The sequence below is a fragment of the Streptomyces sp. MI02-7b genome, assembly GCF_033793585.1.
In the GTDB taxonomy this organism is placed as follows: Bacteria; Actinomycetota; Actinomycetes; order Streptomycetales; family Streptomycetaceae; genus Actinacidiphila.
Map to the genome: position 1 here is coordinate 1 of NZ_JARAWX010000019.1, position 55,602 is coordinate 55,602.

Annotated in this window: 54 protein-coding genes, 1 rRNA gene, 2 pseudogenes and 1 riboswitch; of the genes and pseudogenes, 34 read left to right on the forward strand and 23 right to left on the reverse strand. The window is 71.5% G+C overall.

Going from position 1 to position 55,602, the window contains the following annotated elements:
* From rrf to PV364_RS27765, 12 genes and pseudogenes are all read left to right on the forward strand, one after another.
* Positions 1-86, forward strand: a 5S ribosomal RNA gene (gene rrf, locus PV364_RS27710); the annotation flags it as partial.
* A 122-nt stretch (positions 87-208) separates the two neighbouring features.
* Entirely contained in the window at positions 209-817 is a 609-nt protein-coding gene (locus PV364_RS27715; RefSeq protein ID WP_319663084.1) for a CDP-alcohol phosphatidyltransferase family protein, read from the forward strand.
* Between the two features lie 148 nt (positions 818-965).
* Positions 966-3,461, forward strand: coding sequence for a mannose-1-phosphate guanyltransferase (locus tag PV364_RS27720; RefSeq protein ID WP_319663085.1), 2,496 nt, complete (start codon positions 966-968; stop codon positions 3,459-3,461).
* 94 nt (positions 3,462-3,555) lie between these two features.
* The gene (locus PV364_RS27725) at positions 3,556-4,497 is read left to right on the forward strand and encodes a DUF881 domain-containing protein (protein ID WP_319663086.1); all 942 of its coding nucleotides are present in this window, start codon (positions 3,556-3,558) and stop codon (positions 4,495-4,497) included.
* The gene (locus PV364_RS27730) at positions 4,494-4,826 is read left to right on the forward strand and encodes a small basic family protein (RefSeq protein ID WP_003984969.1); all 333 of its coding nucleotides are present in this window, start codon (positions 4,494-4,496) and stop codon (positions 4,824-4,826) included. Before PV364_RS27725 ends, PV364_RS27730 begins: the two co-directional genes overlap by 4 nt.
* Positions 4,827-4,908: 82 nt before the next feature.
* Positions 4,909-5,874 (forward strand): DUF881 domain-containing protein, encoded by a 966-nt coding sequence (locus PV364_RS27735; protein ID WP_415924618.1) that lies wholly within the window; start codon positions 4,909-4,911, stop codon positions 5,872-5,874.
* A 253-nt stretch (positions 5,875-6,127) separates the two neighbouring features.
* Positions 6,128-6,322 (forward strand): annotated as a pseudogene (locus PV364_RS27740) (hypothetical protein); the annotation flags it as partial.
* A gap of 39 nt (positions 6,323-6,361) precedes the next feature.
* A complete protein-coding gene (locus PV364_RS27745; protein WP_319663261.1) occupies positions 6,362-6,808 on the forward strand; it encodes an FHA domain-containing protein in 447 nt (148 codons plus the stop codon).
* Positions 6,809-6,826: 18 nt separating this feature from the next.
* The gene (locus PV364_RS27750; RefSeq protein ID WP_319663090.1) at positions 6,827-7,567 is read left to right on the forward strand and encodes a MerR family transcriptional regulator; all 741 of its coding nucleotides are present in this window, start codon (positions 6,827-6,829) and stop codon (positions 7,565-7,567) included.
* Between the two features lie 89 nt (positions 7,568-7,656).
* Positions 7,657-8,130, forward strand: coding sequence for a bifunctional nuclease family protein (locus PV364_RS27755; protein WP_319663091.1), 474 nt, complete (start codon positions 7,657-7,659; stop codon positions 8,128-8,130).
* 192 nt (positions 8,131-8,322) lie between these two features.
* On the forward strand, positions 8,323-8,946 hold the full coding sequence (locus PV364_RS27760; RefSeq protein WP_319663092.1) for a MerR family transcriptional regulator: 624 nt from the start codon (positions 8,323-8,325) through the stop codon (positions 8,944-8,946).
* Between the two features lie 84 nt (positions 8,947-9,030).
* A complete protein-coding gene (locus PV364_RS27765) occupies positions 9,031-10,392 on the forward strand; it encodes a DNA polymerase IV (protein ID WP_319663093.1) in 1,362 nt (453 codons plus the stop codon).
* A 53-nt stretch (positions 10,393-10,445) separates the two neighbouring features.
* Here PV364_RS27765 and PV364_RS27770 read toward each other — a convergent pair whose 3' ends face one another.
* A complete protein-coding gene (locus PV364_RS27770; RefSeq protein ID WP_319663094.1) occupies positions 10,446-10,829 on the reverse strand; it encodes a PRC-barrel domain-containing protein in 384 nt (127 codons plus the stop codon).
* A 101-nt stretch (positions 10,830-10,930) separates the two neighbouring features.
* A riboswitch (glycine riboswitch) is annotated at positions 10,931-11,035 on the forward strand.
* 150 nt (positions 11,036-11,185) lie between these two features.
* Here PV364_RS27770 and gcvP point away from each other — a divergent pair.
* Positions 11,186-14,080 (forward strand): aminomethyl-transferring glycine dehydrogenase, encoded by a 2,895-nt coding sequence (gene gcvP / locus PV364_RS27775; RefSeq protein ID WP_319663096.1) that lies wholly within the window; start codon positions 11,186-11,188, stop codon positions 14,078-14,080.
* A gap of 122 nt (positions 14,081-14,202) precedes the next feature.
* Here the strand turns inward: gcvP and PV364_RS27780 are convergent, their stop codons facing one another.
* On the reverse strand, positions 14,203-14,409 hold the full coding sequence (locus PV364_RS27780) for a DUF5999 family protein (protein WP_319663097.1): 207 nt from the start codon (positions 14,407-14,409) through the stop codon (positions 14,203-14,205).
* Positions 14,410-14,660: 251 nt separating this feature from the next.
* On the reverse strand, positions 14,661-15,290 hold the full coding sequence (locus PV364_RS27785; RefSeq protein ID WP_319663098.1) for a hypothetical protein: 630 nt from the start codon (positions 15,288-15,290) through the stop codon (positions 14,661-14,663).
* A gap of 543 nt (positions 15,291-15,833) precedes the next feature.
* Here PV364_RS27785 and PV364_RS27790 point away from each other — a divergent pair.
* The gene (locus PV364_RS27790; protein WP_319663099.1) at positions 15,834-17,330 is read left to right on the forward strand and encodes a glutamate--cysteine ligase; all 1,497 of its coding nucleotides are present in this window, start codon (positions 15,834-15,836) and stop codon (positions 17,328-17,330) included.
* Positions 17,331-17,371: 41 nt separating this feature from the next.
* Entirely contained in the window at positions 17,372-18,199 is an 828-nt protein-coding gene (locus PV364_RS27795) for a CPBP family intramembrane glutamic endopeptidase (RefSeq protein ID WP_319663101.1), read from the forward strand.
* Between the two features lie 12 nt (positions 18,200-18,211).
* On the opposite strand, the gene PV364_RS27800 is transcribed toward PV364_RS27795, so the two are convergent.
* On the reverse strand, positions 18,212-19,042 hold the full coding sequence (locus PV364_RS27800; RefSeq protein ID WP_319663102.1) for a PhzF family phenazine biosynthesis protein: 831 nt from the start codon (positions 19,040-19,042) through the stop codon (positions 18,212-18,214).
* 339 nt (positions 19,043-19,381) lie between these two features.
* Between PV364_RS27800 and PV364_RS27805 the strand changes: the two genes are divergently transcribed.
* Positions 19,382-19,537 (forward strand): DUF6131 family protein, encoded by a 156-nt coding sequence (locus PV364_RS27805; protein WP_319663103.1) that lies wholly within the window; start codon positions 19,382-19,384, stop codon positions 19,535-19,537.
* A gap of 74 nt (positions 19,538-19,611) precedes the next feature.
* Here PV364_RS27805 and PV364_RS27810 read toward each other — a convergent pair whose 3' ends face one another.
* Complete coding sequence (locus PV364_RS27810) at positions 19,612-20,022, reverse strand: Fur family transcriptional regulator (RefSeq protein ID WP_319663104.1); 411 nt, start codon at positions 20,020-20,022, stop codon at positions 19,612-19,614.
* A gap of 413 nt (positions 20,023-20,435) precedes the next feature.
* Here PV364_RS27810 and katG point away from each other — a divergent pair, with 413 nt between their 5' ends.
* Complete coding sequence (gene katG / locus PV364_RS27815) at positions 20,436-22,667, forward strand: catalase/peroxidase HPI (RefSeq protein ID WP_319663105.1); 2,232 nt, start codon at positions 20,436-20,438, stop codon at positions 22,665-22,667.
* Positions 22,668-22,826: 159 nt separating this feature from the next.
* Positions 22,827-23,165, forward strand: a complete 339-nt coding sequence (locus tag PV364_RS27820) for a hypothetical protein (RefSeq protein ID WP_319663106.1) — start codon at positions 22,827-22,829, stop codon at positions 23,163-23,165.
* Positions 23,166-23,195: 30 nt separating this feature from the next.
* Here the strand turns inward: PV364_RS27820 and PV364_RS27825 are convergent, their stop codons facing one another.
* Positions 23,196-24,215: an aldo/keto reductase gene (locus PV364_RS27825; protein WP_319663107.1), complete on the reverse strand. Its 1,020-nt coding sequence runs from the start codon at positions 24,213-24,215 to the stop codon at positions 23,196-23,198.
* A gap of 134 nt (positions 24,216-24,349) precedes the next feature.
* Here PV364_RS27825 and PV364_RS27830 point away from each other — a divergent pair, with 134 nt between their 5' ends.
* From PV364_RS27830 to PV364_RS27840, 3 genes are all read left to right on the forward strand, one after another.
* Positions 24,350-24,958, forward strand: coding sequence for a TetR/AcrR family transcriptional regulator (locus PV364_RS27830; protein WP_319663108.1), 609 nt, complete (start codon positions 24,350-24,352; stop codon positions 24,956-24,958).
* 109 nt (positions 24,959-25,067) lie between these two features.
* Entirely contained in the window at positions 25,068-25,475 is a 408-nt protein-coding gene (locus tag PV364_RS27835) for a YciI family protein (RefSeq protein ID WP_319663109.1), read from the forward strand.
* 8 nt (positions 25,476-25,483) lie between these two features.
* Positions 25,484-26,629, forward strand: coding sequence for an RNA polymerase sigma factor (locus PV364_RS27840; RefSeq protein WP_319663262.1), 1,146 nt, complete (start codon positions 25,484-25,486; stop codon positions 26,627-26,629).
* A gap of 39 nt (positions 26,630-26,668) precedes the next feature.
* On the opposite strand, the gene PV364_RS27845 is transcribed toward PV364_RS27840, so the two are convergent.
* From PV364_RS27845 to PV364_RS27855, 3 genes are read right to left on the reverse strand one after another with little or no spacing between them, the layout of a single operon-like run.
* Positions 26,669-27,262 (reverse strand): hypothetical protein, encoded by a 594-nt coding sequence (locus tag PV364_RS27845; protein ID WP_319663110.1) that lies wholly within the window; start codon positions 27,260-27,262, stop codon positions 26,669-26,671.
* A complete protein-coding gene (locus PV364_RS27850) occupies positions 27,259-28,776 on the reverse strand; it encodes a HAMP domain-containing sensor histidine kinase (protein ID WP_319663111.1) in 1,518 nt (505 codons plus the stop codon). Before PV364_RS27850 ends, PV364_RS27845 begins: the two co-directional genes overlap by 4 nt.
* Positions 28,773-29,462, reverse strand: a complete 690-nt coding sequence (locus tag PV364_RS27855; protein WP_319663112.1) for a response regulator transcription factor — start codon at positions 29,460-29,462, stop codon at positions 28,773-28,775. Before PV364_RS27855 ends, PV364_RS27850 begins: the two co-directional genes overlap by 4 nt.
* A 154-nt stretch (positions 29,463-29,616) precedes the next feature.
* On the opposite strand from PV364_RS27855, the gene PV364_RS27860 reads away from it, so the two are divergent.
* The 5 genes from PV364_RS27860 to PV364_RS27880 all read left to right on the forward strand — a co-directional run bounded on the left by PV364_RS27860 (position 29,617) and on the right by PV364_RS27880 (position 35,084).
* Positions 29,617-30,528, forward strand: a complete 912-nt coding sequence (locus PV364_RS27860) for a DUF3152 domain-containing protein (protein ID WP_319663113.1) — start codon at positions 29,617-29,619, stop codon at positions 30,526-30,528.
* A gap of 152 nt (positions 30,529-30,680) precedes the next feature.
* Positions 30,681-31,625 (forward strand): hypothetical protein, encoded by a 945-nt coding sequence (locus tag PV364_RS27865; RefSeq protein ID WP_319663114.1) that lies wholly within the window; start codon positions 30,681-30,683, stop codon positions 31,623-31,625.
* Positions 31,625-33,007: a peptidoglycan-binding protein gene (locus tag PV364_RS27870; RefSeq protein WP_319663116.1), complete on the forward strand. Its 1,383-nt coding sequence runs from the start codon at positions 31,625-31,627 to the stop codon at positions 33,005-33,007. The genes PV364_RS27865 and PV364_RS27870 overlap by 1 nt, the downstream gene beginning before the upstream one ends.
* Entirely contained in the window at positions 33,004-33,726 is a 723-nt protein-coding gene (locus PV364_RS27875; protein WP_319663117.1) for an ABC transporter ATP-binding protein, read from the forward strand. Before PV364_RS27870 ends, PV364_RS27875 begins: the two co-directional genes overlap by 4 nt.
* Before the next feature lie 161 nt (positions 33,727-33,887).
* Positions 33,888-35,084, forward strand: a complete 1,197-nt coding sequence (locus PV364_RS27880; protein ID WP_319663118.1) for an ABC transporter permease — start codon at positions 33,888-33,890, stop codon at positions 35,082-35,084.
* A gap of 23 nt (positions 35,085-35,107) precedes the next feature.
* Here PV364_RS27880 and PV364_RS27885 read toward each other — a convergent pair whose 3' ends face one another.
* Positions 35,108-35,317, reverse strand: a complete 210-nt coding sequence (locus PV364_RS27885) for an SDR family oxidoreductase (RefSeq protein ID WP_319663119.1) — start codon at positions 35,315-35,317, stop codon at positions 35,108-35,110.
* 85 nt (positions 35,318-35,402) lie between these two features.
* Here PV364_RS27885 and PV364_RS27890 point away from each other — a divergent pair, with 85 nt between their 5' ends.
* Positions 35,403-35,792, forward strand: a complete 390-nt coding sequence (locus tag PV364_RS27890; protein ID WP_319663120.1) for a hypothetical protein — start codon at positions 35,403-35,405, stop codon at positions 35,790-35,792.
* 142 nt (positions 35,793-35,934) lie between these two features.
* On the opposite strand, the gene PV364_RS27895 is transcribed toward PV364_RS27890, so the two are convergent.
* Positions 35,935-36,831 carry an aminoglycoside phosphotransferase family protein gene (locus PV364_RS27895; RefSeq protein ID WP_319663121.1) on the reverse strand — a complete coding sequence of 299 codons (897 nt, stop codon included), beginning with the start codon at positions 36,829-36,831 and terminating at the stop codon, positions 35,935-35,937.
* A 965-nt stretch (positions 36,832-37,796) separates the two neighbouring features.
* On the reverse strand, positions 37,797-38,417 hold the full coding sequence (locus PV364_RS27905; RefSeq protein WP_319663122.1) for an L-threonylcarbamoyladenylate synthase: 621 nt from the start codon (positions 38,415-38,417) through the stop codon (positions 37,797-37,799).
* Between the two features lie 540 nt (positions 38,418-38,957).
* Here PV364_RS27905 and PV364_RS27910 point away from each other — a divergent pair.
* Both PV364_RS27910 and PV364_RS27915 read left to right on the forward strand, forming a co-directional pair.
* Positions 38,958-39,533: a helix-turn-helix domain-containing protein gene (locus tag PV364_RS27910; protein WP_319663264.1), complete on the forward strand. Its 576-nt coding sequence runs from the start codon at positions 38,958-38,960 to the stop codon at positions 39,531-39,533.
* A 37-nt stretch (positions 39,534-39,570) separates the two neighbouring features.
* Positions 39,571-40,185 (forward strand): PadR family transcriptional regulator, encoded by a 615-nt coding sequence (locus PV364_RS27915; RefSeq protein ID WP_319663123.1) that lies wholly within the window; start codon positions 39,571-39,573, stop codon positions 40,183-40,185.
* 68 nt (positions 40,186-40,253) lie between these two features.
* On the opposite strand, the gene PV364_RS27920 is transcribed toward PV364_RS27915, so the two are convergent.
* From PV364_RS27920 to PV364_RS27930, 3 genes are all read right to left on the reverse strand, one after another.
* Positions 40,254-41,303 carry an alpha/beta hydrolase gene (locus PV364_RS27920; RefSeq protein WP_319663125.1) on the reverse strand — a complete coding sequence of 350 codons (1,050 nt, stop codon included), beginning with the start codon at positions 41,301-41,303 and terminating at the stop codon, positions 40,254-40,256.
* Positions 41,304-41,548: 245 nt separating this feature from the next.
* Complete coding sequence (locus PV364_RS27925; RefSeq protein ID WP_319663126.1) at positions 41,549-42,583, reverse strand: nitronate monooxygenase; 1,035 nt, start codon at positions 42,581-42,583, stop codon at positions 41,549-41,551.
* A gap of 73 nt (positions 42,584-42,656) precedes the next feature.
* A complete protein-coding gene (locus PV364_RS27930; protein WP_319663127.1) occupies positions 42,657-43,274 on the reverse strand; it encodes a TetR/AcrR family transcriptional regulator in 618 nt (205 codons plus the stop codon).
* A gap of 210 nt (positions 43,275-43,484) precedes the next feature.
* Between PV364_RS27930 and PV364_RS27935 the strand changes: the two genes are divergently transcribed.
* From PV364_RS27935 to PV364_RS27950, 4 genes are all read left to right on the forward strand, one after another.
* Positions 43,485-43,865 (forward strand): SgcJ/EcaC family oxidoreductase, encoded by a 381-nt coding sequence (locus PV364_RS27935; protein ID WP_319663128.1) that lies wholly within the window; start codon positions 43,485-43,487, stop codon positions 43,863-43,865.
* A 46-nt stretch (positions 43,866-43,911) separates the two neighbouring features.
* Entirely contained in the window at positions 43,912-44,214 is a 303-nt protein-coding gene (locus PV364_RS27940; RefSeq protein ID WP_319663129.1) for a muconolactone Delta-isomerase family protein, read from the forward strand.
* A gap of 246 nt (positions 44,215-44,460) precedes the next feature.
* Positions 44,461-45,657 (forward strand): YbfB/YjiJ family MFS transporter, encoded by a 1,197-nt coding sequence (locus PV364_RS27945; protein WP_319663265.1) that lies wholly within the window; start codon positions 44,461-44,463, stop codon positions 45,655-45,657.
* A gap of 99 nt (positions 45,658-45,756) precedes the next feature.
* Positions 45,757-46,470: an SDR family NAD(P)-dependent oxidoreductase gene (locus PV364_RS27950; RefSeq protein WP_319663266.1), complete on the forward strand. Its 714-nt coding sequence runs from the start codon at positions 45,757-45,759 to the stop codon at positions 46,468-46,470.
* Between the two features lie 254 nt (positions 46,471-46,724).
* On the opposite strand, the gene PV364_RS27955 is transcribed toward PV364_RS27950, so the two are convergent.
* The 8 genes and pseudogenes from PV364_RS27955 to PV364_RS27990 form a co-directional block, all read right to left on the reverse strand.
* The gene (locus tag PV364_RS27955; RefSeq protein ID WP_319663130.1) at positions 46,725-47,423 is read right to left on the reverse strand and encodes an SDR family oxidoreductase; all 699 of its coding nucleotides are present in this window, start codon (positions 47,421-47,423) and stop codon (positions 46,725-46,727) included.
* A 289-nt stretch (positions 47,424-47,712) separates the two neighbouring features.
* Positions 47,713-48,321 (reverse strand): NAD(P)H:quinone oxidoreductase, encoded by a 609-nt coding sequence (gene wrbA / locus PV364_RS27960; protein ID WP_319663131.1) that lies wholly within the window; start codon positions 48,319-48,321, stop codon positions 47,713-47,715.
* 301 nt (positions 48,322-48,622) lie between these two features.
* Positions 48,623-49,081: a helix-turn-helix domain-containing protein gene (locus PV364_RS27965; RefSeq protein WP_319663132.1), complete on the reverse strand. Its 459-nt coding sequence runs from the start codon at positions 49,079-49,081 to the stop codon at positions 48,623-48,625.
* 512 nt (positions 49,082-49,593) lie between these two features.
* Positions 49,594-49,755 (reverse strand): annotated as a pseudogene (locus PV364_RS27970) (oxidoreductase); the annotation flags it as partial.
* A gap of 162 nt (positions 49,756-49,917) precedes the next feature.
* Complete coding sequence (locus tag PV364_RS27975; RefSeq protein WP_319663133.1) at positions 49,918-50,622, reverse strand: cytochrome b/b6 domain-containing protein; 705 nt, start codon at positions 50,620-50,622, stop codon at positions 49,918-49,920.
* Positions 50,564-51,292, reverse strand: coding sequence for a molybdopterin-dependent oxidoreductase (locus tag PV364_RS27980; RefSeq protein WP_319663134.1), 729 nt, complete (start codon positions 51,290-51,292; stop codon positions 50,564-50,566). Before PV364_RS27980 ends, PV364_RS27975 begins: the two co-directional genes overlap by 59 nt.
* A gap of 129 nt (positions 51,293-51,421) precedes the next feature.
* On the reverse strand, positions 51,422-52,039 hold the full coding sequence (locus tag PV364_RS27985) for a hypothetical protein (RefSeq protein WP_319663135.1): 618 nt from the start codon (positions 52,037-52,039) through the stop codon (positions 51,422-51,424).
* Between the two features lie 63 nt (positions 52,040-52,102).
* On the reverse strand, positions 52,103-53,179 hold the full coding sequence (locus PV364_RS27990) for a LacI family DNA-binding transcriptional regulator (protein ID WP_319663136.1): 1,077 nt from the start codon (positions 53,177-53,179) through the stop codon (positions 52,103-52,105).
* A 170-nt stretch (positions 53,180-53,349) separates the two neighbouring features.
* On the opposite strand from PV364_RS27990, the gene PV364_RS27995 reads away from it, so the two are divergent.
* Entirely contained in the window at positions 53,350-55,569 is a 2,220-nt protein-coding gene (locus tag PV364_RS27995) for a glycoside hydrolase family 3 N-terminal domain-containing protein (protein WP_319663137.1), read from the forward strand.
* Positions 55,570-55,602: the final 33 nt, after the last annotated feature.

Genomic DNA, 55,602 nt, shown 5'->3' on the forward strand with positions numbered 1-55,602 from the left:
GTTACATTTCGAACCCGGAAGCTAAGCCTTTCAGCGCCGATGGTACTGCAGGGGGGACCCTGTGGGAGAGTAGGACGCCGCCGAACAATTCTTCAGCCTGTCCCCGGAGATCGATCACGATCCCCGGGGACAGGCTTTTTTATGCCCTGGGGTAGGGTCGGGTGGAATCATTCGGCGCGTACGTACAAGCAAGTAGGAGGGGCCCCCGGTGGAGGTCCAGGAGACACGGGTGCAGACGGATCGGGTCCTGACGATCCCCAACATCCTGAGCATGGCACGACTGCTCGGCGTGCCGGTTTTCCTGTGGCTGATCCTGTGGCCGGAGTTCGGCGGCCCGAAGGCCGACGGCTGGGCCCTCCTCGTCCTGGCCCTGAGCGGCATCAGCGACTACCTCGACGGCAAGCTCGCGCGCCGCTGGAACCAGATCAGCAACCTCGGCAGGGTGCTGGACCCGGCGGCGGACCGGCTGTACATCGTGTCGACGCTCGTCGGCCTGACGTGGCGCGGCATCCTCCCCTGGTGGCTGACGGCCATCCTGGTGGCCCGGGACGTCGTCCTCGGGGTGATGATCCTGGTCATGAGGCGGCGCGGCTGGGGCCCGCCGCAGGTCAACTTCATGGGCAAGGCGGCGACGTTCAACCTCATGTACGCCTTCCCGCTGTTGCTGCTCAGCGACGGTGACGGGTGGCTGAACACACTCGCTGCTATTTTCGGATGGGCGTTCGCCGGATGGGGTACAACCCTCTACTGGTGGGCAGGAATCTTGTACGTGGTCCAGGTCCGCCGACTCGTGAGAGCGGACGCCACGGCCGATTGAGCCCGCGATCCCCGGCAGGACTGGCCTCCCGCCGGGTACCCGACGTGTGACCAGGGGTCCGCAGGACCTCGGGGGTCCGGTCCTCCGAGGTCGAGAGAGCGGGTGACGTCGGCAAGCCAGTCGTCTCTTCAAGGAGGACGCTTCCGACATGAAGGCCGTCGTGATGGCCGGCGGCGAGGGCACACGCCTTCGCCCGATGACCTCGAGCATGCCCAAGCCGCTGCTGCCGGTCGTGAATCAGCCGATCATGCAGCATGTGCTCAAGCTGCTCAAGCGGCATGGTCTGACCGAGACCGTGGTGACCGTGCAGTTCCTCGCCTCACTCGTCAAGAACTACTTCGGCGACGGTGAGGAGCTCGGCATGGAGCTCACCTACGCGAACGAGGAGAAGCCGCTCGGTACCGCCGGTAGCGTCAAGAACGCCGAGGACGCGCTCAAGGACGATTCGTTCCTGGTCATCTCAGGTGACGCGCTCACCGACTTCGACCTGACCGAGCTCATCAATTTCCACAAGGAAAAGGGCGCACTGGTCACGGTCTGCCTGACCCGGGTGCCCAATCCCCTGGAATTCGGCATCACCATCGTCGACGAGGAAGGGAAGGTCGAGCGCTTCCTCGAGAAGCCGACCTGGGGCCAGGTCTTCTCGGACACGGTGAACACCGGTATCTACGTCATGGAGCCCGAAGTCTTCGACTACGTCGAGGCCGATGTCTCCGTCGACTGGTCCGGCGACGTCTTCCCCCAGTTGATGAAGGAAGGCAAGCCGATCTACGGCTACATCGCCGAGGGGTACTGGGAGGACGTCGGCACGCACGAGAGCTACATCAAGGCCCAGGCCGATGTGCTCGAGGGCAAGGTCGACGTCGACATGGAGGGCTTCGAGATCTCGCCCGGAGTCTGGGTCGCCGAGGGCGCCGAGGTCCACCCGGACGCGGTGCTGCGCGGGCCGCTGTTCATCGGCGACTACGCGAAGGTCGAGGCGGGCACCGAGATCCGCGAGCACTCCGTGGTCGGCTCCAACGTGGTCGTCAAGTCCGGTGCCTTTTTGCACAAGGCCGTCGTGCACGACAACGTGTACATCGGCCCCCAGACGAATCTGCGCGGCTGCGTCATCGGCAAGAACACCGACGTCATGCGGGCGGCGCGGATCGACGACGGCGCGGTCATCGGCGACGAGTGCCTGATCGGCGAGGAGTCGATCATCGCGGGCAACGTCCGTGTCTACCCGTTCAAGACGATCGAGGCCGGCGCCTTCGTCAACACCTCGGTCATCTGGGAGTCCCGCGGGCAGGCCAATCTCTTCGGCGCGCGCGGCGTCTCCGGCATCCTGAACGTCGAGATCACCCCGGAGCTGGCGGTACGGCTGGCGGGCGCGTACGCGACGACGCTCAAGAAGGGCTCGACCGTCACGACGGCCCGCGACCACTCCCGCGGCGCGCGTGCGCTGAAGCGGGCGGTGATCTCGGCGCTGCAGGCCAGCGCCATCGACGTGCGGGACCTGGAGAACGTGCCGATGCCCGTGGCGCGTCAGCAGACCGCGCGGGGCAGCGCAGGCGGCATCATGATCCGTACCAGCCCGGGGATCCCGGACTCGGTCGACATCATGTTCTTCGACGAGCGGGGCGCGGACCTGTCGGCCGCGGGCCAGCGGAAGCTGGACCGGGTCTTCGCGCGCCAGGAGTACCGCCGCGCCTTCCCGGGCGAGATCGGGGACCTCAACTTCCCGTCGAGCGTCTTCGACTCCTACACCGGTGCGCTGCTGCGGGCCGTGGACACCTCCGGCATCGCCGAGGCGGGCCTGAAGGTGGTCGTGGACGCCGCCAACGGCAGCGCGGGCCTGGTTCTGCCGAGCCTGCTCGGCCGGCTCGGCGTGGACTCCCTCACCATCAACCCGGGCCTGAACGAGGCACGGCCCACCGAGACCTCCGACGCCCGCCGGGCGGGACTGGTGCGGCTCGGGGAGATCGTGGCCTCCTCGCGCGCGGCGTTCGGCGTGCGGTTCGACCCGGTCGGCGAGCGGCTCTCGCTGGTGGACGAGCGCGGCAAGATCATCGAGGACGACCGCGCGCTGCTGGTCATGCTCGACCTGGTCGCCGCGGAGCGCCGCAGCGGTCGTGTGGCACTGCCGGTGACCACGACGCGCATCGCCGAGCAGGTGGCCGCCTACCACGGCACACAGGTGGAGTGGACGACGACGTCGCCCGACGACCTGACCCGGGTCGGCCGCCAGGAGTCGACGATCTTCGGTGGGGACGGCAAGGGCGGCTTCATCATCCCCGAGTTCAGCAGTGTCTTCGACGCCTCCGCCGCGTTCGTGCGGCTGATCGGGCTGGTGGCCCGTACCCAGCTCACCCTGAGCCAGATCGACGCCCGCATCCCGCGCGCCCATGTCCTCAAGCGGGACCTGGCGACGCCATGGGCGGTCAAGGGCCTGGTCATGCGCCGCGTCGTGGAGGAGGCGGGGGACCGCTCCGTCGACACCACGGACGGGGTGCGCGTGGTCGAGTCCGACGGACGCTGGGTGATGGTGCTGCCCGACCCGTCCGAGGCGGTCACCCATGTGTGGGCGGAGGGCCCGGACGACGCGTCCGCGCAGGCCCTGCTCGACGAATGGTCCGCGATCGTGGACAGCGCCGGCCGCTGATCACGCTCCGCGTACGGCTCACGGGCTCCTCCCGGCGCGCGCAACGGCGCGCCGGGAGGGGCCCGTTCGAGGTGGGAGGCGGCGACGTGCGACGATGTGCGGCATGCCGCAGCAGCACTCCGATCGGAGCAGCCCCAGTGACAGGGCGGTGAACCGGCGCCCCGATGCCTCCATGTCGCTGCTGACCAACGTCATGGAGCACAGCCTCGACGACGGATACGCCGAGGCCGCAGCACGCAGGGGCGAGACCGGCACCTCCCGGCTGCCGGGGTCCCTGCGCGGCAAACTGGTGCTCGCGTTCGGGCTGGTGCTCGCCGCCGTCGTGGTCACCGTGGGAGCGGCGCAGACGCAGGTCGCCGCGCCGACCCTGGCCAAGGAGCGGCAGAAGCTCATCGACCGCATCCAGTCGGAGACGGCCGCCGCCGACGAACTGCAAGGCAACGTGGACACGCTGCGCGACGACGTGGCGGCGCGGCAGCGTGAGGCGCTCAAGGCGCAGGGCGGCGGCGGTGCCGAGCAGGTGGCGCTGCTGGCGGGTGCGACGCCGGTGACCGGGCCGGGCATCAACGTCGAGATCGACGACGCCAAGGAGGCGTCGTCGGGCGGCGGCGGCAATCCGCGGACCACCAGTGGCTTCTCGGACACGGGACGGGTCCGCGACCGCGACATGCAGCGGGTCGTCAACGGCCTCTGGGCGTCGGGAGCGGAGGCGATCGCGGTCAACGGGCAGCGGCTCACCGCCCTGTCGGCGATCCGCGCCGCCGGAGACGCCATACTGGTGGACAACAGGCCCCTGGTGCCGCCCTACACGATTTCGGCTATCGGGAACCCGCAGCACCTCAGTACGTCTTTCCAGGACAGTGCGGACGGACAGTATCTTCACGTCCTGCACGAGAACTACGGGATCCGCGTGAGCATCTCCCAGGAGGAGAAGCTGAGTCTGCCGGCGGCGCCGAGTCTGATCATCCGCTATGCGACGCCGGTCCCCTCGGCCGGTTCGCCGGACGCAAACGGAACTGGGAAGGGCACGAATTGATCGCCGTACTGGGCCTGATCGTTGGAGTGGTGGTGGGCCTCGTGGTCCGCCCCGTGGTGCCGACGGTGGTCGAGCCCTACCTGCCCATCGCCGTGGTGGCCGCGCTCGACGCCGTCTTCGGCGGTCTGCGTGCCATGCTCGACGGGATCTTCGACGACAAGGTCTTCGTCGTCTCGTTCCTGTCCAACGTCGTGGTGGCGGCCCTGATCGTGTTCCTCGGTGACAAGCTGGGGGTCGGGGCTCAGCTCTCCACGGGTGTGGTGGTCGTCCTCGGCATCCGCATCTTCTCCAACGCGGCGGCCATCCGCCGCCATGTCTTCCGGGCGTGACAGCACGATGACCGACGAGCACGGCCAGAACGACGAGAACGGCCGGGAACCGCAGGGGCCGGTGCCCGGGCCGGAGTCCGGCCTGCCCGAAGGAGCGCCCGACGGCACCCCGGAGCGCCCGGCGGGCCCCGCGTCCCCGCAGCAGCCGCCCGCGGCCGCGCCGGCCGGCGGCCCCGGGGAGCCCGAAACGGCGCCGCCCGCACCGGAGTCGGGGCGGTCCACCGAGGCCTCGTCGGCGCCCCTGCCCGATGCTGAGCCCGCTCCCGAGCCCGACCCCACGCCGCCGGTACCCCACGAGCACGCGCCCGCGCCGTCCACCGCCGTGTCGACCGGCCGCCAGCGGCTGAAGGCCGGCCTGTGGCCGCCGCGGGCCAGCCGCGCGCAGCTCATCGTCGCGCTGCTGCTGTTCGTGCTCGGGCTGGGTCTGGCGATCCAGGTGAGTTCGACCAGCGACACCAGCGCGCTGCGCGGCGCCCGCCAGGAGGACCTGGTGCGGATCCTGGACGAACTCGACAACCGCACGCAGCGGCTCGAGGACGAGAAGCAGCGCCTGGAGGACCAGCGCCGGGAGCTGGAGAACAGCTCCAACCAGGCCGAGGAGGCCCGCAAGCAGACCGAGCAGAAGGCCGCCCAACTCGGCGTGCTGGCAGGCACGGTCGCGGCGCGGGGCCCGGGCATCACGCTGACGATCACCGACCCCAAGGGCGGGGTCGAGTCCGACATGCTGCTCGACACGTTGCAGGAACTGCGGGCCGCCGGGGCCGAGGCGATCCAGATCAACGACGTCCGGGTGGTCGCCGACACGTACTTCACGCAGGGTGCCGACGGTGCCGTGGAGATCGACGGCCACAAGGTCGACCGGCCCTACCGCTTCAAGGTCATCGGTAATCCACAGGATCTCGAACCCGCGCTGAACATCCCGGGAGGCGTGGTACAGACTTTGGAGAAGGAGCAGGCCACGGTCGATGTGACGCGTTCGCAGAAGATCGTCGTGGATGCCTTGCGGCCGCCGGAGCAGCCTGACTACGCTCAGTCGTCATCCCGGTGAGCCGGGCACGAGTGGGGGTGCGCGGGGGAGGGCATCAGATTGCGGGGGGTCGCCGCACCGTTGGGGTGGTGCGTGAGGGAAACTGTGTGTTGGTCGTGACTGAGGGTTCGTCCTGCCCCACGGGCGGGTCTGTGTCGTTCAAGGGGAATCGCCCGTGAAGTTGTTCGGTAAGTGGTTCGGCAAGAGTGCGCGTCCGGCCGGTGACAGCCCTACGGCACGTCACCGGGCGCCGCGGCACGCGCAAGATGAGTCCATGGGCGAGGAGCGCCCGCTGTTCCGGGATCAGGGCGCTGCTCCGGGTGGCGACATTTCGGGCGGTCATGGTGCGGTTTCTGTTGACCCTGCCGCATCGGGGCGCATAGGTTTCGAGCAACCATCAGGCTCTAGCACGGGTGGAGGGTCCTTGCCGGTCTGTACGCGGTGCGGTTTCCAGAACGCGGAAGCGAGCCGCTTCTGCTCCAACTGTGGCGCGCCGCTGCGTGCCGGAGTGCCGTCGGAACGTGCCTCCGAGACCACGTCCACGATCTCGATCTCCGGCCTGGAGGCCTACGAGGCCGAGGTCACCGGGCAGACCGTGCTTCCCGCGCTGTCCCCGGAGGCCCAGGCGGCGGTCGACGCGCTGCCCCCGGGCTCGGCGTTGCTGGTCGTGCGTCGCGGTCCCAACTCGGGAAGCCGCTTCCTGCTGGACGGTGAGCTGACGACGGCCGGGCGCCACCCGGAGGGTGACATCTTCCTGGACGACGTCACCGTCTCCCGCCGTCACGTCGAGTTCCGGCGGGGCCAGGACGGCAGCTTCACGGTCGCCGACGTCGGCAGCCTCAACGGCACGTACGTCAACCGGGAGCGCATCGACTCGGTGACCCTGGCCAGTGGTGACGAGGTTCAGATCGGCAAGTACCGGCTGGTTTTCTACGCGAGCCAGTGGGGCGCCTGACCCCGCGAGGGAAGGTTCATGCTTCGTACACCGTCGGGCGGTGCCGGCAACGGCACCGCCACCGCGGAGGACAGACCGCTGAGCATCGGAGCGGTGCTCAACGACTTGCGTGAGGAGTTCCCCGAGGTCACCATCTCCAAGATCCGCTTCCTGGAGGCGGAGGGGCTGGTGGAACCGCACCGCACGCCGTCCGGCTACCGGAAGTTCTCGGTCGGGGACGTCGAGCGGCTCGGTCACGTGCTGCGCATGCAGCGGGACCACTATCTTCCGCTGAAAGTGATCCGCGAGCACCTGGACGCCCTGGACCGGGGCGAGCCGCTGCCGCTGCCCGCTCCCGCGGAGCCTCGGGAGCTTCTGGAGGCCGGTGCCATCGAACCGGATGCCGGCCTGAGGCCGCGGATCGGCCGGGACGAGCTGATGGCCGCCACGGGCGCCGACGACGCCGAGCTGGCGCAGTGGGAGGCGTACGGGCTGGTGGAGGCCGGTTCGGACGGCGACTATGACGCCGAAACGGTGAACATCGCCAAGCTTGTGGCGGATCTGGGACGGTTCGGACTGGAGCCGCGCCACCTACGCGCTGTGAAGGCCGCCGCGGAGCGCGAGGCGGGCCTGGTGGAGCAGGTCGTCGCCCCGCTGCGCTTGCACCGCAATCCGCAGACCAGGACGCACGCGGAGGCGACGGCCAAGGAGCTGGCGGCCCTGTCGGTGCGCCTGCACGCCGCGCTGGTCCAGTCGGCCCTCAGGATCCGGCTCTTCTGACGCTGAGTGACCGGGACGGGGCCCGGCCGGTGACCGGCCGGGCACGTCCCGACTACCCAAACCTGCCGGGCACGTCCTAGGGTTGCTGTGTGAACGAGCTCGACGTCGTGGGTGTCCGGGTCGAAATGCCCTCCAACCAGCCGATTGTGCTCCTGCGGGAAGTGGGAGGCGACCGCTACCTGCCCATCTGGATCGGGCCGGGGGAGGCCACCGCCATCGCTTTCGCGCAGCAGGGCATGACGCCCGCGCGGCCGCTGACCCATGATCTTTTCAAGGACGTGCTCGAGGCCGTCGGCCAGAGTCTGACCGAGGTCCGGATCACCGACCTGCGCGAGGGCGTCTTCTACGCCGAGCTGGTGTTCGCCAGCGGCGTGGAGGTGAGCGCCCGTCCCTCCGATGCCATAGCGCTCGCCCTGCGGACCGGAACCCCCATCTACGGGAGCGACGGTGTGCTGGACGACGCGGGCATCGCCATCCCCGACGAGCAGGAGGACGAGGTCGAGAAGTTCCGCGAATTCCTCGATCAGATCTCGCCAGAGGACTTCGGAACCAGCAGCCAGTGAGGTCCGGCGCAGACCATTCGACGAGCCGTACCCCCTGAGCGGATACGGGAAACCACTCCAGGGGTTGATATCACTCGGCGTGCCGAGCGTGGCGATCGTTGACGCACCCGGAGTGACTGCCTACCGTCGAGATGGAAAGTCCCGATGGCACGTGCGCGTGCCCTCAGGGGTGCGAAGGGACGGGAGGTCGGCGTGAGAAGCACCGGCGACGGTATGGCCGCTGGCGGCCCGTACCCGATGCGCGCGGCCCTGGCCCGCAACGCGGCCGTGGCCTCCGGCGGGGGCGCGGGTGAGATCTCCGGTCAGGAGCCGGAAGCGACGGTCGAGAGCGTCGGCTACCGCGGGCCCACGGCCTGCGCGGCGACCGGGATCACCTACCGCCAACTCGACTACTGGGCCCGTACCGGACTCGTGGAGCCCAGCATCCGCCCGGCCTACGGCTCCGGCACCCAGCGGCTGTACAGCTTCAAGGACGTCGTCGTACTCAAGATCGTCAAGCGGCTGCTGGACACGGGGGTGGCCCTGCAGAACATCCGCACCGCGGTGCAGCACCTGCGTTCCACCAGCCCTGCCGAGCTGGCCCGGATGACGCTGATGAGCGACGGCGCCACCGTCTACGAGTGCACCTCGCCGGACGAGGTCGTGGACCTGCTCCAGGGCGGCCAGGGCATCTTCGGGATCGCGGTCGGCGTCGTGTGGCGCGACGTGGAGAGCGGGCTGGCGCAGCTGCACGGCGAGCGGGTCGACACCGGCGAGACCCTGGTCGGCCACAACCCCGGTGACGAACTCGCCCGGCGCCGCAATCGCGCGGTCTGACCCGCCCTCCCGGCAGGGCCGGCGCCACCCGTCCGCCGTACGGGCGTACGGCGGCTGTCGGTGCCGTAGGGCACCATCGATGACGTGAGAAGCGCGCCGACCATCCTCCATCTGGACATGGACGCGTTCTTCGCCGCCGTCGAGCAGGCCGCGAAGCCGAGTCTGCGGGGCAAGCCGGTCATCGTCGGCGGGCTGGGGCCGCGGGGCGTGGTGGCGACCGCCTCGTACGAGGCCCGTGTGCACGGCGTCCATTCGGCGATGGCGATGGCGTACGCCCGCCGGCTGTGCCCCAACGCCGCGTACCTCGTGCCGCGCTTCGCGGTGTACCGGCAGGTCAGCGATGTCGTCATGGACATCCTGGCCCGGCTGTCCCCGCTGGTGGAGCCGTTGAGCCTGGACGAGGCCTTTGTCGACCTGGAGGCCGGCGGCCTCGCGGACGAGCCGCGGCGGGTGGGGGAGCGGCTGCGGGCCGACATCAGGGCGGCCACGGGGCTCACGGGCTCGGTCGGGCTCGCCGGGTCCAAGCTGCTCGCCAAGATCGCCTCCGAGCAGGCCAAGCCGGACGGCATGGTGGTCATCGAGCCCGGCACCGAGCGCGGGCTGCTGGCTCCCCTGCAGGTACGCACCCTGCCCGGTGTGGGACCCGCCACGGCCGAGCACCTGAGAAGGGGCGGCATCACCACCGTCGGGGACGTGGTGGAGGCGGGCGAGGCCGAACTCGTACGCCTGCTGGGCAAGGCGCACGGCGCGCATGTGCACGGCATGGCCCTGGGCGTGGACGAACGGCCCGTGGTCCCCGACCGCGAGCACAAGTCGATCTCCGTCGAGGACACCTTCGACGTCGACCTCACCGACCGCATCCGGGTGCGCCTGGAAGTGGACCGGCTCGCCGACCGCTGTGTGCGGCGGCTGCGCGCGGCGGGGCGCTCGGGGCGCACCGTCGTGCTGAAGGTCCGTCGGTACGACTTCACGACGCTCACCCGGTCCGAGACGCTGCGCGCCCCGACCGACGACCTCACCGTCGTGCGGGAGACGGCGGAGCGGCTGCTGGAGGCGGTCGACATCACGGGAGGCGTGCGGCTGCTCGGCGTCGGTGTGGCGGGCCTGGCGGATTTCACGCAGGAGGACCTGTTCGCCCAGGCGGCTGAGCGCGAGGAGGCGGCCCCCGACGCCGGGGACTCCGCCGAGGCGGACGAGGACGCGGGACGGTCCGCCGGTGCCGCGTCGGCGCCGGACGCCGCGGAACGGCGCTGGACGCCCGGTCAGGACGTACGGCACACCGAGTACGGCGCCGGGTGGGTGCAGGGCAGCGGTGTCGGCCGGGTGACCGTGCGCTTCGAGGAGCCCCTGTCGGTGGTACCGGGGCGGGTGCGGACGTTCGCGGTCACCGACCCCGACCTGGAGCCGTCCGAGCCGCTGCCGCTGGTGTTATGCGGGAGCGGGTGAGCCGGTGAGCGGGTGAGCGCCGTCGCGGGGCCGCAGGGACCGGTGCGGGACGGTCAGCCGTCGCCGGCCAGCTTGCCGAAGTCCCGGTCCGGCGGCGGCTCGTCGTCCGTCCCCGGGACGGCGCCGGGCCCGTTCATCCCGTAGTGGTGGTAGAGCTGCAGCTCCTGCTCCGGGGAGAGGTGCCGGCCCACCCCGAAGTCCGGCGCGTCCTTGATCAATGCCTTGTCGAACGGGACACGCAGCCCGTCCTCGCCGAACTCGCTCGGTTCCAGGGGGACGAAGGCGTCACGACTGAACAGTCCGGTGCGCACCGCGGCCCACTCGGGCTCGCCGGTGGCGTCGTCCAGGTACACCTCGTCGACTGTGCCGATCTTCATTCCGTTGCGGTCGAAGGCCCTGCGCCCGATCAGGCTCCGCGGATCGATACCGGTCTGCACGGTCCCTCCAACTGGTCGCGATTACTCCTATTTAGGCACGAAAGGTGTCCGCTGTCACATGACTCTTCAACCGAAGCCGCTGGTAGGCTGGCAGTGGCTGGCGACCCCATGCGGGAGAGTCCTGGCGGTGCGAGGCACCGGCCGCCGGGCGCCGAAGGAGCAAACCCTCCCCGGAATCTCTCAGGCATCCGTACCGCATGGGTGAGGTCACTCTGGAAAGCAGGAAGGGCAGCCCGTTCGTGGCGGCCCGTTCCTCACCGACGGTGAAAGCCGTCCTGCTCGCGGGACGGTGAAACTCTCAGGTTCAGATGACAGAGGGGGAGGCCGTGTCGCGCCAGACCAGGAGGCCTCCGCAGATGACCGCCCACCGCATCCCTCTCACCGAGCTGGAGCGCGGCATCCCGTTCGAGCAGCGCCACATCGGGCCCGATGCCGCCGCGCAGGCCAAGATGCTCGCGCAGGTCGGCTACGGTTCGCTGGACGAGCTCACCGCCGCAGCCGTACCGGACACCATCAAGAGCGCCGAGGCCCTGGGCCTGCCGGCCGCGCGCACCGAGCCCGAGGTGCTGTCCGAACTGCGCGCGCTCGCCGACCGCAACCAGGTGCTGCGGCCCATGATCGGCCTGGGGTACCACGGCACCTTCACCCCGCCGGTCATCCTGCGCAACGTCATGGAGAACCCCGCCTGGTACACGGCGTACACCCCGTACCAGCCCGAGATCTCCCAGGGCCGCCTCGAGGCCCTCCTCAACTTCCAGACGGTCGTCGCGGACCTGACCGGTCTGCCCACCTCGGGTGCCTCGCTGCTCGACGAGGGCACCGCGGCCGCCGAGGCGATGGCCCTGGCCCGCCGGGTCGGCAAGGTTAAGCAGGGCGTCTTCCTGATCGACGCCGAGACCTTCCCGCAGACCGTCGCCGTGATCGAGACCCGCGCCGAGCCCACGGGCGTCGAGGTCGTCGTCGCGGACCTCACCGACGGCATCCCCGCGGAGATCGCCGAGCGCGGCGTCTTCGGTGTGCTGCTCCAGTACCCCGGCGCCTCCGGTGCCGTGCGCGACCTCAAGCCCGTCATCGAGCAGGCCCACGGGCTGGGCGCGATCGTCACCGTCGCCGCAGACCTGCTCGCCCTGACGCTGCTCACCTCCCCGGGCGAGCTCGGCGCCGACATCGCCGTCGGCACCACCCAGCGCTTCGGCGTGCCGATGGGCTTCGGCGGGCCGCACGCCGGCTACATGGCCGTCCGCGAGGCGTACGCCCGCAGCCTGCCCGGCCGCCTGGTCGGCGTGTCCGTCGACGCCGACGGCGACAAGGCCTACCGCCTGGCGCTGCAGACCCGTGAGCAGCACATCCGCCGCGAGAAGGCCACCAGCAACATCTGCACCGCTCAGGTGCTGCTCGCCGTGATGGCGGGCATGTACGCGGTCTACCACGGCCCGGACGGCCTGGCGCAGATCGCCCGCCGCACCCACCGCTACGCGGCCGTCCTCGCCTCCGGTCTGCGCGCCGGCGGCGTCGAGGTGACCACCGGCGCCTTCTTCGACACCGTCACCGCCCGCGTGCCCGGACGGGCCGCCGAGGTCGTGGCCGCCGCACGTGAGGCCGGCGTCAACCTGCGCCAGGTCGACGCCGACCTGGTCGGGATCGCCTGCGACGAGACCACCGGCCGCGCCGACCTGGCCGCCGTGTGGGGTGCCTTCGGCGTCACCGGCGACAGCGCCGACATCGAGCGCCTGGACGCTTCCACCGAGGACGCGCTGCCCGCCGGGCTGGTGCGCGAGGTGGACTACCTGACCCACCCGGTCTTCCACCAGCACCGCTCGGAGACCGCGATGCTGCGCTACCTGCGCCGCCTCGCCGACCGCGACTACGCGCTGGACCGCGGCATGATCCCGCTCGGTTCCTGCACGATGAAGCTGAACGCGACCACCGAGATGGAGCCGGTCACCTGGCCCGAGTTCGGCGCGCTGCACCCCTTCGCCCCCGCCGAGCAGGCCGAGGGCTACCTCACGCTCATCCGTGAGCTGGAGGAGCGTCTCGCCGAGGTCACCGGCTACGACAAGGTGAGCCTGCAGCCCAACGCCGGTTCGCAGGGCGAGCTGGCCGGCCTGCTGGCCGTCCGCGCGTACCACCGCGCCAACGGCGACACCCAGCGCACCGTCTGCCTCATCCCGTCCTCCGCGCACGGCACCAACGCCGCCAGCGCCGTGATGGCCGGCATGAAGGTCGTCGTCGTCAAGACCGCCGGTGACGGCGAGGTCGACGTCGAGGACCTGCGGGCCAAGATCGAGCAGCACCGCGACGAACTCGCCGTGCTCATGGTCACCTACCCGTCCACGCACGGTGTCTTCGAGGAGCACATCGGGGACATCTGCGCGACCGTCCACGACGCCGGCGGCCAGGTCTACGTCGACGGCGCCAACCTCAATGCCCTGGTCGGCCTGGCCAAGCCCGGTCACTTCGGCGGCGACGTCTCGCACCTGAACCTGCACAAGACCTTCTGCATCCCGCACGGCGGCGGCGGCCCCGGCGTCGGTCCGGTCGCGGTCCGCGCACACCTCGCGCCGTACCTGCCGAACCACCCGCTGCAGCCCGAGGCCGGTCCGGAGACCGGTGTGGGCCCGATCTCGGCCGCCCCCTGGGGCTCGGCCGGCATCCTGCCGATCTCGTGGGCGTACGTGCGCCTGATGGGCGGCGAGGGCCTGAAGCGCGCCACCCAGGTCGCGGTGCTCGGCGCCAACTACATCGCCAAGCGCCTGGAGCCGCACTACCCGGTGCTCTACACCGGCCCCGCCGGCCTGGTCGCGCACGAGTGCATCATCGATCTGCGCGAACTGACCAAGGAGACGGGCGTCACCGTCGACGACGTGGCCAAGCGCCTGATCGACTACGGCTTCCACGCGCCGACGATGTCGTTCCCGGTCGCCGGGACGCTGATGATCGAGCCGACGGAGAGCGAGAACCTCGCGGAGCTGGACCGCTTCTGCGACACGATGATCGCCATCCGCGCGGAGATCGAGCGGGTCGGCTCGGGGGCGTGGCCCAAGGACGACAACCCGCTGCGCAACGCCCCCCACACGGCGGCGGCGCTGGGCGGGGAGTGGAAGCACTCCTACACGCGCGAAGAGGCGGTGTTCCCGGCGGGCGTGTCGGCCGCGGACAAGTACTGGCCGCCGGTGCGCCGCATCGACGGCGCCTTCGGCGACCGCAACCTGGTCTGCTCCTGCCCGCCGCTGGACGAGTACGACAACTAGTCACCGCCGGCCCGGGACCGGGCCGGGGAGTCACAAGGGTCGGCCCCGCTGTTCGTCGGCGGGGTCGGCCCCTTGTCGTTTCCGCGTCCTCCGCGGCGGCTCCGCGTCGGCGGTGCCGCGGGTCATGCGGCCGTGACGATGTGCTCGCTGCCGAGCGGGCGGTGGGGGGCGATGATCTGTCCGTCGGGGAGCAGTTCGCCGGTGTCCTCGAAGAGCAGGACGCCGTTGCACAGCAGGCTCCACCCCTGCTCGGGGTGGCTGGCGACGATGTGCGCGGCCTCGCGGTCGGAGTGGGCGGCGGACGGGCAATGCGGCTGGTGCGGGCACATGGACGAAGTCTTTCGCTGCGAGTGGTGTGACATACGGCTTGATTGGGTAGGAACCTCAGTCATGGCCGTTCCCCCGTTCAGTCGGTCGGTCCCAGTGTTGCTCTACTGACGGTTTTCCGCAGGGATTTCGCGCGAGCTGTCCTCGATAGTTGGTGACGCTTTCACTCTGGCGGGCGGTTGCCCGGACAATGCAACGCCTCCGTGACCGGTCGGTCACGGAGGCGTACGAGCACCACCCCGGGAAGGAAGCGTCAAGCGGTGGTGCCGAGCAGAGGCGGGGGCGCCAGCCGCAGGGTGAGCACGGGCACCAGGTCGGTGAGCCGGTGCACGCGGTGGGCGGCGATCCCGGGAGGCGCCGGCGCGAGGGGGATCAGCAGGTCCGTGGCGGCCGGTTGGGCCGTTCCGGCGTCGGCACCGGTGTCACCGTGCAGCCACAGGGTCAGCATGTACAGGCCCGGCACCGAGAGCAGGTGCGGCTGGTAGGACGCGGCCAGGGCATCGGCCTGGAGCAACGCGCGCTCGGTCGAGGCCAGGTACGGGCCCTCGCAGAAGTGCGAGAACGCCCATCCGTCCGGCGTGTGGACGGTCTCCCCGGCGGCGACCACCCGGCCCCGGCCCTCCGGCGGCGGGACCGCCGCCTCGCTCCGCTCGCCCGAGTGGATGTGGAAGCGCCAGCCGGTCAGCCGTGCCCTCGGCAGCCCTCCGGAACCGGCGATCACGGGGTCGAGCACGTGCAAAGGCAGCGGGTGCTCGGCGACGAGCAGCCCGGTCGCGGAACGCAGAGAGGGCGTGCGGGCCTCGCGGACGGCGGTGGGCGAGCTGAGTGCGGCGAGAACGCTCCGCAGAGCGGGCGCGGGGGCTGGAGCTACCTGCAGCGGCATGGTGGGCGGCCTCTCATGGGGAGACACGGGTGCTCGATGGGGTGCTAACAGCGCTGTCAGCGGTGAAACAGCAGGCCAGGGCAGGCCCTGCACAAGGGGCGCCGGTGGGTGGCGGCGTGCGGAATCAGCGGGGGCATGCGGATCCCTTTCCCATGGCCGGAGCGTCGCGGGCGCGCGGCGGATCGCGGAGGCTCTGCCTGTGAACAGAGGATATACGAGGTGTGTTCGGGCAGTGTTTCACCTAGCCGTCAGCGATATTAACCGCAAGGCGGATCCAGGTCACCCTGAACGGCCGAATGATCCGCATTCGAACCGTCTCCCGCCCGACGAGCTGCGCATTTTCCGTCGGCACGGACGGCCGAATCTCGTCGGCGTTTTTCACGAGGGTCCGGCCGATGGCAAGTGAATTATGTTCCATGCCATGGGAATGTGCCGGAAGACGGTGCTGCCGCCAGCTTACCGGGTCGCGTGCGTCACAGGGGGCGTTATCGATCTCAACCCTGGGCATGATGTGATCACGGCCCACGCGAGGAGGGACCTTCGATGGGGGAAAAGGTCGCAGCCACCGGGTTCGACCTCTCCGACCGCCAGCGCTACCGCAGGAAGCTGAAGCAGTGCCTGCTGGGGCTGGAGCGGTTGCTGGAGGAGAAGCGGTTCGACCGTCCCCGAAATCTCATGGGGCTGGAGATCGAACTCAATCTGACGGACCGCGACGGCCTGCCGCGCATGATGAACGAGGAAGTGCTCGAGCGCATCGCGAGCCGTGATTTCCAGACCGAGCTCGCACAGTTCAACATCGAAGTGAACATCGCTCCGCACCGGCTTTCCGGACGTGTGCTGGACCGCCTGGCCGAAGAGTTGCGCATGGCACTGGGATATGCCGACAGAAAAGCCCGGGAGGTCGGCGCCCAGATCGTGATGGTGGGAATCCTGCCCACCCTCGGCGCGCAGGACCTGGTGGGCGCCAATCTCTCCCGCGTCGACCGCTACACCCTGCTCAACGACCGCATCCTGGCCGCCCGCGGCGAGGACATCACGCTCGACATCGCCGGCGTGGAACGTCTGACGAGCACGTCCGGCTCCATCGCGCCCGAGGCGGCGTGCACCTCGATGCAGATGCACCTGCAGGTCACCCCGGCCCGCTTCGCCGCGGTCTGGAACGCCGCGCAGGTGGTGGCCGGCCCGCAGGTCGCGCTGGGCGCCAACTCCCCGTTCCTGTTCGGCCGGGAGCTGTGGCGGGAGACCCGCCCGACGCTCTTCCAGCAGGCGACGGACACCCGGCCCGAGGAGCACCGCGCCCAGGGCGTACGTCCGTTGACCTGGTTCGGCGAGCGCTGGATCGACTCCGCCTACGACCTGTTCGCCGAGAACGTGCGCTACTTCCCCTCCCTGCTGCCGATCTGCGAGGACGAGGACCCGCTGCACGTCCTGGACGAAGGCGGGGTGCCGCAGTTGAAGGAACTCACCCTGCACAACGGCACGATCTACCGCTGGAACCGCCCGGTCTACGCGGTCGTCGACGGCGTCCCCCATCTGCGGGTGGAGAACCGGGTGATGCCCGCCGGCCCGACCGTCGCCGACGTGGTCGCCAACACCGCCTTCTACTACGGCCTGGTGCGGGCCCTCGCGGAGGCGCCGCGCCCGGTCTGGACACGGCTGCCGTTCGCCGCCGCCGCGTCCAACTTCGACGAGGCCTGCCGCCACGGCATCGAGGCGGTACTGCGCTGGCCCAGGTCGTCGCGCGGCAGCGGGACGATCGAGGTGCCCGTCGTCGAACTCGTCCGGGAGGAACTGCTGCCGATGGCCGCCGCCGGCCTGGACGGCTGGGGTATCGACCCGGTGGACCGGGACCACTACCTCGGGATCATCGAGGGCCGCTGCCGCCGGCGTACCAACGGCGCCGAGTGGCAGGCCGCCGTCTTCCACCGGGAACTGGACCGAGGACTGGACCGGCAGCGCGCGCTGGCCGCGATGACCGTGCGCTACTGCGAGCTGATGCAGGACGGGGCGCCCGTCCACGAGTGGCCCGTGGAACCCTGAGGCCGCCCCGCACGCGTCGCCCGACGGGCCGATGAGGCAGGATGGCGCGCGTGGAGGGCTCTGTGGACGGCAGAACGATCGACGCGGGCGGCGCCGGGAGCGGCGGCGCCCGCGGACTGGAGCGGCGCACGCTGCGCAGTGAGACCTTGCTGGTGCTCGCGCTGTCGCTCGGCGCCAGCGCGCTCTCGGCGCTGATCAGCTTCATCGGCTCCGTGACCAAACCCGGCGGGCTGAAGGACCAGGCGGCCACCTTGGTGGGCACGCAGGCGCCGGGGCGGCCGTGGCTGGACCTGGCCTGGCAGCTGTTCGGTGTCGCCACCGCGCTGGTCCCGGTGGCCCTCGTGGCCCACCTGCTGGCGCGGGAGGGGACGGGCATGCCGGTGATCGGGTTCGACCTGCGGCGACCGCGTTCCGACGTGCTGCGCGGGGCGGCCGTCGCGGCCGTCATCGGTGGCACGGGGCTGCTGTTCTACCTGGGCGCCCGGGCCTCGGGGGCCAACCTGACGGTCGTGCCGGAGTCCCTGCCGGACGTGTGGTGGAAGATCCCCGTCCTCATCGCCTCCGCGATCCAGAACGCCGTGCTCGAAGAAGTGATCGTCGTCGGCTATCTGCTGCGCCGGCTCGGCCAGTTGGGCTGGACGCCGATGGGGGCGCTGGTCGCGAGCAGCGTGCTGCGCGGCTCGTACCACCTGTACCAGGGCATCGGCGGACTGCTCGGCAACATGGCGATGGGCGTCGTGTTCGTGCTGCTCTACCGCCGATGGGGGCGGGTGGGACCGCTGGTGGCGGCCCACTCGCTCATCGACATCGTGGCGTTCGTCGGGTACGCGGTGCTGGCGGGCAAGGTCGGCTGGCTCCCCACCGCGTGAGCGCGCGGTGGGTCAGGGGCGCGCGTGCAGCTCGCCGTCGACCACCGTCACCGCCCGGCCGGTGAGCAGCACGCGGTCGCCCCGGAGCGCCGTTCGTACCCGTCCGCCGCGGGCGGAGGCCTGCAGTCCGGTCAGCTCGTCGCGGCCCAGCCGGGCCGCCCAGAACGGGGCGAGGGCGGTGTGGGCGCTGCCCGTGACCGGGTCCTCGGGGATACCGAGGGCGGGGAAGAAGCACCGCGAGACGAAGTCGTACCCCTCGGTGTCGGGCGACTCGGCCCGCGCCGTGACGATCAGGCCCCGCCCCGACGGCAGCGCGGCGACCTTCGCCGGGTCCGGGGTGAGGGCCCGGACCGTCTTCTCGTCGGCCACCTCGACCAGCAGGTCGCCCACGTCCTCACCGGTCCCGAGGGCCGACAGGACCTCGGCGCCGATCGCCGGGGCGACGCCCGCGGGCACCTCGACCGGCGTCAGCGGCGCGGTCGGGAAGTCCATCGTGGTCGTGCCGTCCGCCCCCGTGGTCGTCGTCAGCACCCCGCACCGGGCGCTGAACCGCACGGTGCCGGAGGCCGCCCCGCTGGTGTGCAGGGCGTGGGCCGTCGCCAGTGTGGCGTGCCCGCACATGTTCACCTCGGCCGCCGGGGTGAACCAGCGCAGCGCCCAGTCGGCGTCGGGGGCTCCGGGCGTGGGGTGCGCGAAGGCGGTCTCGGAGAGGTTCAGCTCCGCGGCGACGGACTGGAGCCACGCGTCCGCGGGGAAGGCGTCCGCGTCGGGCAGCAGCAGCACGCCGGCGGGATTGCCCGCGAAGGGCAGGTCGGTGAAGGCGTCGACGATTCGAATCCGCATGAGCGTGAGCCTAGGCGGAGTGTGAAGCCGCAGCCCAGGGCCAATCCGGCGGCCGTGGACCCGGGGACCGCCGACGCGCTCCGCACCAGTGGCCCTCGGGAAGTATCCGCATCGGAAAAAGGGATGATCCGCACGAAGGGGGGTAGCCGCCCGATAGGAACAAAATGTGGTGAATGAGGTGATTTCGATGACCGCACGGTCGCGCAGCACGCCGGAACGGCGGGACAGGCACCTCGTGGAGGTGCACAGGAGTCGGGCGAATGCCGGTGGCGCCAGGGAGCGAACGCCGATCGCGCCGTGCGGAACCGGGCGTCGTGACATCGACCAACGGAGGGCATCATGATCGTACTCGGCGTCATCCTGCTGATCGTCGGGTTCCTGCTGGGAATCTCGATCCTGTGGACCATCGGGATCATCCTCGTGGTCATCGGGCTCGTGCTCTGGGTGATGGGAGCCCTGGGCCACGCCATCGGCGGCCGTCGCCACTACTACTAGGCGACCCGGCGAGAAACGCGAACGGCGCGCCATGGGCGCGCCGTTCGGCCTGAGCGGGGCTCACATCGGTCCGGCTAGGCGCAGGACGGGCAGAGTCCGCGGTAGGTGACCTCGACGTCGGACACCGTGAAGCCGAACCGTTCCTCCGCGGGCAGGTCGGCCAGTGGGTCGCCGGTCGGGTGGACGTCGCGGACGGTGCCGCAGTGGGAGCACACCAGGTGCTGGTGCGGCCGGTGCGCATTCGGGTCGTACCGCTTGGCGCGGCCGTCCGTGGCGACCTCTATCACCTCGCCGAGCGAGACCAGTTCGCCCAGGGTGTTGTACACGGTCGCCCGGGAGATCTCCGGCAGCCGCTGCGCCGCGCGGGCGTGCACCTCGTCGGCCGTGAGGTGCACGTGGTCGCCGTCGAGGACCTCGGCAACGACACGCCGCTGGGAGGTCATCCGCCAGCCGCGTCCTCGCAGTCGCTCCAGCAGGTCACTCATGTCGGTTCACCTGTTCAGGTTCGTTGGGATACCCGAAATTTACCAGGGGGCGTCCTGGTGCCGGTGCGAACGGCGTTGGGGTTGGCACGCTTCTTGACTTGGACTGCGTCCATCGTAGGATCGGTTCCGGCAATAGCCAAGGGACTGGAAGCCTCCAGCACGGCAGGAGACAGGGACGTGACGGGATCACCGCAGGCGAACCGCGCGGTGCCGGCCCGGGCGTGCCCTCCCGGCTCCGGAGCGGGCCCTGTTGTCCTGCCGAGCCGTGGCTGAGGGCGTCTTTGTGCTCGTCGCGTCGCGTCCCGTACGCCGCGACCGGCCCCGGTCGTTCGACCGGCGAGGCCCCCTGCCCCCGCTGTCCTGCCGCCCGCAGTGCCTGAGCACCGTGATCCGCCTGGTCCGGAAGGATTCCCATGTCTGAGAACCATGACGCCATCGTCGTCGACGCCAAGACGGAGGGCGGAGGTGGCTGCCCCGTCGCCCACGGGCGTGCGCCGCACCCGACGCAGGGCGGCGGCAACCGCCAGTGGTGGCCGGAGCGGCTCAACCTGAAGATCCTCGCCAAGAACCCCGCCGTGGCCAACCCCCTCGGCGGCGACTTCGACTACGCCGCGGCGTTCCAGAGCCTGGACCTTCCCGCGGTGAAGCGCGACATCGCCGAGGTCCTGACGACCTCGCAGGACTGGTGGCCCGCCGACTTCGGCCACTACGGCCCGTTCATCATCCGCATGGCGTGGCACAGCGCGGGCACCTACCGCATCAGCGACGGCCGCGGTGGAGCCGGTGCCGGGCAGCAGCGCTTCGCGCCCCTCAACAGCTGGCCGGACAACGGCAACCTCGACAAGGCCCGCCGCCTGCTGTGGCCGGTCAAGAAGAAGTACGGCCAGAACCTCTCGTGGGCCGACCTGATGATCCTCGCGGGCAACGTCGCCCTGGAGTCGATGGGCTTCGAGACCTTCGGCTTCGCCGGCGGCCGCGCGGACGTCTGGGAGCCCGACGAGGACGTCTACTGGGGCCCCGAGACCACGTGGCTCGGCGACGAGCGCTACACCGGCGACCGTGAGCTGGAGAACCCCCTCGGCGCGGTGCAGATGGGCCTGATCTACGTCAACCCCGAGGGCCCCAACGGCACTCCGGACCCGCTCGCCGCGGCCCGCGACATCCGTGAGACCTTCCGCCGGATGGCGATGAACGACGAGGAGACCGTCGCCCTGATCGCGGGCGGTCACACCTTCGGCAAGACCCACGGCGCGGGCCCGGCCGACAGCGTCGGCGCCGACCCCGAGGCCGCCTCGATCGAGGAGCAGGGCCTCGGCTGGAAGAACAGCTTCGGCACCGGCAAGGGTGGTGACGCGATCACCAGCGGTCTCGAGGGCATCTGGACCAACACCCCGATCACCTGGGACAACAGCTTCTTCGAGATCCTCTTCGGCTACGAGTGGGAGCTGTTCCAGAGCCCCGCGGGCGCCCACCAGTGGCGGCCGAAGGACGGAGCCGGCGCGGGCACCGTCCCCGACGCCCACGACGCGTCGAAGACCCACGCCCCGACGATGCTGACCACCGACCTGTCGCTGCGCGTCGACCCGGCCTACGAGCAGATCTCGCGCCGCTTCCTGGAGAACCCCGCCGAGTTCGCGGACGCCTTCGCCCGCGCCTGGTTCAAGCTGACGCACCGTGACATGGGCCCGGTCGTCCGCTACCTCGGCCCCGAGGTCCCCAGTGAGACCCTGCTGTGGCAGGACCCGCTGCCCGCCGCGACCCACGGCCTCGTCGACGCCGCGGACGTCGCCGCCCTCAAGAGCCTGGTGCTCGACTCGGGCCTGTCGGTCTCCCAGCTGGTGTCCACCGCGTGGGCGTCGGCCTCGTCCTTCCGCGGCAGCGACAAGCGCGGCGGTGCCAACGGCGCACGCATCCGCCTGCAGCCGCAGAGCGGCTGGGAGGTCAACGAGCCCGACGAGCTCGCGACGGTCCTGCGCACTCTGGAGGGCGTCCAGCAGTCCTTCAACGCCGGCCGGACCGACGGCAAGGGGATCTCGTTCGCCGACCTGATCGTCCTCGCCGGCGGTGTGGGCGTCGAGCAGGCCGCCAAGGAGGCGGGCTTCGCCGTCGAGGTCCCCTTCACGCCGGGGCGTGTGGACGCCGCCCAGGAGCAGACCGACACGGAGTCGTTCGCCGCTCTGGAGCCGAAGGCCGACGGCTTCCGCAACTACCTCGGCAAGGGCAACCGGCTGCCCGCCGAGTACCTGCTGATCGACCGGGCCAACCTGCTGACCCTGAGCGCCCCCGAGCTGACCGTCCTGGTCGGCGGCCTGCGCGTCCTGGGCGCCAACTACCAGCAGTCCTCCCTCGGTGTCCTCACCACGACCCCCGGGTCGCTGACCAACGACTTCTTCGTCAACCTGCTCGACATGGGCACGGTGTGGAAGGCGACGTCGGAGGACGCGAACACCTTCGAGGGCCGCGACTCCGCCACGGGCGAGGTCAAGTGGACGGGCAGCCGCGCCGACCTGGTCTTCGGATCGAACTCCGAGCTGCGCGCGCTGGCGGAGGTCTACGCGAGCGACGACGCGAAGGAGAAGTTCGTGGGCGACTTCGTCGCGGCGTGGGTCAAGGTCATGGAGCTCGACCGGTTCGACCTCGTCTGACCCCCACTCCGACGTCCGACGTCCGATTCTGAAGTCAGGCGTCAGGCGTCAGGCGTCCCACGTCCCGGCGTCCGGGACGGCCCCCTCGGGCCGTCCCGGACGCCGGTGGCGTGTAGGGAGCCCGCCCGCTCCCGGAGCGCCGTGGATACGCTGGGCCTCATGGGGCCTTTCCTGCCGTACCTGCTCCTCGTGGTCTGCCTGGCCGCGGTCATGGGGCTCTTCATGTGGCTGGCGACGGTGATCCGCCGCCGGGGCGTCGCCGGTTCGGCCGTCCGGGCGGCCATGGCCTCCTACGAGGAGGCGTTCCAGGTGACGGCGCACGACGCGCACTACGAGATCCAGGCGCAGGCGGAGCGCAAGGTGCCCGTGATGTCGCCGGACGATCCATGGCGGTCCGGGCGGCCGGGGCGGCGCGACGCCGGGACTTCTCGCCGCGTACCGCCGAAGCGGCGGCTCCGTCGGCGGTCGGGCGGCCTGTGGAGAGCCCGCCGGCGGTGACGCCGCGCGCCGCCTTGCCTGCCCGGGCGGTCAGCGGCGCCGCAGCGACGCGTCGAGCAGGGCCGGCGGGGTGTCGAACTTCTCGTGCGGGGCGAGGTCGACGCCGGGCGGCACGATCGCGTCGATCGCGTCGAGCACGTCGGCCGGGAGCACGGTGTCCGCGGCGGCGAGCTGGGAGTGCAGGTGGTCCAGCGTGCGGGGCCCGATGATCGCGCTGGTCACGGCGGGGTGCGCGGTCACGAACCCGAGTGCGAGCTGGATCATCGTCAGACCGGCCGCGTCGGCGACCGCGGCCAGCCGCTCCACCGCGTCGAGCCGGGCACGGTTGGACGGCACGGTGAGGTCGAAACGCTGGGGGAGGAGCACCGAACGGCTGGTGGTGATCTCCCGGCCCTCACGGACCGCCCCCGACAGCCAGCCCGAGGCCAACGGGCTCCACGCCAGCACGCCGAGGCCGTACTCCTGCGTCACGGGCAGGACGTGGGCCTCGATGCCGCGCTGCAGGATCGAGTAGCTGGGCTGCTCCGTGACGTAACGGCTCAAGCGGTGCTCCCGGGCGGCCCACTGCGCCTGCACGAGACGGTGGGCCGGGAAGGTCGAGGAGCCGAAGTAGCGGATCTTCCCCGCGCGTTGCAGGTCGGTCAGGGCCGACAGCGTCTCCTCGTCGCTGGTGGTCGGGTCCCACCGGTGGATCTGGTAGAGATCGACGTGGTCGACGCCGAGGCGGCGCAGGCTGTTGTCGAGCTCGGTGACCAGCCAGCGGCGTGAACTGCCCCGGTGGTTGCGCTCGTCGCCCATCGGCATGGCCGCCTTCGTGGCCAGCACGATGTCGTCCCGGCGGCCGGCGATGGCCTTGCCGACCATCTCCTCCGACTGGCCGTCGCTGTACATGTCGGCGGTGTCGATGACGTTGATGCCGCCCTCAAGGGCGGCGTCAACGATCGCGGTGGCCTCGTCCTGTGTGGTGCGTCCGATCGCGCCGAAGTTCATCGCGCCGAGCGCGAGCGAGCCGACCTGCACACCGGTGCGGCCCAAGGTGCGGTACTGCATGACCGTGTCTCCTCTGGAGCGGCTTGGTTGTGGGCCCCCCGCTCTGACATCATGAGCAAGCGGAACCCGGTTCCGTTAACGATACGGAACCGAGTTCCGTTTAGCAATCACGAGTGGGAGCGGAAGGACGCCGCGTGCACGACGACGACGAGGGCCCGGGGCGCACGGCCCGGCCCAAGCGGGCGGATGCCCGGCGCAACAAGGAGACGCTGCTCGACGCGGCCGCCGCGATCTTCGTCACGGCGGGCGTCGAAGCGCCGGTGCGCGACATCGCGGCCAGGGCCGGAGTCGGGACGGGCACGATCTACCGCCACTTCCCCACCCGGGCCGATCTCATCGTCGCCGTCTACCGGCACCAGGTGGAGGCCTGCGCCGAGGCCGGTCCGGCCCTGCTCGCGGCCGGTACGGCCCCGTACGCCGCGCTGGCGCAGTGGATCGATCTCTTTGTCGACTTCCTGGTCACCAAGCACGGCCTCGCCGCCGTGCTGCAGTCCGACAACACCGACTTCCAGACCCTGCACGCGTACTTCCTCGACCGGCTCGTGCCCGTGTGCACCCGGCTGGTCGACGCCGCGGCCGCCACCGGCGAGATCCGCACCGACGTGGACGCCTACCAGCTCATGCGCGGTGTCGGGAACCTGTGCATCGGCGCGGAGAACGATCCCCGCTACCACCCGCGCCTGCTGGTCGGGCTTCTCGTCGCCGGACTGCGGCTGCCGCAACCGCGGCCAACGGGGCAGTGAGGCCGCGCGGCTGCTTCTCCGCCGGTCCCGTGTCGAGAATCCGCGGCCGGTTCCGTCCCAGCGGCGAACGCGGCCACAATGGGTCGCACCAGTACCGAGGAGAACCACGATGGCCAAGTACCTGCTGCTCAAGCACTACCGGGGCGCCCCGGCCTCGGTCAACGACGTGCGCATGGACCAGTGGACGCCGGAGGAGATCTCGGCACACGTGCAGTACATGAACGACTTCGCGGCCCGGCTCGTGAAGTCCGGTGAGTACGTCGACGGCCAGGCCCTCGCCCCCGAGGGGACCTGGGTGCGGTACGACGGCGAGGGGCGCCCGCCGGTCACCGACGGCCCCTTCGCCGAGACCAAGGACCTGATCGCCGGCTGGACGGTGATCGACGTCGACAGCCACGAGCGCGCCGTCGAACTGGCCGGGGAACTGTCCGCCGCCCCGGGAGCGGGGGGCGAGCCGATCCACGAATGGCTGGAGCTGCGCCCGTTCCTCGGCTCGCACTGCACGATCACGGAGTGACCTCGTCGATGCACGAGGCCCCGGTCCGGAGCCTCACGCCGAGCGTCCTCGCCGTCCTCGTCCGCCGCGGGGCCGACTTCGCGGCGGCCGAGGACGCCGTGCAGGACGCACTGGTCGAGGCGGTCCGCGTCTGGCCGGCCGACCCGCCGCGGGACGCGAAGGGCTGGCTGGTCACCGTGGCCTGGCGCAAGTTCCTCGACGCCACCCGCTCGGATGCCGCCCGCCGCCGGCGTGAGGACCTCGTCGGCGACGAGCCGGCACCCGGGCCCGCCCCCGCGGCGGACGACACCCTCCAGCTGTACTTCCTGTGCGCCCACCCCTCGCTGACGCCGTCGTCCGCCGTGGCGCTCACGCTGCGCGCCGTGGGCGGGCTCACCACCCGCCAGATCGCCCGGGCCTACCTGGTGCCCGAGGCGACCATGGCGCAGCGGATCAGCCGGGCCAAGCGCACCGTCTCCGGCGTGCGCCTCGATCAGCCCGGCGACGTCGCCACCGTGCTGCGCGTCCTGTACCTGGTCTTCAACGAGGGCTACTCCGGCGACGTCGACCTCGCCGCGGAGGCAATCCGGCTGACCCGGCAGCTCGCCGCCGCGATCGACCACCCCGAAGTGGCGGGACTGCTCGCCCTGATGCTGCTCCACCACGCCCGGCGCGCCTCCCGGACCGCGTCCGACGGCAGCCTGGTGCCGCTCGCCGAGCAGGACCGCGGCCGGTGGGACACCGCGGCGATCGCCGAGGGTGTCGTGATCCTGCAGGCGGCCCTCGCCCGCGACCGGCTGGGCGAGTTCCAGGCCCAGGCCGCCATCGCGGCGCTCCACGCCGACGCGCGAACCGCCGGGGAGACCGACTGGGTGCAGATCGTCGAGTGGTACGACGAGCTCGTGCGCCTGACCGACAGCCCGGTCGTCCGGCTCAACCGCGCGGTCGCCGTCGGCGAGGCCGACGGACCGCGCGCCGGGCTGGCGGCGCTCGCGGCGCTGGACGACGTTCTGCCGCGCCACACCGCGGTGGCGGCCCATCTCCACGCGCGCGACGGCGACCTCGCGACGGCCGCACGGCTGTATGCCGAGGCGGCCCAGAAGGCGCCCAACCTCGCCGAGCGCGATCACCTGACTCGCCAGGCCGCGCGGCTCAACACCCTCAGGCGGCGCTGACGGAGCGAGGCCGGTCGCCTCGTGCGGGCGGGGCGGCGCCTACTGCAGCGGACTGCCGGGACACGAGTCGCCCGACTGCGTCCTCGTCCATCCGCCGCCCAGCACGCGGACGCCCTTGAGCACGGAGGAGTGCTGCGCGTCGACCGATGGAGCCATCGCGCCGCCGCTCCCACCGACGTCCGAGACGAGCGCCCCAGCCGGCGTGATCGCACGGGTCACGGTGCAGGCCAGCTGCCGCATGGCCAGGTGGCTGAAGGGCGGGACGTCCCTGTCGAGGAGCTGCACGGACACGATGTCGTCCTCGCCGATCGCCACCTTGGGGGTCTCTCGCAGACGTGGCAGTTCGGTGGAAGCCGTCGCGGACTCGTATCCACTCGGTCCGTCGAACAGCGAGCTCAGGAGGCCGCCGATGTCCCTGGAGTCGCCGACCTTGCGCAGATAGGGCGCCAGTTCGCCCTTGCGCAGGAAGTAGAGGGGAACGACGGCCGGCGACGCGGGCTGCGCACCGGGGGAGAAGATACCGCTCGCCGCCGGGCCTGCCTGGATGACGCCGGACGGGGGGACACCGCACGCCGCCAGTGTGAGTGCGGCCGTGAGCCCGGTCAGCAGCGCGCAGGCGCGCGCGGCCTTCACCGGGCACCGCCCGCGATGTCGTCGGCGGCCGCGGAGTCGCGGTGCAGAGGGAGTTCGACGGTGAAGGCCGCCCCGCCCCAGGGAAGGTTGGCCGCGCTGATCCGGCCCCCGTGCAGGCGCACGTTCTCCGCCGTGATGGCCAGGCCCAGCCCGCTGCTCTCACTTCTGGTCCGTGTGGTGCTGGCCTTGTAGAAGCGCTCGAAGATGTGCGGCATGGCCTCCTCGGTGATCCCCGGCCCGCTGTCGGTCACCTCGATGACGGCCCATGCCACGCCCGTTCGCTCCTTCCTCACGTCCATGGTCAGCCGCACCGGAGGCGCCCCGTGCCGCAGCGCGTTGCCCACCAGGTTGGCCATGACGACGTCGAGCCTGCGCGGATCCACGCGCGCCCGGAGCACGCCTGGCGCGGGCAGGTAGGCCTCCACCTGGTCCTGCCATCCCCGGGAGGCGAGGGTGCGGCGTACGGACTCGGCCAAGTCGACCTCGTCCAGGTTGAGTTCGACCGCACCCGCGTCGAATCGGGAGATCTCCATCAGGTCCTCCACCAGCCCGCTCAGCCGGATGGTCCCCTCGCTGATGAGCCTTAGCGCGTCGCCGGTCTCCCGGTCGTGGCGCAGCGCGTTCTCGTCCAGCACGTCGGTCAGCGCCGACATCGCGGTCAGAGGGGTCCGCAGCTCATGGGAGACGTCCGCGGCGAAACGACGCGCCTGGGCCTCCAGGCGGCGCAGCTCCGCGACCGACTGCTCCAGCGCGGCCGCTGTGTCGTTGAAGGACTGCGAGAGGTCCGCCAGTTCGTCGGAACCGTTGACGGCCAGCCGGACGTCGAGATGCCCCTCGGCCATCCGGCGCGTCGCCCGGCGCAACGCCCGCACGGGGCGGAGCACGCCGCTCGCGGCCAGCAGCGCCAGCACGACGGCCAGACACAGTGCCACCAGGGTGGCGCGCTCGATGCCGCTCACCATCGCCCTGACATAGCCCTGTTCGGTGTCCTGCGGCACCACCAGGTACATCACCACCCCCGAGAGCCGGGCCTCCTTGGCCCCGGCGGCGGTGTAGGTGACCGGCATGCCGACGACGAGAAAGGGCTGACCGTCGGCGCTCACCCGCTGGAACACCGCCGCACGGGTGGTCCGCACGGACCGGAGCAGCTCCGGACTCAGCCTGTCGAAGTCCGCGCTCGGCGCCCATGCGCGAGTGCCGCCGTACGTGGCCATGACCCGCCAGCCTTCCTGCTGGTGGGCGAAGAGCACCTGGTTGACCGCCACCTGCAGGGCGGACTGGTCGGGCGCCATGGGAGTGTAGGCGGCCACGTCGTCGACACTCTTGCGGAACTGCTGGATGACGGAGTCCTGGCTCTGCTGGAGCACCCCCGTCCGGGCCTCGCGGAAGGCGAGGGCGCCGGTGCTCAGGGCGCTGGCCACGGCCACCAGGGCGAAGGCGACCACCAGACGGGCGCGCAGTCCGCGCAACGGAAGGGGCACGCGTGCCAGGAGTGCCCGGAAGCGGGCGCTCACGGGGAGACGAACCGGTAGCCGAAGCCGCGGACGGTCTGGATGTACTGGGGATCCCCGCCCAGCTCGCCGACCTTGTTGCGCAGGCGCTTCACGCAGGCGTCCACGAGCCGTATGTCGCCGTGGTAGCTGTGCTCCCAGACCGCCTCCAGCAGTTGCTGGCGGCTGAACACCTGACCGGGCGAGGCCGACAGCGTCAGCAGCAGCCGGAGTTCGGAGGGGGCCAGCGCGACGGGTGCACCGCGGTGGGTCACCACGAGCCCGGCGCGGTCGATGACCAGCTCGCCGTGCGCCTCCGCCCTGGGCCGGACGCCGTCGGCGAACCCGGTGTCCTGCCGGCGGAGCACCGCCCGTATTCGTGCGTCGAGCACCCGTGCCTGCACGGGCTTGACCACGTAGTCGTCGGCGCCGGCCTCCAGCCCCACGACCACGTCGATGTCGTCCCCCTTGGCGGTCACCATGATGATCGGCACCTGGTCGCGGTTCCTGATCCGCCGGCACACGTCGAGGCCGGACATCCCGGGCAGCATGAGGTCGAGCACGACGACGTCCGGACGGAAGGGGCGGAGCTGTTCCAGCCCCGCCTCACCCGATGCGGCGGCGAAAACCTCGTGCCCCTGGTGCCGCAGCGCCAACTGGACGGCGTTACGGACATCTGGGTCGTCTTCGACAATAAGGACTCGCGACACGCCGACAGTGTACGCAGACCGCGTTCGGTGACCGCCGTGCCGAATGGCCCCTCCTGGGACCTGTTACAGAAGGGTCATAGAGGGGGCCACTCGTTACCCTTTCGTGACTTTCCGAACCCATGGCCATCATGTGAAATGACCATTTTGAGCTGCCATGCATTCGGCACGAGAGCGGGAATCCGCACCACCCATCGGCAGTGCCGCGGCCTCCCGCCGCGGCGGCAGGCAGGCGCCGTCCCACCGCGGCAGCCGTCGCCGGACCTCCCACCGCCGGGGCCGTCCGCGCCGCCGGGCCGGGCGTTATCTGCTCATGGCGCTGGTGGCGCTCGGCCTGCTCGGCTCCGGGATGTTCTTCCTGGGCGGCGGGCAGAGCGACGCGTCGAGCCACGCGCCGCAGCCGCGGCGCGTGGCGCACCTCACGCACTCGCCCACGCCGCCCCCCACGCCGACGCCGACGCCCACCCCGACGCCGAGCCCCACCGAGATCGCGGTTCCCGCGACAGGCAGCGGCACGTTCACCACCGCGCGTGCCGGTGGCGCGAAGGTCGGTCGCGGCGCGCATCTGATCCGCTACGCGGTCCAGGTCGAGACCGGGCTCGACGTCTCGCCGGACGAGGCGGCGCAGGAGATCGCCGACATACTCGCCGCCCCCCGGGGCTGGACGCACAGTGGGAACAACTCGTTCCGCCTGGTGGGCGCGGGGGAGTCGTACGACCTCATGATCAAGATCGCGACAGCGGGGACGGCGGACGCCCTGTGCTGGGCGGGGATCCACCAGGACACCCACGGCGAGTACAACTGCGAGATCCCCGGCGGAGTGGTGGTCAACCTCAAGCGCTGGGTCAAGGGCTCGCCCACGTTCGACGGCCCGATCCACGACTACCGGGCGCTGATCATCAACCACGAGATGGGGCACTCCCTGGGCCTCACGCACATGACCTGCGCGGGTCCCGGCCAGCTCGCCCCCGTCATGATGCAGCAGATCAAGGGCCTGCACGGATGCGTCGCCAACGCCTGGCCGTACGACAAGAGCGGTCATTACGTCTCCGGACCGCACGTGCCGTGAACCGGCGTTACAGCTTGGTCATGGTCCGGGCCGACAGCCATCACGTGCGGGCACCAGGGTGGACGCCAGTGACAACGCTCCGGCCGTCGAGGCCGTCGAGTGACTCCCACGGTGCGCCGGTCCCGGTGCGCCTCACCTTCGGAGGAAGAGACATGTCCGGATCCCGCGCCGCTCGGAAACTGGCCGTAGCGGTGAGTCTGCTGCCTCTGCTGGCGGCCTGCGGTAGCGAGGCCGCGTCCCGGACGGCGGGCGACGGGAGGGACCCGGCGGCCGCGTCGGGGCAGCTCGAGGCTCCCGCCGACGCGAGTGCGGACCTCAAGAAGCAGTACCTCGTGGAGAATTCGATCGCGGCCTGCATGAAGAAGCAGGGGTTCACCTACACACCCGTGGCGCCCGAGGATCCCGCGGCCTCCTGGGCCACCGACGGGGCCGACTACCAGCTGACGAAGAAGCAGCGGCAGAAGTACGGCTTCGGCATCTACTCGGCCGCCGTCTACCCCGACGACCCCCAGGCGCCCGGCAGCAATGCGTCCCGGAAGGACTCGACCGACACCGTCCACGCGGACTACGTCGCCACGCTCACCCCCGAGCAGAGGACCGCCTACGAGAAGGCGCTGGGTGGCCCTCCGGACCCGAAGACCGGTGCGAAGGACTGGACCGGTTGCCAGGGAACGGCCGACAAACAGGTCTACGGATCGACGACGCCCCAGCAGCGCAGCGAAGAGACCGCGACGCGGATGCAGGCGAACGGGCAGGCCCTCAACGGTGATCCGAAGCTGATCACGCTGGCGCAGTCGTACGCCTCGTGCCTGCGGAAGGACGGCATCCCCGTCACGACCACGCAGCCGACCAGCATCGGGGAGATGGTGAAGCTCCAGGCGAACGTGTCGGCCCCCGTCGGCGCCGGTGCCGGCGCCGCGGCGCTGAACCCCGACGGGACCCCCATCGAGCCCATCGGCAAGGCCGAGGCTCTGCCGCTGCTCACCAAGGACATCGCCCTGGCGATGCAGGACCTGGAGTGCGGCAAGGCGTTCCGGGCCGCCTTCTTCCCGAAGTTCTTCAAGGCCCCGGCCGCCATCGGTGGCGGTGCCGGGTGATGCGGCGGCACAAGGGCGAGAGCAGCCGGCGCAAGCGGTTGGGGAGCATCGTCGTCGCGGTGGGGCTGGTGGGCGCGGGCGGATGGTTCGCCGGATCGCAGATGCAGTCACCGGCGGATGCGGCTGCCGCGCACCGGCCGCCGAAGGCCGAGCCGGTCACGGTCGCGGTCGAACGGCGGTCGCTGACCGCGAGCGTGGTGGCGCAGGGCTCGGTGGAGTTCGCCTCGCCGCAGAGCCTCTCCCTGGCCGGGCCGGTCGGCTCGCCGGATTCGGGCTCCGGGGGGCCGGGGGCCGACGACGGGGTCGTCCAGCGGGTCACCAGGCTGCCGGTCGCCGGGTCGGAGGTGAAGGAGGGCGACGTGCTGATGCAGGTCAGCGGCAGGCCGGTCCTGGTGCTGCGCGGATCCGTCCCGATGTACCGCACGCTGGGCCCCGGTACGTCGGGGGACGACGTCAAGCAGCTCCAGCAGGCGCTGAAGCGGCTCGGCTTCTCCTTCGGCACGGTCACCGGGACCTTCGGGCAGCAGGACGCCGTGGCGGTGAGCCGCTGGTACCGGAGCAAGGGCTTTCGCGCGGAGGAGCCCGGCATCGCGGACAAGCAGCAGCTGGGAACGCTGGAGGCGGCCGTGACCGCGGCCCAGCAGGCGGTCCTCGCGGCGACGGACCCGGGCGACGGTACGGACACCGGTGGTGAAGCCGGAAAGCTGCAGCGCAAGGCGGCACAGCAGCAGCTGGACGCGGCCAACTCCGCGCTGTCGGCCTTCCAGGCCGGCTACGGGACCAAGGTCCCCGCGGGTGAGGTGATCTTCCTGCCGGATCTCCCGGCGCGGCTGGACAAGGTGTCCGTGAAGCTCGGTGACACACCGTCAGGACCGGTCGGCACGGTGACCAGCTCGCGGGTCGTGGTGCAGGCCGTCGTGCCCGGCAACGACGCCAAGCTGCTGCACAAGGGCATGAAAGCGCAGGTGGAGACCCCCGACGGCAAGACGGCGGAGGGGGAACTGGTCGCGCTCGGCGACGATGTGCCGAAGAACGACGCGGGGGCCGGCACGGACTCGGGCGGCACCTCGGGCGGCGGGAGCGGCGACGCGTCGGCCCCCGTGCCGGTGCAGATCTCCCTCCCGTCGGGAGAACTGGCCAAGAACGCCAACGAGTCCGCGAAGGTGACCATCAAGGTGGGTGCGTCGGACGGCGAGGTGCTCACGGTGCCCGTCGCCGCGCTCCACACCTCGGCCGACGGGAAGGCCCGGGTGCAGGTCCGGCGCGGCGGCGAGGTGGTGGACGTCCCCGTCAAGGCGGGTCTGTCCGCGCAGGGGCAGGTGGAGGTCGCGCCGACCGGCGACGCCCTCAAGGCGGGCGATTACGTGGTGGTCGGGCAGTGAGCGGATCGCCGGCGCCTGTCGTGCCCGACGCCGACACCGTCATCCAACTGGTCTCCGTCGACCGGACCTTCGACTCCGAGCCGCCCGTGCACGCCCTGCGGGACGTGAACCTGGCCGTCCGGCGCGGCGAGCACCTGTCGATCGTCGGCCCGTCCGGTTCCGGCAAGTCGACCCTGCTCAACACCCTGGGCCTGCTGGACCGTCCCACCTCCGGCGCCTACTGGCTCGACGGGGTGGAGACCAAGGCGCTCGGCGACCTGGAGCGCACGTCGCTGCGCGGCAGCCGGATCGGATTCGTCTTCCAGTCCTTCCACCTGCTGCCGTACCGCACCGTGGACGAGAACGTCATGCTCGCCGAGGCCTACCGCCGGCCGCGGCCCGGTCGCGGCCGCGCCGGCCGCCGTGCCAGGGCCGAGGAGGTGCTGGAACGGGTGGGCCTGGCGCACCGGATCGGCTTCCGGCCGGACCGGCTCTCCGGTGGTGAGCGGCAACGGGTCGCGATCGCCCGGGCGCTGATGAGCGAGCCCGCCCTGCTGCTGTGCGACGAGCCGACCGGCAACCTCGACAGTGAGAACACCGAGTCGGTGCTCGGCCTCTTCGACCGACTGAGCGAGCAGGGAATGACGCTCGTCGTGATCACCCATGAGGACGCGGTCAGCAAGCGGGCCGACCGCCGGGTGCGGATCCGCGACGGACGGCTCACCGAGGAGAACCGATGAGGACCCAACTCCGGGCCAGAGCACGCGTCCTCGAACTGGTGAACCGTGTGGGCACACCGACCGCCGACCCCTCCGCGGGCTCTCGGCACACCCCTCGGCCGGGAGGTGCGCGGCGTCGCGGAAGGAGCACGCGCGGTCGCCGGGGCATCGAGCGTCCCTGGATGGACTTCCGGGACCTGTGGACCGAGGCCCTGGCGGGGGTGCTCGCCCGTCCGATGCGCTCCGCCCTGACCACCCTGGGCACCGTTCTGGGCATCACCACCCTGGTCATCACCATCGGGGTCTCGGCCACGGCGGGCAACCAGATCGTGGGCCGCTTCGACGCCCTCACCGCCACCTCGGTCACCGTCGCCGTACCCCCGCCGCCTCCCTCGGCCGACCCCGTCCCGCTCGTGGACTGGTCGGGAGTCGACGCGGTCCGCCGGCTGGCCGGAGTCGTATCGGCCGCCGCGATCGCCGACTCCCAGGCCACCGCGAACGTCGAAGTGCGCGCGAACGACGTGGTGGCCCCCGGTGACCTCACCGGCCAGACCCTGGGCGTCCTCGCCGCGTCCCCCACGCTGCCCGCCGCCGTGCACGGCACCATGGCCGCCGGGCGCTTCTTCGACGCCGGGGACATCACCCGGCACGACCGGGTGGCGGTCCTCGGCGACCAGGCCGCACGACTGCTGGGCATCAGCTCGGTGCGCGACTCCCCGGCGGTCTTCCTCAAGGGCCAGGCCTACACCGTGATCGGCATCCTCGGCGGAGCCGAGCGCGAACAGCAGCTCGCCGCCTCGGTGATCCTGCCGCCCACGACGGCCGAGGACCAACTCGGCCTGGGATCGGTGACCCGGGTCCTGATCAACACCGCGCTCGGCGCGGCGCAGCAGGTCGCCCACCAGGCACCGATCGCGCTGGCCCCGGGATCCGAGGACGCCCTCTCGGTCACCGCGCCGCCCGACCCGGCGAAGGCACGCAAGGGAGTGCAGGGCGACGTCAACGGCCTGTTCCTGGTCCTCGGACTGGTCTCGCTGGTCGTCGGGGCCATCGGCATCGCCAACGTGACGCTGGTGACGGTCATGGAGCGGATCGGCGAGATCGGACTGCGCCGCGCCCTCGGCGCCTCACGACGGCAGATCGCCGGCCAGTTCCTGGTGGAGTCGACGACCATCGGCCTCCTCGGCGGCGTCATCGGCGCCGTCCTGGGCATGGTGGTCGTGGTGGCCGTCTCCGCCATCAGGGACTGGACCCCCGTCCTCGACGTACGCCTCGCCCTCGGGGCCCCGGTCGCCGGAGCCCTCGTCGGACTCCTGGCCGGCCTCTACCCGTCACTGCGGGCGTCCCGCATGGAACCCGTCGACGCCCTGCGCTCCTGAGGCCGGCCGGACCGGCCGCCGGCTCAGAAGCCGGCGGTCAGGCCGCCGTCGATGGCGAGAGCCGCGCCGGTGATGAACGGGCTCTCGTCGCTGAGCAGGAAGGCGGCGAACGCGGCGATCTCCGACTCGTCGGCGGCGCGGCCGGTCGGCTGCCGGCCGAGGAGGGCGCTCGCGGCCTCCGGGTTGCTCCTGGTGAATCCCTGCCACAGCGGGGTGTTGACCAGGCCTGTCACCAGGCGCGGCAGAGCCTGATACGCAATGATGCCGGTTCTGAGTGGAGGTCACACCATGAGCCGCACGGTGTTCATACTCCGGTTCGTGAACGGGGAGCCGGAACCTCTGGATGCCGAGGTCGTGCGGGAGGTGCTTGGACCGTACGTCGTGGCCGCCGACGAGGACTTCGGGGATGTGCTGATCCGGACCGCCGACGGCTACGAGGTCCAGGCGGACTTCAACGGTGTCTGCATCGCTGTCGGCCGTTTCCCGCCGGGGCAGTTCTTCGACATCGTGGCCGAACTGGTCGACCGACTCCGTGCCGCCGTCATCCTGACCGATCGTCCCCCGCTCTTGCGCGACGAAGCGGACCGGATCCATCTGCCCGGCGACGCGGAAGACGCCGTCGTCGTCGAGATCACAGGCGCGGCGATCGAGAACTTCGTCTCGGGAATCCCGACCCGTACCCGGTGCCGCCCGGGCCGACCGCGCTGAATGACCGTCACCTCATGGTCCGTGTCGCAGCCCATGTCGGTGCCGGTACTGACGACCCGCCTGTTCCCGCGTGCGCCAAGGCATGGCGGCAGGTCGTCACAGCGGCCCGGCCGGAGTCCCGCGGGCATCCCCCGGGCCGGCATCACTCCATCGACTCCAGAATGCGGTCGAGCGTCCGGCGCCCCATTCCGCTCATCGTCGGATTGCTCTCGACGTAGTACCAGACAACGCCCATCGCCTGTTGGAACGCCCAGGCCTTGCCGCGCTCCCACTCCAGATCGTCGCAGGCCAGCGTCTGTCGGAGCACTTCCCGCGGGCCCTGCTGCAAAAGGTGCCAGGCACTGACCAGATCCAGCGCGGGGTCGGCCGGGCCGAAGCCGCCGGTGTCCAGCACGCCACCGAGCCGGTCTCCCGCGACCAGGACATTGCCGGGAATCAAGTCGCCATGGCTCATCACGTCGGCACCCGTGCGTGGCAACTCCCGAAAGCGGCTCCACACCCGGCGCAACCGGGGCACGTCGAGCAGCCCCTCGCTCTCCTCGAAGCACTTCGCCATCCAGTCGTCGTGATGAGCGAGAACGCCGCCGCGGCCCCCGCCGCTGAAACGCCGCCCCAGCGTCTCGGCCTCCCGGAGAGCTGCGATGAAGGCCGCGAGGTCCTCGGCAAAAGCGTCCGACCCACCCGGGTCGGCATCAGAGGCAACCGTTCCCGGCAGCCATGTCTGGACCGACCACGGCATGGAATAACCCGCTCCGGGCTTTCCCAGGGCTACGGGCTCCGGGACGGGGAACCGGGACACCCGCGCCAGTTCCGCGCTCGCCCGGGCCTCCTGTTCCAGAACCGCCAGTGCCTCGGCGGCATCGGTGGGACGCAGGGGGAAGCGCGCGGAGAGGTCGTTCCCGATGCGGAAGACGGCGTTGACCGTCCCGGTCGACGACAGGAGTCGGATCGCCTTGCCGCTCCACTGGGGGAACTGTCCTCGGACCAGTGCCGCGACGGTTTCGGTGGTCACGACCACTTGGTCCTCGTGCATGGTCATTCGCGCAGGCCTTTCCACTGGTCCCGTTCGAGGCGCCGGAAGCGGACCGGATCAACTGGGACGACGACAGCCAGTATTCATGCGTTCGCGGCCGGATCAACGGGTATTTGCGGGTGCCCAGGTGTCCCCACCGCTCTGGTCGCCCCCGGTCGTCGGCATCCTCGAACCGGCTCACCGCACAGACTGAAGCGGAGCCGCTGGAGCCGGCAGCAGCCTGCCCAGCGGGCGATCGAGCGCGATGGCGACGCGATCGAGGCTGGCGCAAGCAGGGGCCCTGCCGAGGTGGCCGGTCTGCGGTGCCCCGGCCGGCCGGCCGGTGACCAGGTCCCACACCCGCACTGCCCCCTGCGGGGCCCGCACTCGGCCTGACCTCGTCGAGCGCATCGGGTAGGTGGGCGGATTGCTCGATGTCCGCACGGGTGTGCGCCGCGGGGATGTCGTCCTCGTCGTCGGTCGTTGTGCAGAAGGGGTCCGTTACCCGGTGGGTTGCGTCGCCCCAAGTGGGGTGACACAAAACTGCCTTGTCCCTGTTTCGGTGCCGCAAAAGGGCGTTGTCCCCACGTCGAAGGCCAGAACTACTTCATCCGCACCACCGTCACCTTCCTCGAGCACGGACTCGCGAACCGCTCACGAACCTAAACGCAACGGTGTTGCTCCCCAGATCGTCGGACGATCTTGCCGACTCGGTGGATCTGCCCTTGCGGCCATCGCCCTCAGTTGCGGACGCAGACCGTAGGCGTCCCGGGAGAGGAGCACGCCCGGACGCGGCTTGCCGTCCGCGGGGTGGGCGACGTACGCGTAGGCGGTGCCGTCCTCGGTCGTGATGGCGACGGCTGTTCCCTGTACGGCGGTCATGCTGAGAGGCCTCTTGAGGGATCAGCGGCGGGAGGCCGGCGCCCTCGGCACTGCATGTACGTTGCAAGCTGCCACGCAAGATCCCCACACTCGTGACCGGCCTCGCGGCCTCACTCGAACCGCGAGGTGTCTCCCGCGCCACGCCGTACGATCTCTGCCTCGCCGCCGGAGAAGTCGACCACCGTCGTCGGCTCGGTGCCGCAGTCCCCGGAGTCGACCACGGCGTCCACCACGTGATCGAGCCGGTCCTTGATCTCCCAGCCCTGGGTCATCGGCTCCTCCTCGTCCGGCAGCAGCAGTGTGCTGGACAGCAGCGGCTCGCCCATTTCGGCCAGCAGCGCCTGGGTGACCACATGGTCCGGGATGCGCACACCCACGGTCTTCTTCTTCGGGTGCAGCAGCTTGCGCGGCACCTCACGGGTGGCCGGGAGGATGAAGGTGTAGCTGCCGGGCGTGGACGCCTTCACGGCCCGGAACACGTCGTTGTCCACCTGCACGAACTGGCCCAACTGCGCGAAGTCCCGGCACATCAGCGTGAAGTGGTGCCGGTCGTCGAGGTGGCGGATCGAACGGATCCGGTCCATGCCGTCCCTGCTGCCCAGCCGGCAGCCCAGCGCGTAGCAGGAGTCGGTGGGGTATGCGATGAGCGCTCCCGACCGCACCGCGTCGGCGACCTGGGCGATGCTGCGCGGCTGGGGGTTCTCGGGGTGCACGTCGAAGTACTTCGCCATCTGCCGAGCTTATGCCCGTATCCGGGTGCCGCACTCGCGGGCGCCGGAGCCCCGCCGGAAGAACGCTCGGGAAATGCCGTGCGTACTTCGTGCTTCACGGGGCAACCGCACCGAGAGGCCCCCGGTGCCTTCCCCCCGCTCCGGGCGTGGCGTCTCCGCCGGCGGTCCCCCCAGACCGCCGGCGGAGCCAAGCTCCTCCGGGCGTCCCCGGGCCGCCCCCGCATCAAACGGCACGCCACCGCCATCCGCACCCGCGCTGTGCCTGGTCGCCGCCTGCTGAGCGGCGGCACGGGGGACGAGCTGCGGATTACCTCATTGACCATCTTGTCGATCCACAAGTGCGTTCTCAGCCCGGGTTCAGCTCTTTCTCCCGATGAGGAATCCCAGCGACGGGCGACGCTACTGAACTTGATTGAGTGATGTCGGGTTCGCCTCACGGTTGACAGGCGGCTGCGGAAGCCCTGGGGCGTGAAGTATGCACAGGGCGGCGGGTTGACCGACACGGGGAGGGTCGCACGGGAGCAGCTACGGCTGCAGGCCGTGGAACGCTTCCAAGCAGGGCAGAAGAACCCGGAGGTCGCCGCCGCGCTGCGGGTGAGCGAGCGGCCGGTGGAGCGATGGCGTCGAGCCTGGCGCGAGCGCGGCCAAGCCGGGGGGTGCTGCCGAAGGGCTCCCCGGTGCGGTCTCGGCTCAGCGAGGACCAGATCATCAGGCTGGTATGGGAGCTGGAGCGCGGTCCGCCGGCCCACGGGTGGGCGGTCGGCGGTGGACGCTCGCTCGGATCACTCTGGCCGACCGTACGACCCGTGCGCCTGCCCCTTGCGAACGGGCGCGGCCCCACAGCCGCCAGCTGATGCCGAGTGCCGGCAGGGCGAGGAGATCGCTGGGGTCGGACAGTATCCGGGATACCCCGGCTGCCAGGCTCCAGACCTGGGAGGCAAGGTCGGCGCCGGTGTCCGTGCATTTGACCAGGGTGAAACCGACTTGTCCCCCGTTTCGGTGTCACGAGAGGGCGTTGTCCCCACTTCGACGACCACCTGCCCGAGTTCGCTGTCAGCAGGACAGTCGTCCCCTTCCACCGGTCTTGTCAGGCGACACGTTCCGATATATCGTTGAGGCATCGCGACCGTTCAACGGTGGAAGGAGCGTCACCATGCGTTCCCATGGACATGGACACTTCGGGCCCGGCCATCACGGCCGTGGCAACCACGACGGCGAGGGGCGGCGGGCCGCGTTCGGCCCGTTCGGTCCGCCGTTCGGCGGGCCGGGACCATGGGGCCCCGGCCCGTGGCACGGGGGGCGGGGCGGAAGGGGCGGCCCGCGGGGGAGGGCGCGCCGCGGGGATGTCCGCGCGTCGATCCTCGCGCTGCTCGCGGACCGGCCGATGCACGGCTACGAGATGATCCGGGAGATCGCCGAGCGCAGCGGCGGCGCGTGGAAGCCGAGCCCCGGCTCGGTGTACCCGACGCTGCAGTTGCTGGAGGACGAGGGTCTGATCAGCAGTGAGTCGGAGGGCGGCAAGAAGCTCTTCACGCTCACCGAGGCCGGCCGCGCCGAGGCGGCGGAAGGACCGGACGCCCCCTGGGAGGAAGCCGGACGCGGCATCGACTGGGACGCCATGAACGAGATCCGCAAGGCGGGCGGCGGCCTGGTCGACGCCTTCCGGCAGGTCTGGGCGACCGGTACGCCCGAGCAGCGCGACAAGGCGCTGGCCGTGGTCAACGAAGCCCGGAAGAAGCTCTATCTGATCCTCGCCGACGAGGACTGACGCGTCCGGCGCGGCGCGAGGGGGCCCGGGACACGAGTGCCGGGCCCCCTCGCGCCGCGCCGGTAGCGTCAGAAGCCGTCGACGTCGACGACGGCCTGGGCGAAGGCCTCCGGGGCCTCCTGCGGCACGTTGTGGCCGATCCCCTTCAGCGTGCGGTGGGCGTACGGGCCGGCGAACTTGCCCCGGTAGGCCGCACCGTCGCCGGCCGGGGTGAAGGGGTCCGTCTCCCCGTCGAGGGTGATCGTGGGCACCGTGATGACGGGGCCGGCGGCGAGCCGCCGCTCGATGAGCTCGTAGCGGCTCTCACCCCTCGCCAGGCCCAGGCGCCAGCGGTAGTTGTGGATCACGATGGCGACGTAGTCCGGGTTCTCGAAGGACCTCGCGGTGCGTTCGAACGTCGCGTCGTCGAAGTTCCAGGTCGGGGAGTTGAACTGCCAGATCTGCCGCGCCAGGTCGTGCCGGTTCTGGTCGAGGCCGAGCCGGCCGCGCTCGGTGGCGAAGTAGTACTGGTACCACCACGCCCATTCCGCCTTCGGGGGCAGTGGGGTCTTGTTGGCCTCGCGGTTGGTGATCAGGTAGCCGGTGACGGAGACCAGGGCCTTGCAGCGATCGGGCCGGAGCGCCGCGATGATGTCGGCGGTGCGCGACCCCCAGTCGTAGCCGGCGAGGATCGCCTTCTCGATCCTCAGCGCGTCCATGAGGGCGATGATGTCCTGGGCTATGGCGGCCTGTTCGGCGTTCCGGAAGGCGCGGCCGGACAGGAAGCGGGTCGTGCCGTGGCCGCGCAGGTGCGGCACGATCACCCGGTAGCCCTCGGCCGCGAGCAGCGGCGCGACGTCGACGTAGCTGTGGATGTCGTACGGCCAGCCGTGCAGGAGGACGACCGCGGGGCCGTCGGCCGGGCCGGCCTCGGCGTAGCCGATGTTCAGGACGCCGGCGTCGATCTGCTGCAGCGGTCCGAAGGACGTGCGGGTGCCCCGCTCGGTACGGGGCGCGGCTTCCGGCCGTCCTGGCGTCGCGGCGGAGGCCGCCGCCGTGGGGAGTCCCGGCACGCCGGTCAGTGAGACCGCCGCCGCTCCGGTGCCGAAGACCTTGCCGAAAGTGCGCCTGTCGATCATGTGGAACCTTCCTTCACATCTGCGTGCCGGCGACGGAGGGACACCGCGCTCACGACGCCGCCGTGCTTCGCCGTAACCCTTGCACGAGCAAGAGTCACCGGTCAAGACGGTGACGAAATGAGGGCGTACGAAGGCTGGTCCGGGGGGCCGGAATTCTGCGCGAAGGTGCGCGTGGGAAAGGGTCCTGACGGCGAGTCGGGGAATCGGGCCACGACCCGGGGGCCGGGGCGGGCCCGACCTGCCGCTCAGCGTGCCGAGGCGAGCCTGCGCAGGATCCGCCCGGCCGGCTCGGCGGTGGCCTCGCGGTAGCCGGTGCCGGCCCACAGGTTGATCAGCTCGGGGTCGCCCGCGGCGGCCGCGGCCTTGCGCATCGGGCTCGTCAGGTGGTGCAGCGCGGGGTAGCCCAGAGGGGCGGCGCCGCTGTGCCGTTCGGTGAACCCGTTGCGCAGCGCGCGGGCGGGACGGCCGGTGAACGCCCGTGTCACCACGGTCCCTTCCCGTGCCGGGTCGGTGAGTGCGGCCCGGTGGGGGCGAGAGGTGCCGGCCTCGTCGGCCAGTAGCAGGGCGGTGCCGACCATGACCGCCCCGGCTCCGGCCCGCAGTGCCTCGGCCACGCTCTCCGGGGTCGCCGCGCCACCGGCCGCGACGATCGGCAGGGACACCGTGCGCCGCACCTCGGCGACCAGGTCGGGCAGGGAGACGGGGTCCGGGACGCGCTGCGGGGTGAGTGTGCCGGAATGCCCCCCCGCGGCCGATGCCTGCACGGCCAGTACGTCCGCGCCGGCCTCGGCGGCCAGGCGGGCCTCCGCCGGCGAGGTGACCGTCTGGACGACCAGGGTTCCGGCTGCGCGCAGCGCGGCGACCACCGGTGCGTCGGGCACGCCGAACGTGAAGCTGACCACCGCGACGGGGTCGGACAGCAGCAGCTCGATCTTCTGTGTCCACTGGTCGTCGTCCTCGACGACCCCGGCCGCCAGGACGTCGATGCCGTGGGCCCGGGCGTCGGGGGCGACCGCCCGGGCGTAGCGGTCGAAGGCCTCCCGGTCGACCGGGACGGGGTTCGGCGCGAAGAGGTTGACCCCGAAGCCCACGCCCGTCGAACGGACCTCGGCGATCTGCCCGGCCAGCGCCTCCGCGGTGCGGTAGCCGCCGGGGAGGAAGCCGAGGCTGCCGGCGCGGGCCGCCGCGACGACCAGCGCGGGCGTGGTGGGACCGCCGGCCATGGGTGCGGCGAGGACCGGGATGCTCGCACCCAGGGCGGTCAGGGGGGAGTCGGGCATGTTCTCTTCCTCTTGCGGGGGCGGCGTCGGGCCGGGGTGGGCAGGCCGGCGGATCTTCGCGCGGCCGCCGTCGTCAGGCCGCGGCAGGCACCTGCGGAGAGCGGGCGCCGAGGAGCGCGAGGCAGTTGGGCCACAGCACGGCGAGCGAGGAGGTGTTGTTGTAGAGCTTGGCGAAGAGCACCTGGCCCTCCAGCTGCGCGACCACGGAACGGGCCGCCTCGTGGGTGTCGGCGACGCCGACCTCGCCGCGCCCGCGGGCCTCGGTGACGACCGCCTCGACCATCGTGACCTGGGCGTCGAAGATCTCCTGCAGGCGCCCGCGGATCGCCTCGGTCTGGTTGCTCATCTCCAGGGTGAGGTTCCCGAACATGCAGCCCGAGACCGTACCGCAGCTCTGCTGCCCGGCCCGCTGTCCCGCTTCCGTCTCCTCGAAGAGCTGCCGCAGCCGCTCCAGCGGAGGCGCGTCGCCGGTCAGGACGCGGGTCCAGTCGCCGCGCTGGATCGCCCAGTGCTCGTCGATCACGGCGAGGGCGAGCGCCTCTTTGGACTCGAAGAAGTAGTAGAAACTGCCCTTGGGCACCCCGGCCGTCTTGCAGATCTCGGCCACGCCCAGGGCCGAGTAGCCCCGCAACTCGATGAGCGATTGCGCCGCTGTGAGGATCTTCTCTCTGGCATCACTGGTCCGTCCCATGTTTGCCAGTATACGACCGCTCGACTACGGTTTACTAGACCGGTCGGCTATCAGCTCGCCCGCACCGGCCCGACAGCTTCCGGCGCGGCCGCCCGCGCGAGGCGCGGCGTCCGGTCCGGCAGGCCGACGCCCGATCGCGTTCCGGGCCGCGTCCGCCCCCGCCCGGGAGGGCGCGGTCGCCCTTCCGTCGTCCCCGAGGAGACCCGCACCGTGACCGCCGACACCGAGACCCACCCCATGCACGACATGCTGAGCCGTTGGAAGACCGCCTTCGACACCCAGCAACTCGACGCCATGGCTGACCTGTTCACGTCCGACGCCCTGTTCCAGGGATTCGGGCCCGAGGTTCTCTCCGGGCGCGAGGCCGTCCGCGACTACTACGCGGCCGTGCCCGACTACCGCAGGGCCCACGTGGGGCAGGTGCACACCTACGAGATCGGCGATGCGACGGCCGGCGGGTTCGCCGACGTCACGTTCCGGGACCCGTCGGGCTGGGAGGCCGCGGTGCACCTGTCCCTGGTCCTGCAGCGCGAGGGCGGTGCGTGGCGCATCCGTCAGTACCACGTCTCGCGCGTCGCCACCGATCACTGACGGCTCCACGCGACCCTCATCACCACTACTCACGAGAGGCAGGACCATGAAGGAGTTCCTGGTCGAGCTCACGACCACCGTTCCCGAGGGAACCGACCCGGCCGAGGTGGACCGGCGGCGCGCGGCCGAGGCCGTACGCGCCGCGGAACTGGCCGCGACCGGCCACCTGGTCAGACTGTGGCGCCCGGTCGGCGAACTGCGCAGCATCGGGCTGTGGTGCGCGGACGACGAGGCCGACCTCCGTGAGAACGTCCTCGGCACGCTGCCGCTCGCGCCCTGGATGACGCCCGTGATCACCGCGCTCCAGGCGCACCCCAACGACCCCGGCCGGAACGCCGCCGCGGGCTGATCGCGCCTTCCGTCCCCCCACCCGTCGCTCCACGCCGCCGTTCCCCGCGCCGGCCACGTCCGTCCCGTCATGGCCGGCGCGGGGAGCGGTCCGCGGTGCGCCCTGGAGCGGTCCCACCCGAGGGCATCTGTCATGTACCAGTCCATCCGACGCGAGTCCCCCCGCCGCCCGGCCGCCGCACCCGGCGAGGCGTTCCGCTCACCCTGGGCCCATGTGCTCGGCGCGGCCGCCGCGCTGGCCGCCGCCATGGGGGTCGGCCGCTTCGTCTACACCCCGATCCTTCCCCTGATGCAGACCCAGGCGGGCCTGACCGCCGCCGCGGGCGCGCATGTGGCCACCGCCAACTACGTCGGATACCTCGTGGGTGCCCTCGCGGGCATCGGCCTGCCGCGCCTGCTGCGCTCCTCCGCCGTACTGCGTGGATGCCTGACGGTCCTCGTCGTGAGCCTCGCCCTGATGCCGGTGACACACGCCACCGGGGTGTGGCTGGTGCTGCGACTGGTGGCGGGCGTCGCCAGCGCGCTGGTCTTCGTCATCGCCGTCAACTCCCTCCACGGCCACCTGCGCGAGCATCCCGCGCACCTGTCCGGCTGGGCCTTCGGCGGCGTCGGTGCCGGTATCGCGCTCTCCGGGCTGCTCGTCGTCGCGCTGCGCGGCGTGGGTGACCTGGGTGACTGGCGGGCCGCATGGTGGGTGTCCGCCGCTCTGGCGGCGGCGCTGTCGGTACCGGCGTGGGCCATGCGTCCGGAGCCGGTGCCGGGGCCGCCTTCCGGGTCCGCGTCCGGGGCGGCCGCGTCCGCGGACGCCCCCGGGGCGCGACGGCGGCCGACGGGAGTACGCGGGCACCGCTGGTTCGCCGCCCTTTTCGTGTCGTACACCCTGGAGGGCGTCGGCTACATCATCGCCGGCACCTTCCTGGTGGCGGCCGTCGACCAGGGTTCGCCCGGCCGGCTCGGCAGCGGCGCCTGGGTCCTGGTGGGCCTGGCGGCCGTCCCGTCCTCCGCGTTCTGGGCGGGGCTGGGGCGGCGCTGGTCCCGTCCGGGTCTTCTGCCGGCCGCGCTGGTCGTCCAGGCCGTCGGGATCGCGCTGCCGGCGCTGGTCGGCGGTGTGGCGGCGGTGCTCGTCTCGGCGGTGCTCTTCGGGGCGACCTTCCTCGGTGTCAGTTCGCTGGCCCTGGCGACCGGGACGCATCTGCGGTTCCCCCGTGCCGTGGCGCTGCTCACCGCCGGGTACTCGGTGGGTCAGATCCTCGGGCCGCTGGCCGCCGCGCCGCTGCTGCACCACGGCTATCACCGGGCGCTGGTCCTGGCAGCCCTCGTGGTGCTGGCGGCCGCCGCGGCGGCTCTCGTGCTGCGCATCGGGTTCCCGCACGACGCGTACCCGGACGGCGCTGACAGCGCTGACGGCGCCCGCGGTCGTCGGCAGGCGGGCGTCACCGGGTGACCATCGGCCCTTTACTGTTGTCGACCGGTCGTCTACTTTGGTGACGGCCGGTCGTTCAGTACCGGTTCGTCCATGTCTCCCACCGTGGAAGAGGGCATCATGAGCAACCAGGGCCAGAAGGTCGCGGTCATCACCGGCGCCTCGCAGGGGATCGGCGCGGGCCTCGTCGACGGTTACCGCAAGCTCGGGTACGCCGTCGTCGCCACCTCGCGGAACATCGCCGGGTCCAGCGACCCGGAGATCGTCACCGTCCAGGGCGACATCGCGGTCCGCGACACCGCCGACCGCGTGATCGCCGCTGCCATGGAGCGGTTCGGCCGCATCGACACCCTGGTCAACAACGCGGGGATCTTCGTCGCCAAGTCCTTCACCGAGTACACCGAGGACGAGTACGACGCGGTGCTCGGCGTCAACGTGGACGGCTTCTTCCGGATCACCCAGCTCGCCGTCGAGCGCATGCTGGAGCAGGGCGGCGGCCACGTCGTCCAGATCACCAGCACCCTGGCCGACCAGGCGAACTCGAACGTGCCCTCCGTGCTGGCCGCGCTGACCAAGGGCGGCCTGCAGTCCGCCACCAAGGCGCTGGCCATCGAGTACGCGACGCGCGGCGTCCGCAGCAACGCCGTCTCCCTCGGCACGATCAGGACCCCGATGCACTCCGAGGAGCACCACCAGGCCCTCGCCGGACTGCAGCCGGTGGGCCGGCTGGGCGAGGTGGACGACATCGTCGACGCGGTGGTCTACCTGGAGAACGCCCCGTTCGTGACCGGTGTCATCCTCCACGTCGACGGCGGTCAGAGCGCCGGTCACTGAGCCGCCCGGGACCGCGCCGTCCGCAACGGGGAGTGCGCCGCGCCCCTCGCCGCGGACGGCGCCCGGCGTCCCACCGCCCGCGCCGTACCCCTGCGGCCCGCGGCGGGACGTCACGTCGTGGCAGGCGGACTGCGCCTGCACGGCGCGACGCCCGGGCCCCCGTCCCGCGGTTGCGCTCGAGAACTCCGGCTATTGGCACGGACGTTCAGCGAGGCGGGCTCGATGCCCCGCCGGGCGCGGACGGCCGTGCCGCGTCAGCTGACGTGGGCGGTGCCCACCGGCTGCGACAGGGCGGCCTTGGCGAGCCGGGTCTGCTCGTCGGCGAGGACCTCGGACAGGTCCGCGGCCAGGGCGTCCATGGTCATCTCGGCCACGGAGGCGGCGCTGATCTTCGGCGCGTCCGTCCAGGCGCTGAGATCCGTGTCGACGAAACCCGAGTGCACGCCGACGACCAGGGTCCCCTGTGCCGCCAGCCCTTGCCGCAGTGCGTCCGTCAGCGACCACTGCGCCGCCTTCGAGGCCGCGTAGCCCGGGAAGGCCGCCTGCCCCACCCACGAGGCCAGCGACAGCATGTTCACCACGGCGCCTCCGCCGTTGCGGGCCAGGATCGGGGCGAACGCCCGGGAGACGCTCCAGGTGCCGAAGTAGTTGACCTCCATCGCCTGGCGCGGGCCGTCGAGGGGGCCTTCGAGCAGGCTGGCCGTGGCGCCGCCGATTCCCGCGTTGTTGACCAGGATGTTCACGTCGCCGGCGACGGCGGCGGCCGCCGCGACCTGCTCGGGGTCGGTGACGTCCAGGCGCAGGGGGACGAAGTCCTGGTCGACGACGCTCTCCGGATCGCGGACACCGGCGTAGACCTTTGCTGCGCCGCGGTCGAGCAGCGCGCGGGCGAACGCGCGGCCGATGCCGCGATTGGCGCCGGTCACCAGGGCGACCGAACCTTCGATGTTCATGGGGCTTCCTTTGCGACGAGCACACGCCCGGGGGAGCGCGGCCCGGCGGTTCGCGGCCGCCGCCGCGCCACCCGGTACGGCCGCGGTGGCATCGAATCCCCCTCGGGAGGTCCCGACGGGTCCGATCGCAGGCGCGAACGCACCTGGTCGTGCCAGGCTATGCATCTAACTTTAGTTACGCAAGTCAGGCCGGATACGCCGGCCAGCGGTCGGCCGGCGCCGCCTTCGGGGTGGCGCCGGCCGGGATGCTCTGGGTGCGGTGCGCGGTAAGCGCGGTCCCGCCGGGGTGTCAGGCCGCCTTGATCCGCTCGGCGAGCCGCACGACGCGCTCGGCCTGGATGCGGGCGGCCGTGCGCGTGGTGTCGTCGATGGGGTTGGTGCCCTGGCCGTCCACGTGCGAGGTGCCGTAGGGGTTGCCGTCGACGAACTTGGCCGGGTCGGTGAAGCCGGGGGTGACCGTGACGCCGCCGAAGTGGTGGATGGAGTTGTAGAGCGCCAGCAGCGTCGATTCCTGGCCGGCGTGGGCGGTCGCGCTGGAGACGAAGCCGCTGTAGACCTTGTCGGCCAGCTTGCCCTGGGCCCACAGGCCGCCGAGGGTGTCGATGAACTGCTTGAGCTGCGAGGACACGTTGCCGAAGCGGGTCGGCGTGCCGAAGATGACGGCGTCGGCCCACTCGACGTCCTCCGGGGTGGCGTGCGGGACGCCGGAGGTGGCCGCGTGGTTGGCGGCCCAGGCGGGATTGCTGTCGATGGCGGACTGCGGGGCCAGCTCGGCGGCCTTGACGAGGCGGACCTCGGCGCCGGTCTTGAGGGCGGCGTCGTACAGCTCCCTGGCGATCTCGGTGATGGTGCCGGTGGAGGAGTAGTAGACGATCGCGAGCTTCACGGGGGTGGCCACAGGGGTGCTCCGATTTTCTTGTGCGGGGTTGAGGGGTGGCGGCCGAGTCGCTAGCCGACCGGTCGCCTATTCGAAGGTAGATGACCGGTCGACAAGTGTCAAAGGGTGGGGAGAAGCATCGTGGGGGTGGTGTGTTGTGCGGCGAATGCGCAGGTCGGAGCCGGTGGACGGCCCCGGGGCGGCCCAGGGGAGACGGCGGTCCTGGGTGTGCGTATCCTCACGCCCGGACGGCCGGCCGCTCAGGGTCGTCCGGCCCTGACTCGTCCCGGAGGGCAAGCGGTCGGCATGGGGAGGGCCTGCGTCAGGCTCCGGCGCTCTGGTCCCTGAGCATGGCCACATCGGCGCCGGGCACCTCGTGGCCGTTCTCGTCGAGGAAGCCGACGCGGACCGGGCGGCTGGTGGAAAGCGTCCGCCGGTCCGCGGAGGGGCCCGAAGGACGGGGGCGGTGGTGGTCGCCCCACTGCTGGAGTGCTGCCAGGACCAGTTGCAGGTCCTGTCCCGCCTCGGTGAGGTGGTAGCTCTGCCGGGGCCTGCTGCCGGGCTCCTGGTACGTGCGGGTGCACAGCACGCCGGAGTCGACGAGGAGCTTGAGCCGGGCGCTGAGCAGGTTGGGCGCGACGCCGAGCGAGGTCTGGATCTCGGCGAACCGGTGCCGGCCGGCGAAGATGTCGCGCAGCACCAGCAGTGACCAGCGTTCCCCGAGGATCTGCAGGCTCCGCTCGATGGAGCAGGTCGGCTCGTCCTCCGTGGGGCCCGACACCTGCCTTCCGGACGGCACTGGTACCTCCCGCGTCGTCTCCGCCCGTGCGCGTTGGTCGCGGCACGCTTGCCGTCTCAGTCTACGCCTGAGTATCCTCCCGCAACCCAGGGGTGGAAGCGGTGCGCGGGGCGAGGGCGGGCGCGCCCGGACGCCGCACCGACCGGAGCGGGCAGCCGGCCCGCCCCCTCGCCCGATCTCCGTACGCGGGGAAGTCCGGTGGCACCGGCGGCAGTTCGCTGGAGATCGCGTAGCCTGCACCAGGCCCGCGCGGGTGCGTGTCCCCGATCGTCCACCGGAGGCGGAATGTCCGACGCCCATGAGGCGGTGCCGGCGGCACTGTCCTGGAATTCGTCCGCGCCGGGCAGCGTTCTGCTGCGACTCCTCCAGTCCGGCGACCGGAACGTCAGGAGGAACATCGCTGCGCGGGGCGACCTGCCCTGCTCGTCGTCCTTCACCGACACCCCGTCGCTGCGCCCCGGCTCGAAGGACGCCGGGGCGTTGGTGGGCACGCCGATGTGCCGGACGAGGCGCGTGCCGGCGATCCGGCCCGGGTTGAGGGCGTTCACACGGATGCCGTCGGCGGCCCACCGCTCGGCGCCCTCGACCGCGAACAGGACGTTGGCCGTCTTGGACTGGCCGTAGGCGGCCCCGGGGTCGTACGGGTGGTGCTCGAAGACTGCAACGAGGCCGGTCCCCATGAGCCGGGTGTCCGCCGCGGCGTGGCCGGTCACGCGCTGGACCGGCGGCAGGCACGCCGGCTGTGGCAGGTCTCCCTCGACCTCCCCGCCGCGGGCTGTGGCACAAGAACCGCTTCCTGACCCGTCGCCCGGGCCGGATCACCGCCGCGGGCCGGTCCGTCCGGAGTCATGACCGGCCTCCGGGCCGTCGTCCAGCCACCGGGGATGCAGCCGTCGTGCCCACTTCCGCTCGACGTACCCCGTACGCATCCCCAGGCGGGCCTGCGGGTCGCGGAACGCCATGCGGATGTGGCCGAACAGCACGGCGGCGACGGCCCAGGCCAGGATGTCGTGAACGAAGATCGCGCTGGTGCGGGAGACCGACGGGAGCACCCCCGTGAACCACATCAGCAGACCGGTGGCCATCATGATCAACACGGCCCCGGCGATCCAGCCCGCGTAGACCTTCTGTCCCGCGTTGAACTTGCCGGCCGGCCGGGCGTCCGGGGAGGTCAGGCGCTTGCGGACGGCCCGCAGCCACTGCCTGTCGTACCCCGCGAAGCGGTTCAGCCTGCGGAGGTCGGCGCGGAACGCGGGTGAGGCGAGGCCGAGCAGGAAGGGCAGCGGCAGCAGGATCCCCGACCACTCGTGGACCGTGACGAGCAGGTGGCGGCGGCCCACCAGCTGGGCCAGCGGTGCCAGGTACAGGCAGGCCGCGGTGGTCACGCAGAGCAGCATCAGCCAGCCGGTCGCCCGGTGGACCAGGCGTTCCGCGCGGGTGAACCGGGCGATCAGGCCGGGGCGTTCAGGCCGCGGCGGCGCCGCCGCGCGTGTCGGCTCCGTCGAGCCAGCCGTCGACGGCATAGCCGTACTCCTCCCAGTAGCCGGGTACGACCCGGTCGGTCACGGTGATACCGGACAGCCACTTGGCCGATTTGTAGAAGTACATCGGAGCCACGTAGAGCCGGACGGGCCCGCCGTGCTCGTGGCTGATGGGCTTGTCCTGCATGGTCAGCGCCACCATGACGTCGGAGCGCCGGGCCTGTTCGAGGGTGAGGCTCTCGGTGTAGACGCCGTCGAAGCAGGTGAAGTGGACCGCGGTGCCGTCCGGCCGTACGCCGGCCGCGTCGAGGAGCTCCGAGAGCCGCACACCGGTGAACGGGGTGTCGGCCACCCGCCAGCCGTCCGTGCACTGCACGTCGTGGACGATCCGGGTCTGCGGCAGGGCGCGCAGCTCGTCCAGCGTGTACGTCCCCGGCCGGTCGACCAGGCCGTTGACCCGCAGCCGGTAGTTCGTCGCGTCCTTGCGGGGCACGGACCCCACCACGCTGTAGTAGCGAAAGCCGCCGGGATTGGGCAGCACTCCGGTGATCCCGGTGGGGTCGACCTGGGAGGCGGCGCCGAGGACGTTCTCCCACCCGCGCTGCAGCCATGGTGCGGTGGCGAGGCCGGCGGCTCCCAGCCCGAGCATGCCGAGCATCGTCCGGCGCGCCACCGGTGCGCCGTCGGCCGCGCGATTCCGTCGTTCAGCCATGCCGTGTGAAGCCTCTCCTCGCCCGTCACCTGCCGGAAGAGTGACGACCTTCGCACGAGAATTCGTAACCTGTCAAGGAGGTGATGACGGGAGGGCGGTGCCGACCGCCTCGGGGTGCGGTCACCAGGGTCAGGGGCAGCGTTCGCCGAACTTCACGGCCGTGAAGGAGACGGGTTGCCCGTGCAGCGCCGAGCCGGGGGCGGGGCTCTGCGAGCACACCCGCCAGTTGCTCTCCAGGAGGATGAAGCGGTCCTGGTCGGTGGCGTCCGCCGCGGTGATGCTCGTCGCGGACGGAAGGGCCTGACGGGCCACCTTCAGGGACGCGCCCGTGAGGTCGGGCATGGTGGCACCTGCGGTCGGGGGCGCGGTCGCGTCGCTCGCGGGGCAGGTCTCGGCGAGCTTGACCGTTCCGAGGTCGACCGTCGTCGCGGTGGGGCGGCGGCCCGGCGCGGGGCTCTGGAAGCAGACCTTCCAGTCGCGGTCCCAGATCTGCTCGCGTCCCCGGCCCAGGGAGTCGTGCGAGTCCATCCGGTGGAAACCGAGCGACTGGGCCCGGTCCTGGGCTGCCTGGAGGCCCATGCCGTGCAGGTCGGGGAGGTCGGCGACCGTGGCGGGGGCCGTGGTGCGGCCGCCGGACGGCCGGTCGCTGGTGCCGTCGTCCGCCGGGTCGCACGCGGCGATGGCGGTCACGGCGATGACGGCGAGGGTCGCGGCCAGGGCGCGGGCGGCGGGGCGGGTGATGCTCATGACCGGATACGTACCCGGACACATCGCGTGAATGCCGCAACCCCGCCGCAAGGTGACGCGCGGTCAGTCCGCCCTGGCCCCGCAACTGTCGCGTACCACCAGCCGGGTCGGCACCACCGAGGGGGCCGGGCGTTCGGCCGGACCCGGTCCGAGCAGGTCGCGCAGGGCGGCGACGGCGGCGGCGCCGAGGGCGCGGCGGTCCTGCGCGACAGTGGTGAGGGCGGGGCTGACCAGGGTCGCGGCGTCGATGTCGTCGAAGCCGACCACGGCCAGGTCGCTCGGCACGGACCGGCCTGCCTCGGCGGCCGCGCGCAGGGCGCCGATGGCCATGAGGTCGCCCGCCGCGAACAGGGCGGTCGGGGGCTCGGGCAGGGTGAGCAGCCGGTGCACGGCCCGGCGGCCGCTTTCGAGGAAGAAGTCACCGGTGACCACGTACTCCGCCGGCGCGGGCAGCCCGAGTCGGTCGCACGCGGCACGGAATCCGGCCAACCGCTCGGCGGCGGGCGGGAGGTCGGGCGGCCCGGTGACGGTGGCGATCCTGCGGTGACCCAGCGCGTGCAGATGGGCCACCGCCGTCTCGGCGCCTCCTGCGTTGTCGGAGGCGACGCCGGCCGTGCGCGGGCCGTCGAAGGTGACGTCGAGTCCCGCGCAGGGCGTCCCGGAGGCGGCGAGCACGCGCAGGGCACGGTCGTCGGCCGGGCGGCCCATGACGATGACGCCTTCCAGGCTGTGCCGGCGAACGGCCTGGACGTACACCCCGTCCGGATCGCCGGGGCCGGCCGTCGTCAGCAGCATCAGGTGGTAGCCGGCCTCGGACAGGGCGGTGCGCACCGAGCTCAGCAGGCCCTGGAGGAAGGGGTGGTGAAGTCCCTGGGACTCGTGCCAGGTGTCCCACAGCAGGCCGATGGTGTCGGAGCGGCGACGGACCAGGGTGCGGGCCGGTTCGTTGGGGGCGTAGCCGAGTTCACCGGCGAGCCGGCGGATGCGCTCACGGGTGGCCTCGCTGACGTCGGCGCGGTTGTTGAGCGCACGCGAGACCGTCGCGGTGGACACTCCGCTGCGGCGGGCGAGTTCGCGCAGGGTGACGGCGGTGGCGCCCTGGGGCGGCGGGACGGGGGTCTGGTCTCCGGGGGTTCGCATCACGCTCACAGTCTTGACGATGTGTCATGTCAGCGTCAGGCTCTTGGGGCGACAGCAGCCGGAAACGTTTACGGCCAGTGCCCCTGCGGGGCCGGACAGGGAACGGGATGCCTGCGATGCCTGCGAACGAACCGCGCACACGCCCCACTCGCTCACGCCTGAGAAACCTCGTGGTCCTCGCGACGGCGGCCGCCTGCGCCGCCGCCGTCGCGGCCGTGCCCGCCCAGGCCGACGGCCCTCTGTACACGCGGGCCGGCGCGCCGGTGGACCTGCGCGTGAAGGACCTCCTCAAGCGCATGACGCTGGACGAGAAGATCGGTCAGATGGACCAGATCGCGGTCGCCCGGATCCAGGGCGACTGCGAATGGAGCGGCGGCGAGCTCAACGAGAGCTGCATGAGGACCGTCCTCGCCGACTACCCGGTCGGCTCGGTGATCTCCGGCGGCGGCATGGCCCCCGCCAAGAACACCCCGCAGGACTGGGCGAAGATGGTCAACGCCGTGCAGAAGTACGCCATCACCAACTCGCGGCTGCACATTCCGATCGTGTACGGCGTGGACGGGGTGCACGGGCACAACAACGTGCTCGGCGCCACGATCTTCCCGCACCAGATCGGCCTGGGCGCCACCTGGGACCCGGGCACCGTGCACGACTCCGCCGCCGCCACGGCCCGCGCCGTCGCCGCCACCGGCATCGACTGGAACTTCGCCCCCGTCGCCGACCTCGCCCGCGACCAGCGGTGGGGCCGCTACTACGAGACGTACGGCGAGGACCCGCTGCTCGCCGGCACCCTGGCCGCCGCCGCGGTCGACGGCGCCGAGCACGCCAAGGGCGCCAAGCGGGTGGCCGCCACCGTCAAGCACTTCGGCGGCTACTCCGAGCCCGCCAACGGCCACGACCGGGTGCCCGCCGATGTCTCGATCCGCTATCTGCAGGACACCCTCCTGCCCTCGTACAAACAGGCCGTGCAGTCGGGCGCCAAGTCCGTCATGGTCAACTCCGGTGCCGTCAACGGCGTTCCGGCCACCGCCTCGACCTACCTGCTCACCAAGGTCCTCCGGCAGCAGTGGGGCTTCAAGGGCGTGACCGTCAGCGACTGGGAGGACGTCCGGGCGCTGCAGACCCGCTACAAGATCGCCGCCGACTACCCCGAGGCGATCGCGCTGGCCGTCAACGCGGGCCTCGACATGGCGATGGAGCCGTACTTCGCCAAGGAGTGGAGCGAGGGCCTGAAGACCGCCGTGAACCGGCACCTGGTCCCGCAGCGGCGGATCGACGAGGCCGTCGGCCGTATCCTGCGGATGAAGTTCGAACTGGGCCTCTTCGAACACCCGTACGTCGACGCGGCCAAGGCCGACGCCGCGGTGAACGGCGCCGACACGGGCCTGGCGCGCACCGCGGCCGCGCAGTCCCAGGTGCTGCTGCGCAACGAGGGCGGCGTGCTGCCGGTGAGCCCCTCCGCCAAGCGGATCGTCGTCGCGGGCTCCTACGCGGACGACATCAACGACCAGGCGGGCGGCTGGACCATCGGCTGGCAGGGCGTGCCCGACGGGGTGACCCTGCCCGGCACGACCATCCTGGAGGGCATCCGCGAGGCCGCACCGGCCGGTACCGAGGTGGTGCAGGCCAAGACCGCCGACGACGCCGTGGCCCAGGCGAAGAACGCGGACCTGACGGTCGTCGTGGTCGGCGAGAAGGCCGGCGCCGAGGGCGCGGCGGACAGCCCCCGCCCGGAACTGACGGACGATCAGCAGGCGCTGGTGAAGTCCCTGAAGGCGAGCGGCAAGCCGGTCGTCACCGTCGTCGTGGCCGGGCGCCCGCTGGTGCTGGGCGACGCCGAGGGCACCCAGGGGCTGCTGATGTCCTGGCTGCCGGGCACCGAGGGCGGCCACGCCGTCGCCGACGTGCTCTTCGGCAAGGTCAACCCGAGCGGCCGGATGCCGGTGTCCTGGCCGAGGAACATCGGCGACGAGCCGATGTACTACCAGCAGCTGCCGGGCACCAACGGCGGTCCGGAGTCCTCGTACGACCCGCTCTACGCGTTCGGCGCGGGGCTGTCGTACACGACGTACAGCTTCGACGCCCTCACCGCCGACTCCAGGGGAGTCAGGGTGACGGTCTCCGACACCGGTGCCCGGGACGGTGACCTGGTGGTCCCGGTCTACGCGTCGCGGCCGGTCAGCGACGTGCTGGCGCCCGCGCGCAAGCTGGTGGCGTTCACGAAGGTCCACCTGAGGGCGGGCGAGCGCAGGACCGTCCGGCTGGACTTCGCCAGGAGCGCGCTCGCGGTGACGCCCGGCGACATCGACGGCTCGGGCACGCCGCGCGTCGAGCGGGGCACGTACACCTTCACCGCGGGGGACAAGAGCGCCGACGTGGTGCTGCGTTAGGCGCGGCGCGCCGGGGACCACGGGCCCGCCGGC

Coding starts and splice junctions, on each gene's coding strand:
- PV364_RS27720 (WP_319663085.1), top strand. CDS start 966: ATGAAGGCCGTCGTGATGGCCGGCGGCGAGGGCACACGCCTTCGCCCG.
- PV364_RS27725 (WP_319663086.1), top strand. CDS start 3,556: ATGTGCGGCATGCCGCAGCAGCACTCCGATCGGAGCAGCCCCAGTGAC.
- PV364_RS27750 (WP_319663090.1), top strand. CDS start 6,827: ATGCTTCGTACACCGTCGGGCGGTGCCGGCAACGGCACCGCCACCGCG.
- gcvP (WP_319663096.1), top strand. CDS start 11,186: ATGACCGCCCACCGCATCCCTCTCACCGAGCTGGAGCGCGGCATCCCG.
- PV364_RS27780 (WP_319663097.1), bottom strand. CDS start 14,409: ATGTGCCCGCACCAGCCGCATTGCCCGTCCGCCGCCCACTCCGACCGC.
- PV364_RS27785 (WP_319663098.1), bottom strand. CDS start 15,290: ATGCCGCTGCAGGTAGCTCCAGCCCCCGCGCCCGCTCTGCGGAGCGTT.
- PV364_RS27790 (WP_319663099.1), top strand. CDS start 15,834: ATGGGGGAAAAGGTCGCAGCCACCGGGTTCGACCTCTCCGACCGCCAG.
- PV364_RS27795 (WP_319663101.1), top strand. CDS start 17,372: ATGGCGCGCGTGGAGGGCTCTGTGGACGGCAGAACGATCGACGCGGGC.
- PV364_RS27800 (WP_319663102.1), bottom strand. CDS start 19,042: ATGCGGATTCGAATCGTCGACGCCTTCACCGACCTGCCCTTCGCGGGC.
- PV364_RS27805 (WP_319663103.1), top strand. CDS start 19,382: ATGATCGTACTCGGCGTCATCCTGCTGATCGTCGGGTTCCTGCTGGGA.
- PV364_RS27810 (WP_319663104.1), bottom strand. CDS start 20,022: ATGAGTGACCTGCTGGAGCGACTGCGAGGACGCGGCTGGCGGATGACC.
- katG (WP_319663105.1), top strand. CDS start 20,436: ATGTCTGAGAACCATGACGCCATCGTCGTCGACGCCAAGACGGAGGGC.
- PV364_RS27820 (WP_319663106.1), top strand. CDS start 22,827: ATGGGGCCTTTCCTGCCGTACCTGCTCCTCGTGGTCTGCCTGGCCGCG.
- PV364_RS27825 (WP_319663107.1), bottom strand. CDS start 24,215: ATGCAGTACCGCACCTTGGGCCGCACCGGTGTGCAGGTCGGCTCGCTC.
- PV364_RS27835 (WP_319663109.1), top strand. CDS start 25,068: ATGGCCAAGTACCTGCTGCTCAAGCACTACCGGGGCGCCCCGGCCTCG.
- PV364_RS27840 (WP_319663262.1), top strand. CDS start 25,484: ATGCACGAGGCCCCGGTCCGGAGCCTCACGCCGAGCGTCCTCGCCGTC.
- PV364_RS27860 (WP_319663113.1), top strand. CDS start 29,617: ATGCATTCGGCACGAGAGCGGGAATCCGCACCACCCATCGGCAGTGCC.
- PV364_RS27865 (WP_319663114.1), top strand. CDS start 30,681: ATGTCCGGATCCCGCGCCGCTCGGAAACTGGCCGTAGCGGTGAGTCTG.
- PV364_RS27870 (WP_319663116.1), top strand. CDS start 31,625: ATGCGGCGGCACAAGGGCGAGAGCAGCCGGCGCAAGCGGTTGGGGAGC.
- PV364_RS27880 (WP_319663118.1), top strand. CDS start 33,888: ATGGACTTCCGGGACCTGTGGACCGAGGCCCTGGCGGGGGTGCTCGCC.
- PV364_RS27895 (WP_319663121.1), bottom strand. CDS start 36,831: ATGACCATGCACGAGGACCAAGTGGTCGTGACCACCGAAACCGTCGCG.
- PV364_RS27905 (WP_319663122.1), bottom strand. CDS start 38,417: ATGGCGAAGTACTTCGACGTGCACCCCGAGAACCCCCAGCCGCGCAGC.
- PV364_RS27915 (WP_319663123.1), top strand. CDS start 39,571: ATGCGTTCCCATGGACATGGACACTTCGGGCCCGGCCATCACGGCCGT.
- PV364_RS27920 (WP_319663125.1), bottom strand. CDS start 41,303: ATGATCGACAGGCGCACTTTCGGCAAGGTCTTCGGCACCGGAGCGGCG.
- PV364_RS27925 (WP_319663126.1), bottom strand. CDS start 42,583: ATGCCCGACTCCCCCCTGACCGCCCTGGGTGCGAGCATCCCGGTCCTC.
- PV364_RS27930 (WP_319663127.1), bottom strand. CDS start 43,274: ATGGGACGGACCAGTGATGCCAGAGAGAAGATCCTCACAGCGGCGCAA.
- PV364_RS27940 (WP_319663129.1), top strand. CDS start 43,912: ATGAAGGAGTTCCTGGTCGAGCTCACGACCACCGTTCCCGAGGGAACC.
- PV364_RS27945 (WP_319663265.1), top strand. CDS start 44,461: ATGGGGGTCGGCCGCTTCGTCTACACCCCGATCCTTCCCCTGATGCAG.
- PV364_RS27950 (WP_319663266.1), top strand. CDS start 45,757: ATGAGCAACCAGGGCCAGAAGGTCGCGGTCATCACCGGCGCCTCGCAG.
- PV364_RS27955 (WP_319663130.1), bottom strand. CDS start 47,423: ATGAACATCGAAGGTTCGGTCGCCCTGGTGACCGGCGCCAATCGCGGC.
- PV364_RS27975 (WP_319663133.1), bottom strand. CDS start 50,622: ATGCCGTCGACGGCTGGCTCGACGGAGCCGACACGCGCGGCGGCGCCG.
- PV364_RS27980 (WP_319663134.1), bottom strand. CDS start 51,292: ATGGCTGAACGACGGAATCGCGCGGCCGACGGCGCACCGGTGGCGCGC.
- PV364_RS27985 (WP_319663135.1), bottom strand. CDS start 52,039: ATGAGCATCACCCGCCCCGCCGCCCGCGCCCTGGCCGCGACCCTCGCC.
- PV364_RS27990 (WP_319663136.1), bottom strand. CDS start 53,179: ATGCGAACCCCCGGAGACCAGACCCCCGTCCCGCCGCCCCAGGGCGCC.